This window comes from Bradyrhizobium sp. RD5-C2, from assembly GCF_019972155.1.
Lineage (GTDB): Bacteria > Pseudomonadota > Alphaproteobacteria > Rhizobiales > Xanthobacteraceae > Bradyrhizobium.
In genome coordinates this window covers 231,215-286,356 of record NZ_BOVL01000022.1, presented here as the reverse complement: position 1 = coordinate 286,356, position 55,142 = coordinate 231,215, and the positions used below count along the sequence as shown (strand labels likewise).

Below are 55,142 nucleotides of genomic sequence, written 5' to 3'. Positions count from 1 at the left end.
GCCCTCGCGCGTGACGTCGAGCTGATCGAGCGTCTTCTCCGGCGATTTGGCCTGGCACTCGGTGTCGCGGAAGGTGGTGAAATCGTGCTTGCCGAGCAGCCGCTGCGCGGCCTCGTGCATCGCGGCTGCATCGAGCGCGCGCGGCACGCGCCAGACACGGCCGATGTCGAGCGCGAGGTTCGCCCGCGTGTTGGTGATGCGATAGAGATAGTGCCGCTTGATCGCCGAGAACCGCGCCTCGAATTCGTCGGGTACGATATCGGCCGCCAGCACGCCGATCGGATTCGGCCGCAAATGCGCGTTCAACCCGTCGCGAAAGCGGCCGGGCGGAAAATGCTTGGCGATGTCGCAATGCGCGACTTGGCCGCGCGCATGCACGCCGGCGTCGGTACGCCCTGCGCCATGGACGCGGACGTCCTCGCCGCAAATCGCCTTGACCGCCGTCTCCAGCGCGCCCTGCACGGTCGGTGCGGTGTCCTGGATCTGCCAGCCGGAGAACGGCGTGCCGTCATATTCGATGGTGAGCTTGTAGCGGGGCATCAGGCGAGCCGCGCGGGCGGCTTCAACGGCGTGCCATGTAGAAAATCCGCCGCCTTCATCGGCCCCTTGCCGGCGCGCTGCAATTCGAGGATGCGGATCGCGCCGTCGCCACAGGCGATCGCAAAATGATCGTCGAGTACGTCGCCCGGTTCGCGCGCGCCGTTGGCAAGTTCGCAGCGCAGGATTTTCAGCCGCACCGGCTCGCTTTCGCCGGCGAGTTCGCACCAGGCGCCGGGGAACGGCGAAAGCCCGTGGATGTGGCGCAGCACCGCATGCGCCGGCTGCTTCCAGTCGATCCGCGCTTCGGCCTTGTCGATCTTGGCGGCGTAGGTGACGCCGTCCTCGCTTTGCTTCGTCAGTTGCAAGCCGCCACGCTGCAGCCCACCCATTGCGCGCACCATCAGATCGGCGCCGAGCGGCGCCAGCGCGTCGTGCAGATCGGATGCCGTCATGCTGTCCGAGATCGGCAGCCGCTCGGCCATCGCGACGTCGCCGGTATCGAGACCGACATCCATCTTCATCACCATCACGCCGCTCTCGGCATCACCCGCCATGATGGCGCGGTTGATCGGCGCGGCGCCGCGCCAGCGCGGCAATAGCGAAGCATGCAGGTTGAAGCAGCCGAGCTTCGGCGCGTCGAGAATCGCCTGCGGCAGGATCATGCCATAGGCGACGACGACGGCGGCATCGGCGTCATGCGCGCGAAACTCCTCGAGCGCTTCCGGAGTCTTGAGGGTCTTCGGCGTCAGCACTGAGATACCGAGGCGGCGCGCCTCCTGTTCGACCGGCGTCGGCTGCAATTGCAGGCCACGCCGCCCGCCCGGCTTCGGCGCGCGGGTATAGACAGCCACGACCTCGTGGCCATGGGCCACCAGCTCCAGCAACGTCGGGACCGCGAAGTCGGGCGTGCCCATGAAGATCAGGCGAAGAGGCATGCGATCAGGCTCAGCAGGAGTTGGAGTGCTCCGTCATGCCCGGGCTTGACCCGGGCATCCACGTCTTTCGTACCAGCGAAGCAAGACGTGGATGGCCGGGTCAAGCCCGGCCATGACGCGTCTGAGCAGTCGGCAGCATCTACTCCGCCGCGCGCTTGGCGGCCTTCTCGAATTTCTTGAAGACGCGGTCGCGCTTCAGCTTCGACAGATAGTCCACGAACAGCACGCCGTTGAGATGGTCGATCTCGTGCTGGATGCAGGTGGCGTAGAGCCCCTCGGCATCCTCCTCGTGCAGCTTGCCGTCGAGGTCGGTGAAGCGCAGGCGCACCCGCGCCGGGCGCTCGACCTCCTCGTAATATTCGGGGATCGAAAGGCAGCCCTCTTCGTAGACCGACAGCTCCTCCGAATGCGAAATGATCTCCGGGTTGATGAACACCCGCGGCTGCGGCGTGGTCTCGCCGTTCTCGTCGCGCTTGGCGAGGTCCATGGTGATCAGCCGCAGCGGCTGCGCGACCTGGATCGCCGCCAGCCCAATGCCGGGCGCGTCATACATGGTCTCGAGCATGTCGTCGGCGAGCTTGCGGATCTCCGGCGTCACCTTCTCGATCGGTTTCGACACCAGACGCAACTGCTTGTCCGGCAGGATGATGATTTCTCGTAATGCCATGGCGGCGATTTAAGCTGCTGACTTCATGGGGTCAATGCGCTCAGGAACCGGTTAAGGCGGCCTTAACCACGTTTCTTTACGCAAGATTAACCAAGGAATTTAAGGGAGTGTTTACCATAAATGTTCCCTTTTCGTTCGATGGTGGCGCCGAATCGGCTACAACTGCCGGCATGAACGAGATTCTGCTCACGATTGGCGACCTTCCCCTCCGTGTCTCCGACGCGTTGATCGGCCTTGGCGCGCTGGCATTGGTCCTGCTGTTCGCCATCGCCGTGGTGATCGCGCGCGCCAGCCGGCGCGGCGCGGAACTCGCGATGGCCCAGGCCATTCGCGCCGACGAGCTGGAGGAGCGGCTCGCCGACATGCTGCGGGCCCAGAGCGAGGCCTCAGGACGGGTCGACGCGATGGGGCAGGCACTGGCCGGCCGCCAGGCCGAGATGGCCCGTGCCGTCAACGAGCGGCTGGATTCGGTGACCCACCGGGTCGGCCAATCGATGGAACAGACCACGCGCAACACGATGGATTCGCTGCGCGTGCTGCACGAGCGGCTCGGCATCATCGATCACGCCCACAAGAACCTCAACGAGCTCACCACCCAGGTGACGACGTTGCGCGACGTGCTCGCCAACAAGCAGTCGCGCGGCGCATTCGGCCAGGCGCGGATGGAGGCGATCGTCCAGGACGGCATGCCGAAGGGCTCGTTCGAGTTCCAGTACACACTGACGTCAGGCAAACGGCCGGACTGCGTGGTGTTCCTGCCCGACCAGCGCCCGCTCTGCATCGACGCGAAATTTCCGCTGGAGGCCATGACCGCGCTGCACGATGCGCGCAGCGACGAGGAACGCAAATTCGCAAGCCAGCGGCTGCGCGTCGACGTGCTGAAGCACGTCAGCGACATCGCCGAGAAGTACCTGATCCCGGGCGAGACCCAGGACACCGCGCTGATGTTCGTGCCGTCGGAATCGGTCTATGCCGAAATCCATGACGGCTTCGACGACGTGATCCAGAAAGCCTATCGCGCCCGCGTCGTGCTGGTGTCGCCCTCGCTCTTGATGCTGGCGATCCAGGTGATGCAGCAGATCCTGAAGGACGCCCGCATCCGCGACGCCGCCGACCAGATCCGCAACGAGGTGATGCATCTCGGCGACGACCTCGGCCGGCTGCGCGAGCGCGTGCTCAAGCTGCAAAATCACTTCGGCCAGGTGAATGAGGATGTGCGGCAGATCCTGATCTCCGCCGACAAGATCGAGAAACGCGCCGGCCGCATCGAGGAACTCGACTTCAGCAAGTCCGAGACCCCGATCGAGGTCCCGCGCTTCGTCAAGGGCAGCACGTCCGAGCTGTTCCCCGCCCCGCGCAAGCTGCAGGCGGGGGAGTAGTATGGACCCTGATCTCGCCTCATAGTCGGTGTCATCGCCCGGCTCGACCGGGCGATCCAGTATCCCAGAGGCGCAAATTTGGGAGCACGCAGCTACTACGTCTACATTCTCGCCAGCCACATCGGCGGCACGCTCTACATCGGTGTGACAAATGATCTCATTCGTCGCGTCGGCGAGCACAAGCTGAAACTCATCCAGAGTTTCACTGAGAAATATGATGTGGTGAAGCTCGTTTATTTCGAGCAGTTCGACGATCCCGAGAACGCGATAAAGCGCGAGAAGCGGCTCAAGAAATGGCCGCGCGCATGGAAAATCTCCTTAATCGAGAACGACAATCCGGACTGGAACGATCTCTATCCGGAGATAGCCGGTGGTGGCGGATAGGCCTCTGGGATACTGGATCGCCCGGTCGAGCCGGGCGATGACAGTCTTTTTGGGGCCGAATCTGCTACCAACTCTTCTATGACAGCCCCCGAAGCGACGTCTGACGCGTCTGCAAAGCCGGAGCCGAAGCCCGCCGCCACCTCCTGGCGCGACAGCTTCGCCGTGTACTTGCAGCCGCGGGTGCTGATCGTGCTGCTGCTCGGCTTCTCCTCGGGCCTGCCGCTGGCGCTGTCGGGCTCGACGCTGCAGGTCTGGATGAAGGAGGCCGGGGTCGATCTCGGCACCATCGGGCTCCTCGCGCTGATCGGCACGCCCTACACGCTGAAGTTCCTCTGGGCGCCGCTGGTCGATGCGCTGCACGTACCGCTGTTCACGCAGATCTTCGGCCGCCGCCGCGGCTGGCTATTGCTCTCGCAGCTGTTGTTGATCGCGACGATCCTGGTGCTGGCGCTGGCCGATCCGGCGCGGTCGCCATGGTTTGCGGCGTTCGCTGCACTGCTGGTCGCAACCGCCTCGTCAACGCAGGACATCGTGGTCGACGCCTTCCGCGTCGAAAGCCTGCCGGAGAGCGAGCAGGCCGCCGGCATGGCGTCCTACGTCGCGGCCTATCGCATCGGCATGCTGGTCTCGACCGCCGGCGCGCTGTTCATCGTCAGCGGTTTCGAGTCCGCCGGAGTGGCGCGTCCGTCGGCGTGGATGTGGGGCTATGTGGTGATGGCCGCGCTGGTCGTGATCGGTATCGTCACGGCGCTGGCTGCGACCGAGCCGGCACAATCGAAAGGCGCGGAGGCCGCCACGCATGCGCAGACTGCGGCCGAACGTGTGCTGCACGCGGCGCTCGGCGCGTTCTCAGAATTCCTCAGCCGCAAGGACGCCTTCGCGGCGCTCGCCTTCGTCGTGCTATTCAAGTTCACCGACGCGTTCTCGGGCACCATGACCGCGCCGTTCGTGATCGACATCGGCTTTTCCAAGGTCGATTACGCCGCGATCGTGAAGGGGGTCGGCCTTGCCGCGACCTTGATCGGCGGCTTTGCCGGCGGCTTCGTGGCGCGGCGCTATTCGCTGGCGACCAGCCTCTGGATCGGCGGCGTACTGCAGGCGGTCGCCAACCTCTCGTTCTCCTGGCTCGCGCATGTCGGCGTCGATCAATGGGCGCTCGCGCTTGCGATCACCGCGGAAAATTTCACCAGCGCGATCGGCACCGTGATCTTCGTCGCTTATCTGTCGGCGCTATGTCGCAATCCGCTGCACACCGCGACCCAGTATGCACTGCTCACGGCGCTCGCCGCGGTCGGCCGCACCTATCTGTCATCGGGCGCAGGCTATGTGGCCAAGGCCGTCGGCTGGCAGACATTCTTCGTGATCTGCGTGTTGGTTGCGATTCCGAGCCTGATCCTGCTCGCCTGGTTGCAGCGACGCGGGCATTTTGACGAATTGGGGCCGGTGAGGGTCTAGTTTAGCTCCGCTGTCATCACCCGGCTCGACCGGGTGATCCAGTATTCCAGAGGCGTTCGTGATTCAGTGGAGAGGCCGCGGCGTACTGGATCGCCCGGTCGAGCCGGGCGATGACACCGCAATAGAGGCACGACCCTACTTCGCCACCACGCTCCACTTGGTGACGATGGCTTCGCTCATCTCGCCGGCGTCCTGCGCACAGGCGATCTCGTCGACCTTCACCGAGATGGCCTTGCCGGAGAGACTCTTGAGCTGCGCGGCCTGGGCGTCGTTGGTCGGAACGAGCTGGAAGGTTTCCGGCCCGGTTTCGAGATTGCAGAGACCGTTCGGCGGCGGCAGGCGGCGCGGCTCGCTGGTGATCTGGTAGGTCGCGACGCGCTTGCCGCGGTTCTTGGTGTCGCGCACCTTCATGACGCCGAGTTCCCCCGACAGCACATCGCCGGCCCGGATCATCTTGCCGGGCTTCTGCGGCGCATCGGTCTGTTGCGCGACCGCGCCGGTCGCGGCGAATGTGGACGCCAAAAATGCAACGCCCAAGCGTACGCCGAATCGGTGTGTCGTCATTTGCAGTGGTTCCGTAGTTGATTCGTCAGAGCATGGATGACCGTCCCCGAATCGTCATCCACCCTATCATTTTGTTTCAGTGCGATCTTTTCGACTTGTGACGGATCGCCTGGCGAACGCCGTGGCGTCCCGTTGCTGGATCGCTTGCTAGAACAGCGTCCGCTGCCGCATGGCTGCGGATAGCGTACCTTCATCGAGGTAATCAAGCTCTCCGCCGACCGGCACGCCATGCGCCAGCCGCGTCACTCGCACATTGGCGTCCGACAACAGGTCGGTGATGTAATGCGCGGTGGTCTGGCCGTCGACGGTCGCATTCAAGGCCAGAATGATCTCGCTGACCTCGGGCGCATGCGCGCGCGCCACCAGCTGATCGATGGTGAGATCCTGCGGGCCGACGCCGTCGAGCGGCGACAGCGTTGCGCCCAGCACGTGATAGCGGCCATTGGTCGCATTGGCGCGTTCCAGCGCCCAGAGATCGGCGACATCGGCGACCACGACGATGATCGAGGGATCGCGGCGCGGATCGGTGCACACCGTGCAGGGGTTCTGTGTATCGATGTTTCCGCAGGTCTTGCAGACCTGGATCTTGTCGATCGCGACCTGCAGCGCCGCGGTCAGCGGCGTCATCAGGGCTTCGCGCTTCTTGATCAAATGCAGCGCAGCGCGCCGCGCCGAACGGGGCCCGAGCCCGGGCAGCCGCGCCAGCAGCTGGATCAGCCGTTCAATCTCGGCGCCGGCAACGCTTGCAGCCATTAGAGCATGATCCGGAAAAGTGTGGAGCGGTTTTCCGTCGCGACAAACGCGGAACGCGTTTGCGCGGAGACCATGCTCCAACAAAGAGCGAAGGCACGATGCTTCATCTTGATCTCGCCGCGCTTCAAGTCGGACCAAATCCCGGCGGCAGGCCGAGCCCACCGGTGAGTGCCATCATCTTCTCCTGCATCGCCGTCTCGGCCTTGCGGCGGGCATCGCCATGCGCGGTGACGAGCAGATCCTCGAGCACCTCGCGCTCCTCCGGCTTCATCAGCGACGGATCGATCTTGACGCCCTTCACTTCCATCTTGGCGGTCATGCGCACCGCGACCAGGCCGCCGCCGGAAATGCCCTCGACCTCGACATTGCCGAGTTGCTCCTGCATCTCCTGCATCTTGGATTGCAGCTGCGCTGCCTGCTTCATCATGCCGAGAAAATCAGCCATGCGTGCGTTCCTATCGCCAAATATCAATCGTCGTCGCTGTCGGAAGTTTCAATCGGATCTTCGCCGGTCGCATCCGCTACCGGAACTTCGGCGGCAAGGCGGCGGACCTCGACCACCTTGGTGCCGGGGAAGCGCGCCAGCACCTCCTGCACGCGCGGATCGGCCTCGGCAGCGCGCTGATGCTCGCTGCGTGCCAGTTCATTCTGCGAGCGCACCGTGGGCTGGCCGGCCGCGTTGGAGATGATCACGGTCCAGCGCCGCCCGGTCCACAGTTCGAGCTTGCGCGACAGATCGGTGACGAGCGCGCGCTGCGCCTTCGGCTCGAGCGCGATCTCGAGTTGGCCATCCTCGATGCGCACCAGCCGCACATCGGCCTCCAGCGCGCTCTTGGTCATGATGTCGCGCTTCTCGCCGGCGAGCGCGATCAGTTGCGGAAAGCTGGTGATGCGCAGCGCCGGCGCGGCATCGGCGACCGGCGCCGCCATCTGCGGACGCGCGGCGAGATCGGCGCGCGGCGAGGCCTGCGGCGCACGCGCCGGCACTGAGGACATCGCCGACATCGTCGAGGCCGGCGCGCCGCGCGGCGCTGACGATGCGGCGGAGCCTGCCGTCGCGGGAGCCGCGCCGCCGCCATTCTGCTCGATCATCATCCGGATCGCCTCATCCGGCGTCGGCAGGTCGGCGACATAGGCGATCCGCACCAGCACCATCTCGGCGGCGGCCGCCGGCCGCGTCGCGGTCTGCACCTCGGCGATGCCCTTGAGCAGCATCTGCCACATCCGCGACAGCACCCGTGTCGACAGTTTTGCGGCGAATTCGCGCGCGCGCACTCGCTCGGTCTCGCCGAACGCGACATTGTCGGCGGTCCCCGGCACGAACTTCACGCGGGTGACGAAGTTGACGAACTCGGCCAGGTCGGACAGCACCACGACCGGATCGGCGCCGACATCATATTGCGCGCGGAATTCGGCAAAGGCTGAGGCGATATCACCCCGCGCCAGCGAATCGAAGAGGTCGATGACGCGGGTGCGGTCGGCGAGGCCGAGCATCTGCCTGACCGCGTCGGCCTTCACATTGCCCGCGGCATGCGCGATCGCCTGATCGAACAGCGACAGCGAATCGCGCACCGAGCCCTCGGCCGCGCGCGCGATGATGCCGAGCGCTTCAGGCTCGACCTCGACGCCTTCCTTGGTCGCGATATTGCCGAGATGCTTCATCAGCACGTCGGCCTCGACCCGGCGCAGGTCGAAGCGCTGGCAGCGCGACAGCACCGTGATCGGAACCTTGCGGATTTCGGTGGTGGCGAACACGAACTTGGCGTGCTCCGGCGGCTCCTCCAGCGTCTTCAGGAAGGCGTTGAAGGCCGCCGTCGACAGCATGTGGACTTCGTCGATGATGTAGACCTTGTAGCGCGCGCTGGCCGGTGCATAGCGCACGCTGTCATTGATCTGGCGGACATCGTCGACGCCGGTGTGCGACGCGGCGTCCATCTCCAGCACGTCCATGTGCCGGCTTTCCATGATCGCCTGGCAGTGCACGCCGAGGTCGGGCATGTGGATGGTCGGCCCCTTCACCGAGCCATCGGGCTTTTCGTAATTCAGCGCGCGGGCGAGGATGCGCGCGGTGGTGGTCTTGCCGACCCCGCGGACGCCGGTGAGGATCCAGGCCTGCGGAATCCGCCCGGTCTCGAACGCGTTCGAGACGGTGCGGACCATGGCCTCCTGGCCGATCAGATCCTCGAAGCTGGAGGGGCGGTATTTGCGGGCGAGAACGCGATACGGCTTGGCCGTATCCGGCGCGCCACCCAAATCAAAACCGCCGTCAAGGCTTGCTTTGCCTGCGCCGTCGGACGGTTGGGAGGGGTCGCCAGCGTCATTCATGCATCGATCCGCAACTTGGGAATTGTCTCTTCGGCCGGCGTGCGGATAGGAGCCGAAATCGAGCGCCGGGCGCGGAGACCGCCATTCCAGCACGATTCGCTCGGAAAAACAGGTAGGAGACTGACGAGCGACCCGATCCGGACCTCGTTAGGGCTGCTTCCTTCCGGACCTGACCCGGTTGGCGAGTGGCTCGTCCACCGCCAATCTCCCGGTCCCTATTTGGGGCCAAAACCGCCGGAAAGCAAGCGGCCTGACCCGGCTTTGTAAGGCTGGCTTTGTGGGGCTTGTCTGGGAACACGGAAAGGCATTACTTGCCCCTCATGCCCGCCTCCAATTGGTCGCTGCATTCGCAGCTCAACAAAGACACCATCGACATCGGCGACCTGCCGCTGTGCAAGGTGCTCGTCATCAAGGATGCGCATTATCCCTGGCTGCTGCTGGTGCCGCGGCGCGACGGCGCGGTCGAGATCATCGACCTCGACGAGGTCGAGCAGGCGCAGCTGATGACCGAGATCACCCGCGTCTCGCGGGCCCTGAAAGAGGTCACCAAGTGCGACAAGCTGAATGTCGCGGCGCTGGGCAACCTCGTCCCGCAGCTTCACGTCCACATCATCGCGCGCCGCACCAGCGACGCTGCATGGCCGCGTCCCGTTTGGGGCGTGATGCCGCCGCTGGCGCATGACGCCGAGGAAGTGCAGAATTTCATCAGCGCGCTTCGCCGCAAGATCTGGTTGGGTTGAAAATTCAATGTCTACATCCGATTCATTTCCGCTTGGCCAGCCGGCCTTCGTCACCCATGTGCTGGACCGCGCCGCGCATCTGCGCGGCAACGACGAAAAACTGTTCGCACTGGAGGGCCATCGCGAGGCCCGAGCCTACGTGATCTATCGCGACTCGCTGGTCGTGAAGCAGGAGGATGGCGGGGCGCGCGCCCTGCTCTCGCTGGAGGAGGCCCGCAGCTTCGGCGCCAATCCCGGCACGATCTTCTTAGGGCTCCGCGATGCCGCGCCGATCTTCGGCATGGGGATCGCGCCGCAGGCGGCCGAGAAGCTGGTCGGGCGCGGCGACGTCGCGATCACCGAATTGCGCGGCATGGCGATGCAGGGCGTGGTGCCGCCGGAACAGCTGTCGGCCATCGCGATGGCGAAATCGATGGTGACCTGGCATCAGCGCCACGGCTTCTGCGCGAACTGCGGCACCCGCACGGCGATGAAGGAGGGTGGCTGGAAGCGCGAATGCCCGAGCTGCAAGGCCGAGCACTTTCCGCGCACTGATCCGGTCGTGATCATGCTGGTCACCTCGGGCGACAAGGTGCTGCTCGGCCGCCAGAAGCAGTTCATGCCCGGGATGTATTCCTGCCTCGCCGGCTTCGTCGAGGCCGCCGAGACCATCGAGGACGCGGTCAGGCGCGAGATTTTCGAGGAGTCCGGCATCCGCTGCACCGACGTCAATTATTACATGACGCAGCCCTGGCCCTATCCGTCATCGCTGATGATCGGCTGCACCGCGCGTGCGACCAACGAGGACATCGTGGTCGACCGCACCGAGCTCGAGGACGCGCGCTGGTTCGACCATGCGGAGGCGACGCTGATGCTCAAGCGCCAGCATCCCGACGGCCTCGCCGGCCCGCATCCGTTCGCGATAGCCCATCATTTGCTCGGCCGCTGGGTGCATCACCGAAACCCGTTGGACCAATAGCGGGAACCGGACATCGTTCTGCCGATTACATCTGGCACAGCTTGTGCCAGTAGACGGAACCATTGCGACGGACCTTTGCATGAATTTTCAAGACGGCGCCTCGAAAGTCCCGCCCCGCATCCTCTGCATCGGCCTGCCGGTGCGCGATCTAACTTTCCGCGTCAATGTTCCGGCGCGCGGCTCCAAGGAAAACGCGACCCATTTCGACGAGATCTGCGGCGGCAACGCGCTGAACGCCGCCATCGGCATCGCCCGGCTCGGCGGCCGGGCCGCGATCTGCGGGCCGATGGGCGATTCGCGGGAGACCTCGAGCCGCTACATCTTCGACAAGATGGCCCAGGAGGGCATCGAGACCAACCATCTGATCCATATGCCGGACCTGGTCACCCCGATCTCGGCGATCATGATCGACGACACCGGTGAGCGCACCATCGTCACTTTCCGCGACCCCGAGCTCTGGAAGGTCAAGCTGCCGCCGACCGAGCTATTGCTGGAGGATTGCGCGGCGATCCTGACCGAAAGCCGCTGCGCGCCGTTCTGCACCGAGCTGTGCGCCGAGGCGGTCAAGCGCGGCATTCCCGTGGTGGTCGACGTCGACCGCGCGATGTCGATGCGGGAGGGACTGCTCACCGCCTCGTCCCATCTGGTGTTTTCCAGCGAGCCGCTGCAGCAGACCGCCGATGTCACCGACGATGGCCAGGCGCTGCAAAAGCTAGCCAAGCTCACCCCCTCCTTCCTGGCCGGCACCCGCGGCCCGCAGGGCACGATCTGGCTCAATGAGAAGGGCGGGCTCGAGGAGACGGCGGCCTTCCCGGTCCATACCGTCGACACGCTCGGCGCCGGCGACGTCTTCCACGGGGCATTTGCCCTCGCCATCACCGAGAAGCAGGAGTTGCGGCAGGCGCTCCGCTTTGCCTCCGCCGCTGCAGCGCTGAAATGCACCCGATTCGGGGGCGCTTATGCCGCACCGCAACGTACTGAAGTTGAAGCGTTTTTGGGCGAACACGTCGACGCCCGGCCGGCCTGACCGGCCACGACCCGCTTGATTTGGAAGATTTTTCTCTATATGAGGGAGTTTGAACCTTCATGTGGAACTTTCTTCTATGACCGATGTCGCCATTCAGCTTCATGACAACAACCGCCGCCTCGACGCCATCGATCGCAAGATCCTGACCGTGCTGCAGGAGGATGCCTCGCTCTCCGTCGCCGAAATCGGCGACCGGGTCGGGCTGTCGTCGACGCCGTGCTGGAAGCGCATCCAGCGGCTCGAGGCCGACGGCGTGATCCTGCGCCGCGTCGCGCTGGTCGATCAGAACAAGATCGGGCTCGGAATCTCGGTGTTCGTCTCGGTCGAGAGCGCCGACCATTCGGAAGCATGGCTGCGCAAATTCGCCGACGCCGTCAGCGCCATGCCTGAAGTAATGGAGTTCTACCGGATGGCCGGCGACGTCGACTACATGCTGCGCGTCGTGGTCGCCGACATGCAGGCCTACGACGTGTTCTACAAGAAGCTGATCTCGGCCGTGCCGCTGAAGAACGTCACCTCGCGCTTCGCGATGGAGAAGATCAAGTCGGTGACGGCGCTGCCGGTGCCCGCGGCGTAAGCGGCGTCTCCGCAACTGTCATCAGCGCCATCTCCCAACCGTCATCGCCCGGCCTGTGCGCAATTGCGCACATGGACCGGGCGATCCAGTACGCCGCTGCCTCTCAGCTCAATCACGACCGTTTCTGGAATACTGGATCACCCGGTCGAGCCGGGTGATGACAGTGTGATTGCCGCGAGCAGTGCGCTCAGATCTTCTGATTGTATTCGCCGACCTCGGGATGCGTGCGCAGCACGGAATCCATCGCCTCGAACATGTCGCGCATGCGCTGCTCGCTGACCGGGCTTTCGACCACGACCACGAGCTCCGGCTTGTTCGAGGAGGCGCGCACCAGACCCCAGCTGCCGTCCGCGACCGTGACGCGCACGCCGTTGACGGTGACGAGATCGCGGATGTTCTGGCCCGCGACCTGCGCGCCCTGTTGCTGCAGCGTCTCGAAGTGTTTCACCACGGCGTCGGCCACGCCATACTTCGCCTCGTCGGCGCAATGCGGCGACATGGTCGGCGACGACCAGGTCTTCGGCAGCGCGTCCTTCAGGTCGGCCATCGACTTGCCGGGCGCACGGTCGAGCATCTCGCAGATCGCGATCGCCGACACCAGGCCGTCGTCATAGCCGCGGCCGAACGGCTTGTTGAAGAAGAAGTGACCGGACTTCTCGAAGCCGGCGAGCGCGCCCAATTCGTTGGTGCGGCGCTTCATGTAGGAATGCCCGGTCTTCCAGTAGACGGTTTTTGCGCCCTGCTTCTGCAACACGGGATCGGTCACGAACAGCCCGGTCGACTTCACGTCGACGACGAACTGCGCGTTGGCGTTGATCGCCGACATGTCGCGCGCCAGCATGACGCCGACCTTGTCGGCAAAGATCTCCTCGCCGGTGTTGTCGACCACGCCGCAGCGGTCGCCGTCACCGTCGAAGCCGAGGCCGACATCGGCCTTGTGCGCCAGCACCGCATCGCGGATCGCGTGCAGCATCTCCATGTCTTCCGGATTCGGATTGTATTTCGGAAAGGTGTGATCGAGCTCGGTGTCGAGCGGGATCACTTCGCAGCCGATCGCTTCCAGCACCTGCGGCGCGAACGCGCCCGCGGTGCCGTTGCCGCAGGCCGCCACCACCTTCAGCTTGCGCTTCAGCTTCGGCCGGCTGGTGAGGTCGGCGATGTAGCGCGCCGGATAGTTTTCATGGAATTGATAGGAGCCGCCGGCCTTGTTGTTGAAGTCGGCGCTGAGCACGATCTGCTTCAGCCGCGTCATCTCGTCGGGGCCGAAGGTGAGCGGACGGTTGGCACCCATCTTGACGCCGGTCCAGCCATTGTCGTTGTGCGAGGCGGTGACCATCGCGACGCAGGGCACATCGAGATCGAACTGCGCGAAATAGGCCATCGGCGTGACCGCGAGCCCGATGTCGTGCACCTTGCAGCCGGCCGCCATCAGGCCGGAGATCAGCGCGTATTTGATCGACGCTGAATAGCCGCGGAAATCGTGCCCGGTGACGATCTCCTGCTTGACGCCGAGCTCCGCGATCAGCGCGCCGAGCCCCATGCCCAGCGCCTGCACGCCCATCAGATTGATCTCCTTGTTGAACAGCCAGCGCGCGTCGTATTCGCGAAACCCGGTCGGCTTCACCATCGGCTCGGATTCGAAGGCATAGGTGTTCGGAACGAGCGCGGGTTTCGGCTTGGGAAACATCAGAAATGGCCTCGTGGAAATGCGGAGGAACGATGCCGCTGGCTTTAGCGAATGCATCGCCGCAGCGGAAGGCAGGATTGACGGCTTGTGGCCAATAATTACGGCAGATTTGGCGTCGGCGAAATACTGTCGTCATCCACCCATCCTTGCGCGGCGGCGCAACACGCCGCGCTGTTGCGCCCTGAGAGCTGCTTGACCGCTCATCGCTCCGACCCAGCATGGTTTCTGCAGGGGCGGCGCCAGGCCAGGGCAGGCGTTACCGTACGGTTGTTATTTCAGCCGCTCCCGGCGCTCCGCAATCTGCGCGTCGAACAATTGACACGTCGGGCAACTCACCGGTACATTTTCATCGTCGCAACAATTGAGCCCGCACCGGAAAATCCGCTGCGGGCTTTTTGAATCGGACAAGCCGCTGTCGGCCAATCCACTGCCGAGCGCGCCGCAATTGGCCACCGCAGCGAACCGAACTGGCTAACAGCCAGGGCCGCCCCGCCGACAGGCGGGCGCCCGGCGAGTACGATGGCAAGCCGAGCCGGAAGCGACACTTCCGCGCCCTCGCGCAAGCCATCACTCAAGCACTTGCCTTCAACACATAAAGCCAACCCAGCCTTCTCCGCGAGGTGCGGTCACGCACGCACGCGCCCGAAGGCGTGCGCAATATCTACAGGTGATGATCAATGCCCAATTACTCTCTGGTGCCGGTGGACCATCAGCCGGATTTCGATGACTACTCGCTCGTTCCCGTTGACCACGATCCGTTCGCCGCGGATAGCGTAATTCAACAGGCACAGATTCAACAGCCACCGACACCAACTCAACTAGCGCAGCAGCCACAGCCGCAACCCCAACAGCCTTCGACCGGAGCCGGTCAGCCCGGCGTCAACGGGCCGGCGACTGGCAACAGCTCTAGCGGATCGGGTGGCATCGCCGGCATCAAGCGCTTTGGCGGCGCCGAAGGTGGCGACTATCCTAGCCGCAATGCGGGGATCGGGTTCGAAAGCGCGGAGCGCGCATGGGATGCTGCCCGTAAGGAAATGCTAGATCTTGGTGCCCAACATTACCCGGAAGAGACCAAGAGCAGGGGTTTTATCCCCGAACTGGGCGTGGAAATTCATAAGCGCGGCGGACTATATTACTTCGATCAGATCGCGCGCGGATTCCAAGACGGAGCGCTAGGCGGTGGTGTGGGGTTTGGCGATAGCGGTGCGGTGGCACGTGGGCACATGCACTGGGATAATCAGCTCGAGAGCGATGGAGATCGAGACAATGCGAAGTACAAATATTGAGTGATGACGATGAAAATGTTCGCGCTCGCGGGAGCCTTATGCCTTCTCCTCTCCAGTTCAACGGTATGCAAAGCAAACTCCGGCCCCTGGTGTAAGCCGGATGTCGTGACTTTGACCTTCAAAAATCAACAAGGCGGGGATCTTGCGAAGATCGAACTTCGCACCCTCAAGGCAGTTTGCGACCGAGACCCGGAAAAGAAGGGGTTTGGGGCAGGCTTGGAACGGTCGATGCGCATTGAACACAATGGGCAATGGACCGATGTGCCGAAAGAGTGCCTATCCGTTTTTCCTTTTGGGGAAGATGAGGTGTCGCTATCGGGCGACGATGCCGGCCTGGGCATAGCTATTATTGGGAGACCGACGGAGAAAGGCGAGCGTTTAAAAGTCTCGATATTTAAGCTGCATGATGAGATTTTATGTTCTGAGGTAGTGCGCTGCCCAAATGTCGACGATCCGCCCGACTATATTAGAGAGTGCGCCAGGGATTTACGGTGAGCTCGCCGGGAGGCCGGCTCGACACTCTGCGCAAGCGCTTCAGGTCCGATGTTGCCCGCGAACGTCTGGCGGAAAGGCATCCGACCAATGACCTATCTCAAGGTGAAGTGGATTCACGCGTTACCCCACCGACCAGTCCTTATCTACAGTGAGTTGGATCACGAACATTGGTAGCTCCGTAAGGTTGAAATCTTTCCCGACGGAAGGATCGGGTATGCCGATGCCGAAGTTGAGGTCGGGGACACGGGCCTGGGTCAGATGCCATTGCCGTCCGTTGAGGAGATCGCTGCCGATCCCGAGTTCGAGCCGGAAGTGATATCAAAGGCCGAGTTCGAAAAGATCTGGGCAATCGATCTGGGGATATGGTCCGCATCACAGGCGAAGACATTGAGAGGCCTCATGAAGCTTCTGAAGACCGGGATACTCGCACTTTCGCTAACCGTGATATCGGCCGTTGGGTTCGCTGCGGATTACGAGTTTTCCGCTGAGTTTGCGACTGTGGAGACTGGGGTAAACCATTATGCTATCGAACGCCTCGACCACAAGAACCAGAAGCGTCATCATTGCACCGCAGTCCTCGACGCCGAGACCAAGCAACTGACCGGTCAATGCACCGAGAGGCCCGGCTTTCCAGAGAAACCAACCGACAAAGGACCTAACGTACAGGGAGGGATTTCAAACATTTTTGGCGGATTGCCAGTGTTAGGCTCTTGGAAGATCGATCAGACTACCGGGAAAACTGAGTTCTGTATTTCAGACCCCGCTCAGTGCGTGGAGGTAACTCCGCAATAGAGATTTACGGTGAGTCCGCCGGGAGACCGGCTCGACACTCTGCGCAAGCGCTTCAGGTCCGATGTTGCCCGCGAACGTCTGGCACCAATGCCGCGCCGTCGCGAAGATCGACTCGACTACCCTCTCATTCCCAAAATGTGAACAAGCAGCGCCCTGAATTCCCTCGCAGTGCGAAAGTGCTGCCTATTGCTCCAGCAACAATTTGCCGTTGGCGTATTCGAAGCGCTTCAGCTTCGACAGGAAGGACAGGCCGAGCAGGTTTTCCGACAGCGCCTCGTCCGGCAGCACCAGCGCATCGACGTCGCGCACGGTGAGGCCGCCGATCTCGATCATGGCGAGGTGGGCCCGCGCCGCCTTGATGGTGCCGTTCGCGGTGGTGACGCGCGAGGTGTAATCGCCCGGCACCGGGCGCAGGCCGAAGCGCGCTGCGGAAGTCTCGTTCAGAGCAACCACGGAGGCGCCGGTGTCGACCATGAAGTTGATGCGCTGGCCGTCGATTCGGCCGTCGGTCGCGAAGTGACCGCGCGGATCGGGCGCGATGCTGAGCGTGCGGGCGCTGGCCTGCGCCACCGTGACGGCGGGGGCTGTGGTCTGCTTGGCGGTGGTCGCGGCAGCGGGCGCCATCTTGCTGGCCATCTGGGCCATGAAGGTGCCCAGCCCGATCAGGATGGCCGCGAAAATCATCAAGTTACGCATGACACCATACTCGGAAAACCGAACACGCAATTTCACCACGCCGGACGCCCCGCCGCGAGCGAGGGCGGCAGCGCGAGCCTGCCATTTTGGCGAAAAGGATGAGCGAACAGTTAATGCGAGCCCGCTGAGGCGGCCGAATGTCATCGACCGCCTCGCCCGGACGGATTTTGCCGCCCCTCAGGCCGTCTTTCAGGCCGTCTTGGCGACCGGGCTCGGCATCGCAACCCGCAGCGCGTAATAGACCGCGCCCGCGATGGCGACCCCAAAGAACCAGCCATAGACCGCCCACCATGACGGCAGGATCGAGGTGAAGTTCGGCAGCACCGACGAGAACAGCGCGCCGATCGCGGCTGCGATCAGCGCGCTGACGTTCCAGCCGTTCTGGAAGCGATATTCGCCGTTCTCCTGATACAGCGCCGGCACGTTCACGCGACCTTTGGCGATCAGATAATAATCGACCATCATGATCCCGTAGATCGGCCCCATGGTCGCGCCGATCAGCCCGACGAACGAGGCAGCGCTGCCCTCCCAGGGCGCGAACGGATACAGCGCGAGCGCAATCAGCGCCGCGATGTAGCCGCCCTTCTTGAAGTCGATATGCCGCGGAAACACGTTCGAGAAATCGAACGCCGGCGAGACGAAGTTGGCGACGACGTTGATGCCGAGCGTCGCCACCGCGAAGGTGACCGCTGCGAGCAGCGCCAGGAACCAGCTGTCGAACTTGGCCGAGATCTGGTCGGGATGCAGCAGCACCTCGTGATAGACGTTGAACGCCGCGATCGTGGTGACGCCGGCGACCAGCGAGAACAGGATCAGGTTGACCGGCAGGCCCCAGATATTGCCCTTGCGCAGCGCGTGCACGTCGGGCGCGTAGCGCGAGAAGTCGCAGAAGTTGAGATAGAGCGCGGCGAAATAGGTGATCCACGTCGCAGCGACGGCGCAGAGCGCCGGGAAGGAGCCGGGCACGCCGGGCACGCCGGCCTCCCTGGTCTTCTCCAGCAACACATCCTGCGGGATCGGCGCCGTGAGCGAGATGCCACCGGCCGCGACGCAGAGATAGATCGCAAGGACCAGCATCATCAGCCACACCGCGGGGCCCGCCCAATCCTGGAAACGCCGCACCGTCTCCATGCCGCGCTGGATGATCAGGAGTTGCAGCGCCCAGATCACGACGAAGCAGATCACCTCGAGCGTGGAATGGCCGAACACGTGGCTCGTCTGGTGGAACGCCTTGAAGCTGTCGATGCGGGTCAGCAGCGCGACGATCGCGCCCGAGGCCGCCGCGGTCTGCGCGCCGTACCAGAAGCAGGCGACGATGGCACGCACCAGCGCCGGAATGTTGGCGCCCCAGATCCCGAACGAGGCCCGCGCCAGCACCGGATAGGGCACGCCGGTCCTGACGCCGGCGTTGCCGATCAGGCTCATCAGCACGAAGATCACCAGCGAGCCGGCGCCGATCGCGATGATGAAGTTGACGAAGCTGCCGCAAAGCAGGAACAGGCTGGCGGCGAGATAATAGCCCCACAGGCTATGCACGTCCGAGGTCCAGACGTTGAAGATGCTGAAGGCGCCCCAATTGCGTTCCTTGGCCGGCGCCAAATCTTCGTTGTACAGCGAAGGCGATGCGTTCTTGATCTCCATAGCGGTGTCCCCCACGCGCGAGCCCGTGATCCCGGCACGCAAATCTAACCACCGTTTGCCGACGCTCGCCAGCGCAACCGATGAAGCATGATCGGGGAAATGGAGACCGGCGCCCTTGTCGCCGCACAACACGCCGTCATCGCCCGGCTCGACCGGGCGATCCAGTATTCCAGAGGCGCTTGTGCTCGAGCCGAGAGGCCGCGGCGTACTGGATCACCCGGTCCCGTCTACGCCAAGACTTCGACGAGGCCACGATCATCGGCGCGCCGAAGCTTCGGCGAAGGCGGCAAGCCGGGTGATGACAGTCGAGAGTGCTGCAATAGCGGTGGTCCAGTCTAGCTAGCGCAACACGCGAAACGTTTGCGCCGGCATCAAGTGCCGCGCGGTTTCACGCGCCGGGTCGGCATCGCGCTGGCGGGATCTTCCGGCCAGGGATGGCGCGGATAGCGGCCGCGCAGGTCGGAACGCACCGCGGCGTAACTGCCGCGCCAAAAACCCGGCAGGTCGCGCGTCACCTGCACCGGACGCTGCGCCGGCGACAGCAGTTCCAGCACCAGCGGCACCGCGCCCCTGGCGATCGAGGGATGGGTGTTGAGCCCGAACAGCTCCTGCAGCCGCACCGCGATGGTCGGGCCCTGCTCGGCCTCGTAATCGATTGCAAGCTGCGTTCCGGTCGGCGCCTCGAAATGCGTCGGCGCCTCGCGATCAAGCCGCGCCCGCAACTCCCATGGCAACAGCGTCATCAGCGCGTCCGACAGGTCACCGGCGGAGAGATCCTTCAGCGCGGTCTTGTCGTAGAGCGCCGGCACCAGCCAGTCGTCGGCGCGCGCGGCGAGGGCCGTATCAGACAGATCGGGCCAGCTGTCGTCCTCGGCCTTGCGCAGGAACATGACGCGATCGCGCCACTGTTTCGAATGCTTCGACCACGGCAGCCGGTCGAGACCCGCAGCGATCAGGCCGTCGGCGAACACGCGCGCGGTCTCGGCCGATGGCTTGAGCGACATCGGCGCCTCCGACAGCGTGATCGCATGCAGCGAACGCCGGCGGCGCGCGCGCAGCGCCATCGCGCCGCGGTCGAACGTCACCTCTTCCGCGTTTTCGATCTGGTCGGCGAAGCGCTGCTCGATCTCGTCCTGGGTGATCGGCGCCGCCAGCAGGATGCGGCCGTTCGCAGCCGTCCCCGTCAGTTCGGCGACCGCGATAGTAGGCAGTCGCGCCAGCGCCGCGGTCTGCTCCACGGCGGCGCCGCGGCCATTGGCCAGCACGAAGCTGCCATTGCCGCGGTTTTTCGCGACACGGTCCGGAAACGCGAATGCCAGCATGACGCCGGTGGAGAGATCCTTCTGCTCGCTGACCGCAACCTTCACCTGCGAAGCCCAGCGCGCGGCCATGCTGCGCGCGCTCGATGCGCGCTGCGAGCGGTCGCGGCGGAACTGGTCGAGCCTGTGGTCGAGATCGACGCTGTCGCCGCCGAGCCCGCGCTCGGTCAACACCGCGGCGATCTCGGCCGCCTCCTCGCCCATACCAAAGCGCGCGGAATCCACGATCATGCGCGCGAGCCGCGGCGGCAGCGCCAGCGCGCGCAGGCTCTTACCCTCCTCGGTGATGCGGCCGTCACCGTCCAGCGCACCGAGCTCGCTGAGCAGCGATCTCGCTTCCTTCAGCGCCGGTCCGGGCGGCGGATCAAGGAAGGCCAGGCTCGCGGGATCGGTGACGCCCCATTGCGCGAGGTCGAGCACCAGCGAGGACAAATCAGCCGAGAGTATCTCGGGCGCGGTATAGGCCGGGAGCGACGCGGTCTGCGGCTCGTCCCAGAGTCGGTAGCAGACGCCGGGCTCGGTACGACCGGCGCGGCCGCGCCGCTGGTCGACCGCGGCGCGCGAGGCCCGCACGGTCTCGAGCCGGGTCAGCGCGATATCAGGCTCGTAGCGCGGCACCCGCGCCAGGCCGCAATCGACCACGATGCGCACGCCCTCGATGGTCAGCGAGGTCTCGGCGATCGAGGTCGCCAGCACCACCTTGCGGATGCCCTTCGGCGCCGGCGCGATGGCGCGATCCTGCACGGCCGCATCGAGCGCGCCGAACAGCGGCACGACCTCGACCGAGGCGTCGTGCACGCGCTCGGCGAGGAACGTCTGGGTGCGGCGGATCTCGGCCGCGCCCGGCAGGAAGGCGAGCACCGAGCCGGCATCGGCGCGCAGCGCGGTCGCGATCGTCTCGGCCATCTGCCGCTCGACCGGCGCGTCGACCTTGCGGCCGACGTAACGCGTCTCGACCGGGAAGGCGCGCCCCTCGCTCTCGACAACAGGCGCATCGCCGAGCAGTTTTGCGACGCGCGCGCCGTCGAGCGTGGCCGACATCACGAGGATGCGCAGGTCCTCGCGCAGGCCGGTTTGCGCGTCGCGCGCCAGCGCCAGCCCGAGATCGGCATCGAGCGAGCGCTCGTGGAATTCGTCGAACAGCACCGCGGCGACGCCGGTGAGTTCGGGATCGTCGAGGATCTGGCGCGAGAAGATGCCTTCGGTGACGACCTCTATCCGCGTCGCGCGCGACACCTTTGAGCCGAAGCGCACCCGATAGCCGACGGTCTCCCCGGGCCGCTCGCCGAGCGTCTTCGCCATCCGCTCGGCGCTGGCGCGCGCGGCGATGCGGCGCGGCTCCAGCACGATGATCTTCTTGCCCTTGGCCCAGGGCGCATCGAGCAGCGCCAGCGGCACGCGCGTGGTCTTGCCGGCGCCCGGCGGCGCGACCAGCACGGCGGCATTGTGGCGATCGAGCGTGCGGTCGAGCTCATCGAGCACGGCGTCGATCGGCAGCGGGCTATCGAATTGGTGCGGCAAGCGGTCTCATCGCGGCAGCGGCGCTCGGCCGACCTGCCTCCCTGTGGTTAACGAACCCCGGATTCTCTCGGGATTCTCTTGGGATTTCCGGGCCTCTTAGACCATTCGCCGATTACAGGGAACCGGAGAAAGGGCCGCCTTCGGCGGCACATCATTTGTATGGGTAAAGGAGAAAGCAACAGATCGGGCCGATGATGAGCCCGATCACGCCGGAACAGGACAAGGATGACCACAAACGGCACACAGGCTGCGACAGATCGTTCCCTTGATCGATCACTTGATCGATCACTTGGGAACGCGGCCGCGCGCGTCGATTGGGTCGACTATGCCAAGGGCATCTGCATCGTCATGGTCGTGATGATGCATTCGGTGCTGGGGGTCGAGAAGGCCGCCGAGCAGACCGGCTTCATGCATTATGTCGTGGTGTTCGCAAAGCCGTTCCGGATGCCGGACTTCTTCCTGATTTCGGGGCTGTTCCTGTCTGTCGTGATCGATCGCGATTGGCGCACCTATCTCGACCGCAAGGTGATGCACTTCGCCTATTTCTACGTGCTGTGGGTGACGATCCAGTTCGGCTTCAAAGCGCCGTCGCTGGCCGCCGAGGCGGGCTGGGCCGCGGTCGGGCTGCAATATCTCGAGGCCTTCATTGAGCCGTTCGGCACGCTGTGGTTCATCTATCTGCTGCCGATCTTCTTCGTCGTCACCAAGCTCACGCGCAACATCCACCCGCTCGCGATCTGGCTGGTCGCGGCGGCGCTGGAGAGCGCGCATGTCGTGACCGGCTGGACCGTGATCGACGAGTTCTGCGCCCGCTTCGTCTACTTCTTCACCGGCTATGTGCTCGCTGCCTACGTGTTCGCGCTGTCGGACCGCGCGCGGGCGCGGCCGGCATTTGCACTGCTCGGGCTCGGGCTCTGGGCGCTCGTCAATGGCGGCCTGGTCGCGCTCGATGTCAGCGAATGGCCGGTCGTCTCGCTGGCGCTCGGCCTCGCCGGTGCCTGCGCGATCATCGTGACCGGCACGCTCTTGGCGCGCGCGCACTGGCTCGGCTTCCTGCGCTTCTGCGGCGAGCACTCGATCGTGATCTATCTGGCCTTCTTCCTGCCGATGGCCGCGTCACGCACCCTTCTGCTGCGGTTCGATGTCATCCACGACATCGGCTGGGTCTCGCTGATCGTCACCGCGATCGGCGTCGCAGGCTCCCTCCTGATCTGGCGGCTGGCGCTGGCAGTCCGGGCCAATTTCCTGTTCGAGCGGCCCGATGCGTTCTGGATTGCCCCGAAAAAGGCAGCGCCCGCGCTACAGGCGGCCGAATAGTGCCGAAAGTCATGGCCCGGATTCGTTCCACCGCAGGCGAATCGGCCCGTTCCAATTTTCCGTACATTGAAATGACTGGCTTTTTGGTCCCGAATGTTTCGTCGCCGAGGCCGCGACGAAACAATTCTCCCGGTCACGAAACCATTTTCCGCTTTTCGCGCAGACATCCGGAAACGGGCGCTAACTAACGTTTCTCCCAACGAACCGCCGCCCAACGGCGAACTGGGAGCCTGTCATGCCGAACGTCATCGCCATCAACTCTGCAGCCAAGAAGCACATCGACGCTGCACGCGCGACCTCGGATGAAACGCTGCTCGCGCATATCGCCAAGAATAACCGCACCTCGATGCACACGCTCTATGCCCGTCACAACGTGCGGGTTTACCGCTTCGTGCTCCGCATGGTGCGCGACACCACGATGGCCGAGGACCTGGTGAGCCAGGTGTTCCTCGACGTCTGGCGCACCGCGGCCCAGTTCGAGGGCCGCTCGCAGGTCTCGACCTGGCTGCTGTCGATCGCCCGCTTCAAGGCGCTGACCGCACTGCGCCAGCGCCGGCATGAGGACATCGACCAGGACGACGTGCTGGAGATCGCCGACGGTGCCGACACGCCGGAAACCTCGCTCGATCGCGCCACCACCAGCGAGATCCTGCGCGCCTGCGTCGCCAAGCTGTCGCCGGCCCACCGCGAGATCATCAATCTGGTCTACTACCATGAGAAGTCGGTCGAGGAGGCCGGCCAGATCATCGGTATCCCGCAGAGCACGGTAAAGACCCGCATGTTCTATGCCCGCAAGCAGCTCGCCGACCTCCTGAGGGGCGCCGGCGTGGACAGCGTCGCGGCCTAAAGCAAAGCAAATTCAATTATTTAGAAGGAGATCAAGCGTCCGGATAGTTGTCCACGAAGCCAAAAAAGTTCGGCGACGAAACAATTGAAACAATCGACGACATCACCCGGAAAAACGCGATCTCTATACCGATATCCAACGACGCAACCCGAACCCCAATTCACTGACCCAGGTTTCGATACCTCCTTAAGTTCTAACCTCCCAAGTAACCTCCAACGACCCGGCCGGGATGCCCCCCAGCCGGGTCGCTCTGTTTTTGGCGCGCCGCGGTGCTGTAAGCCCCCGTGTCCCAAGTTGATTCTTGGAGTGTCCTGGTTCGGATTAAACGAACGGAAACGATGGCCGGAACCGATGTTTTCCGCAGGACTGCCGAGAAGGCCTATTCATCGTTCTAGGCACAAAGATTTCGATTGGACGCCATCCGTTCCTGATCCACAGAGCAGAGGGGTTACCGAGGTTCTCCGTGTGGGTGAACGGAACTCGCACGCCGCGATGTCGATGTTATAATTTGGCGTTCTATACCCATCACAGATTTTTATGGGCCATATGCAGTTTGTGCCATAGGATTGTCGCCCCTCGTTCTCGGGAGGACATTCAGGTGACAGTCCGTGAACTAATACAGGTGCTCCAAGCGATCCAAGATCAGGACACGACTGTTGTCATCGGAGATGGAGCGCACCCCGAAACCTGGTTGATCGTATCAGGTGCTGTCCCCCGGCGGATTGCGCGCGTGAGTGATGATCACGCGATTGCCGGCAGCGAGCCGGCTATCGAAATTGTCTAGCGCGGTGCCACCGTGGTGAGGGCTTTTCCCGTAAGATTACGGGGCGGACGAAAGTGGCACGGACTGCACTGGGCGTGGCTGCACCACTAACATAGCTTAGACCCTCATTGAGGGTGCGTCCTATGTCCGAAGTTCTTTTCCGCGCGGGCATCATCGTATTGGGATTGTGCCCGGTCGCAATAGCTGCAGTTGCTCTATTGATTTGACGAAAGCCCACCTGGCCCGCACGCACCAAACGGGCCGGTAGATGGCCCCAGCACCGGCCCCCATGGCCCCCCAAGGTTGCTGGGGCCGCTCAATATGAGGCCGCCTCAGTTGGCAGCCGCCAGAAACTGACGATCCTGGAGCGTTCTTTTCCTCCGCGAGCATCCAAAGAAACGGCCCCAGCGCCGGGGGAACGCTGAGGCCGTGTCCAAGTGCTGTCCGTTCCAGGCACCGGATCGCTGATCAACCACGCGGCTGCACAGCTGTTCCTAATGCACGTTGTTGTGCATGAGCGCGTAGTGACCCGGACATGCTTTCCCGATTTGCATCGTGTAGCTCGCAACCTGGGCCGCCTATCTCACTCAGCACGGGACAACGGCCCAAAGCTCGTCGCCGGTCGTCTCCGCCACAGAGACGGCCGGCGCGGGTGGATGGGCAAGAGAGAAGAAAAAAGGCCCCAGAGCGGGCAAGCCGCCGGGGCCTAGTTTAGACTTTGGTTGTCGGGCGCGTGCGTGACGCACCCCTAGCGGCAACCACGCGAATGGACCGCATCTGCATGGTACCGGGCATAGTTGCCGCGACAACTCCATGTCCGCGCATAGGGCTATGCTTTAATTCCTGTGACGGGTTCCCGGCCCTCTGCGCGCATCAGCGCGTTGGAACGAACGCTGAGGCCGCCTCGCCGCGCCGCTGAGTGGTCTAATCCCCGTCCGTAGCTCGCCTCCTGATAACCGTCAGTCGCGCGCTCACCGCAGCCTCAGTACGCTTCAGCTTTTGGGCGATTTCGCGTTGCGTTAGGCTGGTATCGCGAAGCATCTGCAATAGTCGCTCCTCATCCTCTCGGGACCACGCTGGCACACTGAAACTCCCCAAAATTGTTCCATCGTTGAAATGCCAGCGAGGATTGCAGATTAGGATTTGCCAGTCTGTCCGGTCTTTCCCGGATTGTCCTAATTTGTCGCAGCGAGTGTCCGAATCAGAACAGCACCCGCGCCGCCGTGAGGCTGAGCACGGCTCGTCTCACACGGACGTGACGGCGCCGGCGATTGCTTGGCCGTAACGGCCACGCCGTCGTCGCGAAGAACATCAGGCGTACCCGGCACGGCCTTCTGGCGCGCCGGGACTTCTGATGGACGGACGACGATGCTCAGCCTTGCCCTTGCCCTGCTTGCCGGTGTCGCCACCGTCGCCGCTCCTTGCACCCTGCCGATGCTGCCGATCCTGCTTGGGGTATCGATAGGCCAGACCGGCAAAGCGCGGCCCGCGATGATCGCGCTCGGCTTCGTGATGTCATTCTCTGCGGTGGCATTGCTGCTGAGCGCGATCACGCGCGCCTTCGACTTCGATCCCAACCTGTTGCGGACCGGCGCTGCGATCCTGCTCGCCGGCTTCGGCCTCCTGATGATCTGGCCGGTGCCGTTCGAGTGGCTGTCGATCCGGCTGACCGGCGCGGCCGGCAGCCTCGGTCAGGCCGGGCCGTCGCCGAGCCTGTTCGGCGGCTTCGTGCTCGGCTCGACGCTCGGCCTGGTCTGGACGCCGTGCGCCGGTCCCGTGCTCGGCTCGATCCTGACCATCGTCGCGACCTCGAAGGATACGGCGTGGGCGAGCCTGCAGCTCGTCACCTACGCGATCGGCGCCGCGATCCCGATGCTTGCGATCGCCTATGGCGGGCAGGCCGTGACCACCCGCGTGCGCAGCATGGCGCGGATCGCGCCGCGGCTCCAACAGGGATTTGGCGTCGTGATCATCGCCTTCGCCGCGCTGTCCTACCTGCAATACGACACGCTGATAGTGGCGTGGCTGACCCAGTTCTATCCCAACGGCCAGATCGGCCTGTGAGCTCATAAGGAGAGATCGATGTCCCTGCGCTTGATTGCTGTATCCACGCTGGTGGCGGGCCTTGGCCTCGGCGGCGCCGTCATCCCCGGCCTCTGCACCGAGTCCAACGCGCCGGCCGTGCCCGTTCCGATGGCGACCGCGATGACCACCGCGCAGAGCCAGGCCGCGCCCGAATTCTCAGGGATCAGCAACTGGTTCAATTCGCAGCCGCTGAAGCTCGCCGATTTGCGCGGCAAGGTCGTACTGGTGGATTTCTGGACCTATGGCTGCGTCAACTGCGTCAACACGCTGCCGCACGTCACCCAGCTCTATTCAAAGTACCGGGATCGCGGCCTCGTCGTGATCGGGGTCCACACGCCGGAATTCCCGTTCGAGCATTCGGCCTCCAACGTGCAGGCGGCGCTGAAGCGGCACGGCATCCTCTATCCGGTGGCGCAGGACAACAATTCACAGACCTGGAACGCCTACCACAACGAGTATTGGCCGGCGCAATACGTCATCGACCAGAGCGGCAAGATCGTGTTCTCGCATGCCGGCGAGGGCAGCTATGACGAGATCGACCGCACCGTCGCCCGGCTGCTCAACGCCAATAGCTGATCGGACAATCCGCCCTGTGTCGTCGTCGCATCTGGCGTGGTAGGGTCCACGCCAGGTCGACGGCAGGTGGTGGATCATGTTCGAAGGCTGGGATGCGGTCGTACTCGCCCGCGCGCAATTCGCTTTCACGATGTCGTTCCACATCGTGTTTCCCGCATTCTCGATCGGGCTTGCGAGCTATCTCGCGGTGCTCGAAGCGCTGTGGCTGGCCACCAAGCGCGAGGTCTACATCAACCTGTTCAATTACTGGCTGAAGATCTTCGCGGTCGCGTTCGGCATGGGCGTGGTCTCGGGCATCGTGATGTCCTACCAGTTCGGCACCAACTGGTCGTCCTTTGCCGACAAGACTGGGCCGGTGATCGGCCCGATGATGGCCTATGAGGTCCTGACCGCATTCTTCCTCGAGGCCGGCTTCCTCGGCGTGATGCTGTTCGGGCTCGAACGTGTCGGCCCCAGGCTGCATTTCGTGGCGACGTTGATGGTCGCGATCGGCACGCTGATCTCCGCGTTCTGGATTCTGTCGGCCAACTCCTGGATGCAGACGCCGACTGGCTATGCCGTCAATGCCGACGGCCAGTTCGTCGCCGCCGACTGGCTCAAGGTGATCTTCAATCCCTCATTCCCCTATCGCCTCGTGCACATGGTGCTGGCGGCGTATCTCACCACCTCGCTGGTGGTCGGCGGGGTCGGTGCCTGGCACCTGTTGCGCGACCAGCATCTCGCCGGCCCGCGCGTGATGTTCTCGATGGCGATGTGGATGGCGACCCTGGTGGCGCCGATCCAGATCCTCGCCGGCGACCAGCACGGCCTCAACACGCTGGAGCACCAGCCGGCCAAGGTGATGGCGATGGAAGGCCACTTCCAGAGCCACAAGGACGGCGCGCCGCTGATCCTGTTCGGCTGGCCCGACCAGCGTGAGGCCAAGGTCAAATACGCGATCGAGGTGCCGAAACTGTCGTCGCTGATCCTGAAGCATTCGCTCGATGCACCGCTTGCCGGCCTCGACACCGTGCCGCGTGAAAACTGGCCGCCGGTGCCGATCACCTTCTGGGCATTCCGCATCATGGTCGGGCTCGGCTTCCTGATCCTCGGCCTCGGCCTGCTCAGCCTGCTGATGCGCTGGCGCGGCATGATGTACCAGTCACCGCTGCTGCATCGCTTCGCGGTCCTGATGGGCCCGGCGGGCTTCATCGCGGTGCTCGCCGGCTGGATCACCACCGAGACCGGGCGGCAACCGTTCACCGTCTACGGGCTGCTGCGCACCACCGATTCGGCATCGCCGCTGGCGGCGCCGGCGGTGGGCTCGTCGCTGATCGCCTTCATCATCGTCTATTTCGCCGTGTTCACCGCGGGGGTGATCTACATCCTGCGGCTGATGGCGCAGCCGCCGCATCCCGGCGAGCAGGGCCCGACCAAAGACCTTCCCGCCCGCGCGGCCGGCATCACGCCGGCGGCAGGTGCTGCCGTGGAGGGCGCGCGATGAGCATTCCCATCGACCTCCCCACGATCTGGGCCTTCATCATCGCCTTCGCGGTGTTCGTCTATGTCGTGATGGACGGCTTCGACCTCGGCCTCGGCATCCTGTTTCCGCTGTTTCCGCAAAAGGCCGATCGCGACGTCATCATGAACACGGTGGCGCCGGTGTGGGACGGCAACGAAACCTGGCTGGTGCTCGGCGGCGGCGGCATGATGGCGGCGTTTCCGCTGGCCTATGCGGTGCTGATGCCGGCGCTCTACACGCCAATGATCGCGATGCTGCTCGGCCTCGTGTTCCGCGGCGTCGCGTTCGAATTCCGCTGGCGCACCCAGAAGGCGCGCAACAAATGGGACCTCGCCTTCGCCGGCGGCTCGCTGGTCGCGACGCTGGCGCAGGGCATCGCGCTCGGCGCCATCCTGCAAGGCATCCATGTCGAGGGACGCCACTATGCCGGCGGCTGGTGGGATTGGCTGACGGCGTTCAGCGTGCTGACCGGCATTGCGCTGGTGATCGGCTATGCGCTGCTGGGGGCGACCTGGCTGGTGATGAAGACCGAAGGCGAGCTGCGCGAGCGCGCCTATCATCTGACGTGGGTGTTGCTGGTCGCGATGCTGTGCGCGATCGGCGCCGTCAGCATCGCAACGCCGTTCCTGGCCGTGCAGTACACCCAGCGCTGGTTCGCCTGGCCCAACATCATCCTCACCGCGCCGGTCCCGATCGCGGTCGCCGCCGTCACCGCGCTCTTGCTGCGTGCCCTCGGCAACAAGAATGACCACCAGCCGTTCTTCCTGACGCTGGCGTTGTTCGGACTGTCCTATGCCGGGCTCGGCATTAGCATGTATCCATACATCGTGCCGCAGAGCATCACGATCTGGCAGGCGGCGTCGCCCGCCAACAGCCAGATCTTCATGCTGTTCGGGGTCTCGATCCTGGTGCCGCTGATCCTCGGCTACACCGCCTGGGCCTATTGGGTGTTCCGCGGCAAGGTGCGCCCCGGCCACGGATACCACTGATGTCACCACCGGGCCCGAATCAGCGGCCGCTCGGCCAGCGCCTGTTGTGGTTTGCAGCGCTCTGGCTCGGCGGCGTCGGCACGGTGACCCTGGTCTCTTTCGCGTTGCGACTCTGGATTGCGCCGAAATAAGGCCGCCACGCGGCGTGCCACGGGTCCAGTGACAAAAAACAGAAGCATTACAGTGATATAGTGTGATGCCCGCCCTAAACTTGCCATCAAGCTGCCGCTGAGATTTGATGCCTCGCGCGATTTGGGTGGAGCAACCATTGGCCGCGCGCCAACAAGGAGAGCTTTGCATGACGAAACTTCGTCACCTGGTCTGGATGTTGATCGCCACGGGCGCGCTCGTGCTGTCGACGTCGCAAGGCTTTGCCCAGAACCGCCCGGACGCCGACGAGCCGGGCCTGGTCGCCGACGACAGCTATGAGCTCGATCCGGAATGGCAGAAGCAGGTCGTCTACTACCGGACCAATGAGGCGCCGGGCACCATCATCGTCTCCACCGCCGAACGCCATCTCTATCTCGTGCAGGGCAACGGCCGTGCACTGCGCTACGGCATCGGTGTCGGCCGCGACGGCTTCACGTGGCAGGGCCTGGTGACCATCACCCGCAAGGCCGAGTGGCCGGATTGGACCCCGCCGCCGGAAATGATCGCCCGCCAGCCCTATCTGCCGCGCTTCATGGCGGGCGGCCCGGGCAATCCGCTCGGCGCGCGCGCGATGTATCTCGGCACCACGGTGTACCGCATCCACGGCACCAACCGGCCCGACACCATCGGCACCGCGATCTCGTCCGGCTGCTTCCGCTTGGTCAACGCCGACGTCGCCGATCTCTACAACCGCGTTCCCGTCGGCACCAAGGTGATCATCCGGCAGAAGCCCGAACTGTAATTTCGACCCACCCGCCTTCGATATCCGACCTGTTTTTCCCCCGATCATTCGCGAGAGAGAACCCATGCGTACATTTCGAGGCGGCCTGACGATCGGGCTCGCGGTCGCCGCACTGGTTGCGGCCGCCGCCATCACCTATGAGCGTTACGACACCCGCACGCTGAAGCGCACCGTCCGCCGCGGCGACGTGCTGTGCGGCGTCAACAAGGGCCTGCCGGGTTTCTCGATCCCGGACGACAAGGGCAACTGGACCGGCTTCGACGTCGACTTCTGCCGCGCGGTGGCATCGGCGATCTTCGACGATCCGACGAAGGCGAAGTTCGTTCCGCTCGACGCCAGCGAACGCTTCAAGGAGCTGCAGAACCGCAAGGTCGACATCCTCTCGCGCAACTCTACCTGGAGCATGTCGCGCGAGACCAATTACGACCTCTATTTCCCGGCGGTCGCCTATTATGACGGCCAGGGCTTCATGATCCCGCGCGCGCGCAACATCGATTCCGCGCTCGACCTCAACGGCAGCAAGGTCTGCGTGCAGGCCAACACCACGACGCAGCTCAACCTCGCCGACTATTTCCGTGCCAACAACATGAAGTACACGGAGATGAAGTTCGACAAGCTGGAGGATGTCGTGAAGGCCTATGACACCGGCCAGTGCGATACGCTGACGTCGGACGCCTCGCAGCTCTATGCGCTGCGGCTCAACCTCTCGAAGCCGAACGACCACACCATCCTGGCCGACATCATCTCCAAGGAGCCGCTGGCGCCCGTGGTCCGCTTGCGCGACGACGACTGGATGATGATCGTGAAGTGGACGCTCTACGCCATGATCAACGCCGAGGAGCTCGGCATCACCTCGAAGAACATCGACGAGGCGCTGAAGTCGAAGAAGCCGGAAGTAATGCGGCTGGTCGGCACCGAGGGCTCCTATGGCGAGGATCTCGGCCTGACCAAGGACTGGGCCGTGCGCATTATCCGCCATGTCGGCAATTACGGCGAAGTCTACGACCGCAACGTCGGCGCCGATTCCAAGCTGAAGATTCCGCGCGGCATGAACCAGCTCTGGAACGCCGGCGGCGTCCAGTACGCCCCGCCGATCCGGTAAACGGCAGCGTACCAGGCCACAGCCGCCACCGCACGCTCAACTGTCGTCACCCGGCTCGACCGGGTGATCCAGTACGCCGCGGCTTCTCGGCTCAAGCACAACCGTCTCTGGAATACTGGATCGCCCGGTCGAACTGGGCGATGACAGAGTGTTGCGTGGCGACGACGCCGCATTATGCGGCGGCGCTGGCGTTCCCGATCAGTATCCCTTGCCGCTCGCCAGCTGGTCGGTGTGGAAATTGCTGTCGCCGAACAGCTCCTGGCAGACGCGGGCGCGTTTCATGAAGAAGCCGATGTCGAACTGGTCGGTCATGCCCATGCCGCCATGCATCTGCACGCCTTCCTGCACGGCGAGCGTCGCAGTTGTGCCGGCGCGCGCCTTGGCGACCGCGACCGCAGTGGCAGCCTTGCCCAGATCGGCATCGAGCGCCTGCAGCGCCTTCAGAACGGCGGCGCGGGTGATCTCGATATCGATGTAGAGCTCGGCGGCGCGGTGCTGCAGCGCCTGGAATTCGCCGATCGCCTTGCCGAACTGCTTGCGCTCCTTCAGGTAGGTCACGGTGCGGCCGAACACCTCGTCGGAGAGACCGACCATTTCGGACGCGACCGCGCCGCGGCCGATATTGAGCACGCCTTCGAGCAGCCCAAAGCCCTGATCGACCTCGCCGAGCACACTGTCGGCATTGACCTCGACATTGTCGAACACGATGCGCGCCGCGTTGTGCGAATCGACCATCGCGGTGCGCTCGACCGCGAGCCCCTTGGCCTTCGGATCGACCAGGAACAGCGTCAACCCGTTCTTATCGCCGGCGCTGCCGACCGTGCGCGCCGCGACGATCAACAGATCGGCGGTGTGGCCGTCGACCACGAAGGCCTTGTCGCCGGACAGCTTGAAGCCGTTGCCGGAGCGCGCCGCCTGCAACTTGGTCTGCAGCGGGCGATGTTTCGCGCCCTCATCGATCGCCAGCGCTGCGAGCAGCGAGCCATCGGCAATCTTCGGCAGATGCTGCGCCTTCTGCGCCTCGCTGCCGCCGCGCGACAGCGCCGAGGCCGCAAGCACCGAGGTCGCGAGGAATGGCGAGGGCATCAAGGTACGGCCGATCTCCTCCATGACGATGCCGGCCTCGACGCAGCCAAGTCCGCTGCCGCCGAACTGGTCCGGCACCAGCAGGCCGGAGAAGCCCATCTCGGCAAAGGTCTTCCAGAGCTCGCGCGAGAAGCCGGTGGTGTCCTTGCCATCGCGCAAGGCGCGCAGATGCGCCACCGGCGCCTTGTCGCTGATGAGACCGCGCGCACTGTCGCGCAGCATGGATTGTTCTTCGGTGAGGACGAGGGCCATTGATGGATTCCGCTCTAACGTTCGAAGCTAATATGTCTGAGTTCGTCATTCCGGGATGGCCCGAAGGGCCAGGCCCGGAATCCATAACCACGATCGGGGGTTATGGATTCCGGGCTCGCTACTGCGTCGCGCCCCGGAATGACGGGTGGAGAGAGCGTGCCTCACGCCCCCGGCAGATCGAGGATGCGCTTGGCGACGATGCCGAGCATCACCTCCGAGGTGCCGCCCTCGATCGAGTTGGCCTTGGTGCGCAGCCAGGCGCGCGGACGGGCGCCGCCCCTGGAGCGGTCGCTCTCCCATTCCAGCGCGTCGATGCCGCCCGCCGACATCAGGATCTCGTAGCGCCGCTTGTTGAGCTCGGTGCCGTAATATTTCATCGCCGACGAGAACGCCGGATGCGATTGCCCGGCCTTGGCGAGATCGACCGCGCGCTCCGCCGCCGCGGCGAGCGCGGCCTCGTCGACCTCGAAGCTCGCGATCTGGCTGCGCAGCTGGGCGTCGTCGAGCCGGCCCTGCGCGTCCGCGCCGACCGAGTCGGCGGCGATCTGGCCGAGCGGACGGCCGACGCCGCGCTCGCCCATGCCCGAGATCATCGCGCGCTCGTGCTGCAGCAGATATTTCGCGACATCCCAGCCGCGATTGACGGTGCCCACGACATGCGATTTCGGCACGCGGACATTGTCGAAGAAGGTTTCGCAGAACGGCGAGTAGCCGGAGATCAAGAGGATCGGTTTCGTGGACACGCCCTTCGACGTCATGTCGAAGAGAATGAAACTGATGCCGTCGTGCTTCTTGGCGGCGGGATCGGTGCGCACCAGGCAGAAGATCCAGTCGGCATAGTTGGCGTAGGAGGTCCAGATCTTCTGGCCGTTGATGATGTAGTCGTCGCCGTCGCCGACCGCGCGGGTCTGCAGCGAGGCGAGGTCGGAGCCGGCGTTCGGCTCGGAATAGCCCTGGCACCAGCGGATCAGGCCCGCGGTGATCTTCGGCAGATGCTCCTTCTTCTGCTCCTCGGTGCCGTATTGCAGCAACGCCGGTCCGAGCATCGAGATGCCGAACGAGGTCAGCGGCTGGCGCGCGCCGATCGCCGCCATCTCCTGGCGCACAATCTTGGCTTCCTCGCCGTCGAGGCCGCCGCCGCCATATTCCTTCGGCCAATGCGGCACGGTCCAACCCTTGTCGCGCATCCGCTCGAACCAGACCCGCTGCGCGTCCGACGAGAATTTCGCGTTGCGGCCACCCCAGAAGGTGTCGCCATCCGACGTCATCGGTTTGCGCATCTCCGGCGGGCAGTTCTGCTCCAGCCAGGCGCGGGTCTCTGCGCGGAATTTCTCGAGGTCAGCCATGGTGCGTTTCCAGTCAAATTCGACGAATTGGATTCGACCTTAGACCTACGCAGCCGCCGAGTTCAATATGCCTCGCAGCCGCGCCATGCTCTGGCGTCGCTACTCACCTCGCGCGATCGGGTGTATCGCCGAAGTGGGGTAACGATTGAAAAACAAGAGGAAACGGACATGCGGCTGAAGCTGCTTTCGCCTAGCGAAATGAACCCCGCCCAGAAAGAAACCTACGACGAGTCGATCTCCGGCAAGCGCGGCGCGCCACCGGCGCCGATGATGGCCTGGCTCAACAGCCCGGAGATGGCGCGGCATGCCACGCGGCTCGGCGAGGTGCTGCGCTTCGACACGGTATTCCCACCGAAGCTGTCGGAGATCGCGATCCTCGTCACCGCGCGGCACTGGACCGCGCATTACGAATGGTATGCCCACAAGCGTCTCGCGCTGAAGGGCGGCCTCGATCAGAAGATCATCGAGGACATTCGCGTACGCCGGACGCCGACTTTCGACGACCCCAAGGCAAAAATGATCTACGACGTCGCCAAGGCGCTGCACGAAGGTCACGGCCTGCCGAAGGGACTGTATGACGAGGCGGTCGAGGTGCTGAGCCTGCGCGGCCTGGTCGAGGTGATCGGCCTTTGCGGCTACTACACCATGGTGTCGATGACGCTGAACACGTTCGAGTTCCAGCTGCCCGGCGGCGAGTTGTCGGAGCTCTGCTAGATCAGGCCGGCCGCGGCGCAGTTCGGAAACGCTGCGTTTCAGGATGGATTGCTCCGGCCCGGCAAATCCGGACTATATCAGGCGGCGAAGCCTTGCCCCTGACGGCAAGGCGTTGATGCCAACGGAGCCAGGTCATGCCGGAAAATCCACCCATCATCGCGGGCACGCGGATCGGGCATGTCCACCTCAAGGTCGCCGATCTCGAGCGCGCGCTCGGCTTCTATTGCGGCGTGATCGGCTTCGAGCTGCAGCAGCGCTTGGGGACGGACGCCGCCTTCATCTCGGCCGGCGGCTATCACCACCACATCGGCCTCAACACCTGGGAGAGCAAGGGCGGCCATCCGCCGCCGCCGGGCACGACGGGCCTGTTCCACACCGCCATCCTTTATCCGACCCGCCCGGCGCTCGCCGATGCGCTGCATCGGGTGCTGTCGGCCGGCATCCAGCTCGACGGCGCCAGCGACCACGGCGTCAGCCAGGCGCTCTACCTGCGCGATCCCGACGAGAACGGCGTCGAGCTCTATTGGGACCGCCCCGAAGCCGAATGGCCGCGCAGCGCCGACGGCAAGCTTTCGATGTTCACGCGCCGGCTGGACCTTGAGGACCTGTTGAGGCAGCGGGCGGCGTAATTCCGCAACGCGGATTGAATTGTAGCCCGGATGAGCGAAGCGACATCCGGAGGCTGGCGCAAGCCGACGGACGGGTCCCGGATATCGCGGAGCCTGTCATCGGGCGCGCGTTCGCGTGACCCGTTGGCTCATCCCGGCTACGGGTGCAGCAACTACAAACTCGCCAGACTGACGAGCCAGCCGGCCGCATAGAGGCCAACGCCGAACACCGCATGCGTCAGGAGGCTCTGCAGCCGCGCCGCCCATGGCTGCGGCGTTCGGCTCGCGGCGATGCCGGCGCCCATCGCGGGCTGCATCACCAGGAACGGTGCGGCCACGCTGCCGATCCCGACGATCAGCGCCGGAGCGATGCTGGGCTGCCGCGCCCAACCAAGCCCGAAGATCGCAAGCAGCACGCCGGCAAAGCCGATCCCGATCAGATAATGCGCAGCCCATCCGATCAGCCTTTCGCCCGCGACCTGCGGCGACGCAGCGATGCGGTCGTGGCGCAGGCTGCCGGATGCGAGATGGCCGAGCCAGCGGCCGACCAGGGCATAGTCCAGCGACGGGATGCCGAGCAGCCGTTTGCGGGCGATGCCCCAGACGTCCATCACGACCGTCGCGCCGGCGCCGATCAGCACCGCGCTTGTCGCAAATTCCACGGCGTCAGCCATGCGCAGCCTCCGCCGGTGCGCGCGCCGCGACCATCCAGCAGGCCGCGTTGAAGCGAATCTCGCTGCCGTGAATGTAGCGGTCGAAGGCACCGCGCACGGTCTCGATCACCTGCGTGCGACGCGGCTCTTCCATCCCGTGCAGCATCGTCCCGACCGGGCCGAGCCAGCTCACATAACGGGTCAGCTCCGATGCCGGAAAGCGCAAGGCGATATCGACCGGCTCGATCGCGATCGCGCCCCAGCCGCTGTCCTCCAGGATGCGCGCGACCCGCTCCCGGTCCGCGAAGCCGAACTGCCCCGGCGCATCGGGACGCCGCGCCGGAAGATCCGGCAGCAGCGGCTTCGCCGCCCGCTCCGCCGTCGTCATGAACGGGTTCTCGACCGCGCCGCGCCACGCGATGAAGCGAAGCGCCGCACCCGGCCGGGCCGCCCGCCGCAGATTGGCGAAGGCCAGCACCGGATCGGCAAAGAACATCACGCCGAGGCGTGAGATGATGATGTCGAAGCTCGCCGGCGCAAAGCTATGGGTCTGCGCGTCGGCGCAGATGAAGCCGGCAGGCAGCCCTTCCCGCGCCGCTCGGGCCCGGGCCGCCGCGATCATCGGCTCGGAGATGTCGATGCCGGTGCAATGCCCTTGCGGGCCGAGCACGCGAGCGACGGCGAACGTCGTGGCGCCCGTACCGCAGCCGACATCCAGCACATGGCCGGCCGCGGCATCGGCCACCGCCCGAACGAGCAGCTCCTCAAGCGGCTTGAACATCCGTTCGAGCACGTCGCGCGTCTCGACCCAGGCGCGTCCGGCAGCGCCGTTCCAAAGTTTGACCTGCTCGTCCTCGGCCTGCGGTGCGGCACTCATGATCTCGTCCTTTTGCTATTTGCCTGTCCTGATGCTTGCCTTAAGCAAGCGCCTGGCGGCACACTGCCAGTTCAAGTGAACTTGAGGTCAAGGCCATGCGGGACGTCGACATCGCGGAGGTGGCGCAATTATCCGGCGTTCGCGCCTCGACCCTGCGCTTCTACGAGGAAAAGGGGCTGATCGCCTCGCACGGCCGGCGCGGGCTGCGCCGACTGTTCGATCCGGCCGTGCTGGACCGGCTGGCGCTGATCGCACTCGGGCGCGCCGCCGGCTCAACGCGATGCGCGACGGCCTGCGCCACGCCGCCGTGTGTCCCGCGCCGAGCCACATGGAATGTCCGACCTTCCGACGCCTGCTGCGGGTCGCCGCGGCCGGGAAGATCGGTGAGAAGAAGAAGAAATCACGAAAGAAATCGTAGCCCCGGGTGAGCCAACGGGGCTACTTCCCCTTCGTCATGATCGCCGCCGCCGCGATCAGCTCCAGGCCGATGCAGCCATAGAACGGCAGCGTGTAGCTGCCCGAGAGATCGTGCAACAGCCCGATCACGCCGGGGCCGAAGGCGTAGGTGATCTGGTTGATCGCGGTGATCAGGCTGACCAGCACGCCGAACGCGCGCGGGTCGAACTCGCGTTGCACGATCAGCGCCGGCAGCGTGATCAGATTGCCGACCGAGAAGCCGAACAGCGCGCAGGCGGCGATCTGCGCGACGTCGTTGTGCACGTTGATGATGATGACGAGCGCGATCGCCTGGCTGATAAAGGACAGCGCCGACGCCAGCCGCTGGTTGAGCCGGTCGATCACGAACGAGAACGAGACACGGCCGACCACGGCCATCGCGGTCAACAGCGCCATCGCAACCGTGGCGCGCTCGCGGCCGATCACCTGATCGAGATACGCGATCAGATGCACGATGAATCCGACCTGGGCGAACAGCACCAGTGCGAAGGCAATCGACACCGAGAGGAAACGGATGTCGCGCAGGGCCCGGGCGCGCACCTGGGTCGCCGACGGCGCGTCAGTCGCCGCTGAAGTCACCGCGTGCAGATGCTCCGGCGGCCGCCCGACGAAGATCAGGATCACAGGCACCATCACCACGACGAGCGCCACCGCGGCTGCGATCATCGCGCCGGAGAAGCCGAAATAACCGATGCCGGCAACCAGCAGCGGCACGCCGACGATGCCGCCGAAGCTGGCGCCGTTCAGCGCCAGGCTGATCGCCATGCCGCGCTTCTTGTCGAACCACAGGCCGAGCGTATTGGTGATGATGCCGAGGCTGGTGCCGGCCCAGCCGAACGCCAGTAGCGCATCGGCGAGATAGAGCTGCCAGGGCTCGCGCACCTCGCCGATCGCGACCGCCGCAACCGCCATCGCGAGGGTGCCCGCGATCAGGCAGCTGCGCGCACCGAACGCCTTGATCGCCTCGCTGACGAAGGCAACCAGCGCGGCGCCGAACAGATAGAAGAAGGTCGTGCCCGACGAAATCAGCGACGCCGGCCAGCCGTGCAGTCGCTGCAGCTCGGCGACATAGACGCTCTGGCCGTAGAAGCCCAATCCCCAGCCGAAGGTCGCAAGCAGGAAGCAGACGACGACGATGCGCCAGCCCTCGTAGCCGAGCGCGGATTCGTCATGCAGCGTGGGTGATGATGCGTCCATTTCTTGCTCTTGCTTCTCACATCGTCAGGACCGGATTAATCCGTTCCCACGATGTGAGCAGCCTTGCAAGCCGGTCAATTCGAAACCGGTCGAAGTGTCAGCAATTGGCAGCAGGAGCATGATCCGGAAAAGTGCGAAGCGGTTTTCCGAAAAGGTCATGCTCAAACAACGAGATCAAAGACCGAGATCCGGGATCTCTTCCACCGCACGCAATTTCGCCCGCCGCCTGGCGAATGACGCCAGCGACAGCACGGCAAGCCCGAGCAGCACCGGCGGAAACACCACCATGTTGACGGCGTTCCAGCCGTAATGCGCGAGCAGCTGGCCCGACGAGAACGAGCCGATCGCCATCATGCCGAACACCAGGAAATCGTTGAACGCCTGCACCTTGTTGCGCTCCTGCGGCCGGTGCGTCTCCAGCACCAGCGCGGAGGCGCCGACAAACGCAAAATTCCAGCCGATCCCGAGCACGAACAGCGTGGCCCAGAAGTGCGGCGCCGTGATGCCGGACAACCCGATCATCGCGGCCACCGCCTCCAGCGCCAGCCCGAGCGCGACGATGACGGGAGCGCCGAAGCGGGCGATCAGCGAGCCCGTGAAGAAGCTCGGGCCGTACATCGCCACAATGTGCCACTGGATGCCGAAGTTGGAATCGCTGACCGACAATCCGCACATCTTCATGGCGAGCGGTGCCGAGGTCATCACCAGGTTCATCATCGGATAAGCGATCACGCCGCACAGCGCGGCGGCAATGAAGCGCGGCTGTTTTGCGATCTCGCGCAGCGGACGGCCGCCATGCAGATCCGCCGCCACCGGCTTCGGCGCGTCGACACCCGACAGCACCGCCATCGCCACCAGCGCGACCAGCGCCTGCATCACGAAGGAGAACGCGAACAGATAAGGCGGCCAGATGTCCATGGTCCATTGCACGAGCTGCGGTCCAAGCACGCCGGCGAACACGCCGCCCGCCATCACCCACGACACCGCCTTGGGCCGGAACGCAACGCTGGCGCCATCGGCGGCAGCAAAGCGATAGGACTGCGCGACGGCGCCATAGAGCCCGCCGAGGAAGGTCGCGCCGCAGAACAGCCAGAACGACGAGTGCAGGATCGCCCAGGCGCCGAGCGCACCGGTGAGCGTGCCGCAGAAGGTGCCGACGATGAAGGCGACGCGCCTTCCATAAGCGCGCGAGATCGCACCCGTCGGCAGCGTACCGGCGGCGAGCCCCAGCACATACATCGAGAGCGGCACCGTCGCGAGCGAGATGTCGGGCGCCAGCGTCGCGCCGACGATCGAGCCGGTGGCGAAGATCACGGCCGAATTGGCGCCGGTCAGCGCCTGCGCCGCCGCAAGCCGCCACACATTGCTGCGCGCCCGCGCGTCGTCGCTCGTTTCATCCGCAGCCGTCACGTCGATCATCTGAAGTCCCGCCTTGAAGCCCCGGCGGGAGCCTCCAATCGCGCGCACTATGGAGAGCAGGTGCAGGCCGATCAACCGGCGCAAACGGACGTAGGCCATGCGGGAGGCGCACGGTTGTTGGCCAGGTCGAACACCTACACTCCGGCGTCGTCCTGGCGAAGGCCAGGACCCATAACCACCGAGTCTTGTTGCGAGAGGGATCGCGGCCCCAGCTACGCGCTACAATCAGCATTTGGGGTAATGGGTCCTGGCTTTCGCCAGGACGACGTCACGCGTGTTGCATCGCGCGTCAACTACCGCGCGGGCTTCTTGCCCGGCCGCTTCTCGGCGCGCAGCGCGCCGGTCTTGTGCACCTTGGAGCGCGGCGCGATCGGGGCGCCGCGCGGATAACCGCCCGGCCATTCGAGCGCGAGCGAGCTCGCAAAGCCGAAGAAGCTCGAACGGCTCATGCCGAGCTCGGCGGCGCGCTTGTCGATGCGAGCGATCAGGCTTTTCGGCAAATAGACGTTGACGCGCTCGGACGGATCGGGCGGATCGACGCCGACCATGAAGAAGGCGGCGACGTCGGAGCCCTTGGGCGGCACGATCCGCTCGATCGGCGTCGGCTCCGGCAGCGCGTGGCCCTGCTCGACCCAGCCGTCCACTGCCTGTGCCAGCGCATGCTCGGCACGCTCGATCGCCTCTTCCTGCGACTTGCCGCCGGCGACGCAGCCGGGAAAGTCGGGAAACCACGCCCCGAACGCGCCGCGTGGACCGCGCTCCAGCACGGCCGGATAAAGCCGTCTCTTCATTCTGGCCTCCGTCGTTGAAGTATGCTATTTCACACACGTCAGTGTGTCAAATCGCATAACACAAGGCAGGGAGCAGTAATGGACCCGCAAGCCGAACTCCGCATCATACGAGCCGCCTATGCCAAGCAGATCATGGCCGCTGCCAACATCGTCGATGCGCGGGTGATGGAGGCCTTCGCCACCATTCCGCGTGAGGACTTCGTCGGCCCGGGACCATGGATGATACTGCGATGGTGGACCCGCGACTATGTGCCGACACCCGACGCCGATCCGGTCTATCTCTACACCAACGATCTGGTCGCGTTGCGGCCGGAGCGGCGGCTCAACAACGGCCAGCCGTCGCTGCACGCCTATCTCATGCACCAGGCCGCACCGGCCGCCGCCGAGCATGTGGTGCATATCGGTACCGGCACGGGCTACTACACGGCGCTCCTCGCGCACCTGGTCGGGCCGACCGGCCGCGTCACCGGGATCGAATACGACCTGGAGCTTGCCGCGCGCGCCCGCGCCAATCTCGTCCCTTATCCGAATGTCGAGATCATTGCGGGCGACGGCACGCTCACATCGTTCGATCCAGCCGACGTGATCTATGTCAATGCCGGCTGCACCCGGCCCGCCGCGCGATGGCTCGACGGGCTTGCCGACGGCGGCCGCCTGATCCTGCCGCTGACGTCGGATGAAGGATTCAAGGGCGGCGCGCCGGAGCAAGTGGCGCGATCCGGCGCGGTGTTCCGGGTCCGGCGCGAGGGCGCACAGTATCAAGCCACCTGGATCTCACCGGTCGCGATTATTCCCTGCGACGGCGGACGCGACGAGGCGTCTGAAAAGGCATTGGCCGAAGCCTTCGCCCGCGGCGGCCGGCAGAAGGTGACGCGGCTTTATCGCGATGCCGAGATTCCCGACGCGCGCTGCTGGCTGCGTGGCGACGGCTGGAGCCTGGCTTATGACTGAGCCGCGTCCTTCCGGACAAACGTCAAAATCATGTTGTTGGCCGGCATCTCGAAGGTCCCGTCAAGCTTGAGCCCGACGCTCTCCGCAAGCGTCTCGAGATCAGCGATATCGCGCACGCCCCATTCGGCGTCGCGGTCGCGCAACGACGTGTCGAACACCGCATTGCTGAGCGCGGTGTGCTTGCCGCCGCGCTTGAACGGGCCGTAGAGGAACAGCCGGCCGTCGGCACGCAGATGCCGCGCGGCGCCGGCGAACAGGCCCTCGGCGACACGCCACGGCGCGATGTGGATCACATTGGCGCAGAAGATCGCGAGCAGTTTGTCCAGACCTTTGCCGTCCGGTGGCGTCGGCGACCAGACCGGGTCGGACAGATCGATCGGCTGCGGTGGCTGGATGTTGCGAAGGGCGGCATGCGCGCGCCAGGCCTCGATGCTGCGCAGATGCGCGGCATGGAGGTCGCTCGGCCACCAAGTGATGTCGGGCGTCCGACCGGCGAAATAGACGACATGCTGGCCGGTGCCGCTGCCGGCCTCCAGCACGTCACCGGATTGGCCCGCAAGGTAGTCCTTCAGCACCGCCCAGATCGGCTGGTGATTGCGGTGGAACGCTGCTGCGTCGAGCCGCCCGTCCGCCTCGACCGGGCTGCCGTCCTTGCCGAACTCCACCACAAACTCCGCCACTACGCTTCTCCTCAAGGGCTCAACCACACAAACATGACAGGCGGACGGACCGCCACGCTTCCATTAACCCCGTCGCAACGCGCCTATTCTCCGAGTTGCCAGCGGATAGCCTTTGTGCTTTCCACTCTTTATATTGCGATGGGATCATCGAGATTGAAGCCCGGGAAACGTCCTTGATCGCCACTTTCTCCAAGCCAGCCCTTGTCCTGGCGCTGCTGGCCGGCACCGCCATGGCTGCGCCCGCGCAGGCCCAATCCGCCGCCGACGGCCAAAAGCTCGCCTTTGACCGCGGCAAGGGCAATTGCCTGACCTGCCATGTCATCAAGGGCGGCGAGCTGCCCGGCACGATCGGCCCCGAATTGACCGGCCTCAAGGCGAAATACAGCCGCGACGAGCTGATTGCGATCGTCACCGATGAGACCAAGCGCAACCCGCAGACGGTGATGCCGCCGTTCGGCCGAAACCGGATTTTGAGCGAGAAGGAAATCAGCGCGGTGGTGGACTTCCTGCAGACGCTGTGACGCTGCAACCGTCGCTTGAGGAGATTATTCGATGAGCATCACGACCAGCGAATTTCTTGGGAGCCGCCGCCTGGTGCTGAAGGGCGCGGGCGTGGCCGCACTGATCGGCCTTGGCGTCATTCCGTTCGGCGTGCCGCAGGCGCTCGCCGCCGCCAACGACAAATATCCGGAAGAGGCGTTCAAGCAGAAGAACGAGGCCGACGCGATCAAGGCGCTCTATGGCAAGACCGCCGAGCCCTCCGACAAGGTCAAGATGGACGCACCCGAGATCGCCGAGAACGGCGCTGTGGTGCCGATCTCCGCCACCACGACGCTATCAGATGTCACCTCGATCTCATTCCTGGTCAGCGAGAACCCGATCTCGCTGATCGCGACGTACAGGATTCCGGCCGGCACGCTGCCGAGCGTCGCCAACCGCATCAAGATGGCCAAGACCAGCAACGTCACCGTGATCGTTGAGGCCGGCGGCAAGCTCTACAGCGCCCAGAAAGAAATCAAGGTCACCGTCGGCGGCTGCGGCGGCTGAGCAATCAAGGGATAAACCAGATGGCATCGAGCATTCGCGTGCGCGCCACGTCAAACGGCGACACCACCGAGGTGCAGGCGCTGATCCAGCATCCGATGGATTCCGGCTTCGTCAAGGACGCCAAGGGCGAGATCATCCCGCCGCATTTCATCCAGGTGCTGACCTTCGAGTATGACGGCAAGCCGGTGTTCGTCGCCGACTGGGGCGGCGGCGTCTCCAAGGACCCCTATGTCAAGTTCGCCTTCAAGGGCGGCAAGAAGGGCGACGACCTGAAGGTCAGCTGGGTCGACAACAAGGGCGCGACCGACACCACCACGGCGAAGATTCAATGACGCGGCGCTTCGCAATTCGCGCTCTAGAGCGTTTTCGAGCGAAGTGGACGCCGGTTCGCGTGAAGAAAACGCGTCAGAACAAAATTTTAATCGCGACGCTGGCGCTCGGTATGCTGGCGCCGGCCGCGCGCGCAGCCGACAGCGTCGATCCCGCCGCCGACAAGGCCGCGTTCCAGAAATTCTTCACCAGCAAATTCCCCAAGCTGAAGCCCGAGGACTTCGTCAACGGTCCCTATTCGATGAATGAGGACCTGCACAAGCAGTGGGAAGAGAAGGAGCAGTTTCCGCCCTACGAGTTCTCGCTCGAGGCCGGCAAGGAAATGTTCTCGACGCCGTTCAAGAACGGCAAGACCTACGCCGACTGCTTCCCGAACCAGGGCATCGGTATCCGCCAGAACTATCCTTATTTTGACGAGAAGGAAGGCAAGGTCGTCACGCTCGAGCTGGCGCTCAACCGCTGCCGCGAAGCCAATGGCGAGGCGCCGTTCTCCTATGTGAAGGACGACATGGCGGCGCTCACCGCCTACATGGCCTTCACCTCGCGCGGCAAGCCGATGGACATCAAGATCCCGAACGATCCGCGTGCGCTGGAGGCCTATCAGAAGGGCAAGGAGTATTTCTACACCCGCCGCGGCCAGCTCAATTTCTCCTGCGCCACCTGCCATATCCAGAGCCCGGGCGAGCGCATCCGCGCCGAGGTACTGGCGCCGGCGCTCGGCATCCTGAACGCGATGCCGATCTACCGCTCGGAATGGTCGGGCATGGGCACCACGAGCCGCCGCTTCACCACCTGCAACAGCCAGATCCGCGGCGTGCCGCTCAATCCGCAGGACGACGAGTACCGCAACCTCGAATATTATTTGTCCTATGTCAGCAATGGCCTGCCGATTTCGGGACCGGGAGCACGGCCATGAGCACGGTCATGCGAGCCATCTTCGCGGCATCGGCCCTGCTGGTTGCGACTGCGACCACCGCCCTCGCCGCCTCCGAGGCCGACTACAAGGCGGCCTATGCCGCGGCCGAGGCCGCCAACAAGGAAGCGGGCAGTCTGCGCAACCAGTGGACCACGACGGCTTCAACGCTCGCCGCCGCAAAAAAGGCCGGTGAGGCTGGTGATTTCGACACCGCAGTCGCCCAGGCCAAGGAGGCCGAGGCGCTGGCAAAGGCATCGATCTTCCAGGCCACCAGCGAAAAGGAACGCTGGAAGGACATGGAAGTTCGCTAAAGGCGCGCAGGCCACGGGGGCCGCGCGGAGAGAGTGATGATCATCCGCCGCCGGGATTTCCTGAGAGCTTCGGCCGCCGCAACGCTCGTGGCCGGCGTGCCTCGCCTCGCGCGCAGCGCCGATACCGCCAGCGTCTACGACCTCGAACGCTTCGGCAACGCCCGCATCCTGCACATGACCGACACGCATGCGCAGCTGAAGCCGGTGTTGTTTCGCGAGCCCGGCGTCAATATCGGCGTCGGCGCGATGGCCGGCCAGCCGCCGCATCTGGTCGGCAAGGCGTTCCTCGACCGCTTCGGCATCCGGCCCGACAGCGCCGACGCCTATGCCTTTACCTGCGTCGAGTTCGAGAAGGCCGCCGTCCGCTTCGGCCGGCTCGGCGGCTTTGCCCATCTGAAGACGCTGGTCGACAAGCTGCGCGCCGATGTCGGCGAAAAGCGCTCGATCCTGCTCGACGGCGGCGACCTCTGGCAGGGCACCGGGCTCGCCAACGCCATGAACGGCGCCGACATGGTGGAGGTTGCCAATCTGCTCGGCATCGAGGCGATGACCGGGCACTGGGAATTCACCTATGGCGAGCAGGTGCTGCGCGACAATCTCTCCCGCTTCAAGGGCGAGTTCCTGGCGCAGAACGTGTTCCTGACCGAGGAGGCCGCGTTCAACGACGCCAAGGCGTTCGATCCGGCCTCGGGGCGGGTGTTCAAGCCGTCTGTCATCAAGGAGATCGGCGGCCATCGCGTCGCGATCATCGGCCAGGCCTTTCCTTATGTGCCGATCGCGCACCCCAAGCGCTTCACGCCGGACTGGAAGTTCGGCATCCGCGACGAGGAGCTGCAAAAGCTGGTCGACGGCCATCGCAACAACGACAAGGTCGAGGCGGTGATCCTGCTGTCGCATAACGGCATGGACGTCGACCTCAAGCTCGCGAGCCGCGTCACCGGGATCGACGTCATCCTCGGCGGCCACACCCATGACGCGATCCCGATCCCGATCACGGTGACCAATGCCGGCGGCGTCACGCTGGTGACCAATGCCGGCTCCAACGGCAAGTTCATCGGCGTGCTCGATCTCGACCTCACGAAGGGCAAGGTCGCCAATGTTCGCTATCGCCTGCTGCCGGTGTTCGCCGAGCTGCTGAAGCCCGATCCCGCGATGCAGGCGTTGATCGACAAGATGCGCGATCCGCATTCCGACGAGTGGAGCGACAAGCTCGGTACGGCCGACCGCCTGCTCTACCGCCGCGGTAATTTCTCCGGCACCGTCGACCAGCTGATCTGCGATGCGCTGGTGAACGAGCTCAACGCCGAGATCGCGCTGTCGCCCGGCTTCCGCTGGGGCCTCACCACGCTGGCCGGCCAGCCGCTGACCATGGAAGATGTGCTGTCGGAAACCGCGATCACCTATCCCGAGACCTACGTTGCCACGATGACCGGCGGCCAGATCAAGGATGTGCTGGAAGACGTCTGCGACAACCTCTTCAACGTCGATCCCTATTATCAGCAGGGCGGCGACATGGTTCGCGTCGGCGGCCTTGCCTACACCTGCACGCCTGGCGAGACCGTCGGCAAGCGCATCTCCGAGCTGAAGCTCGGCAACGGCAAGCATCTCGAAGCCGGCAAGCATTACAAGGTCGCGGGCTGGGCCTCGGTCAACCAGCAGAACGGCGCGCCGATCTGGGATGTGGTGGCCAGGCATCTGCGCTCCGGCCGGCCGCCGAACCGCGACGAACCCGGCGTGACGCTGAAAGGCGTCGAGGACAACCCAGGCATCGCGAGGCACGGATGAGGTGGCGCGCGCTCATCGCCGCGCTCGGCCTTGCGACGGTCGCGCTGGCAATACCGCCGGCCCGCGCCCAGCTCGCGCCGTTGCAGGACAAGCCGTTCGCCGAACACAAGGTCGTGCTGCAGCTCTCCGACAACGATCCGAAGAAGCAGGGCCTCGTCCTCAGCGTCGCCAGCAATCTGATGAAGCATTACGACCCCGACAAGGTCGCGGTCGAGATCGTCGCCTTCGGCCCGGGCATCGACCTGCTCAGGCCCGACAATGCCAACCGCAAGCTGGTCGAGAGCCTGGTCGCGCAGGGCGCGCGGGTCGACATCTGCCTCAACACCGTCGACACCATCGAGCGCGACACCGGCAAACGGCCCGATTACATCGCAGCCGCCACCCCCGTGCAGGTCGGCGTCGCACAGATTTTGCTTCTCACCGAGAACGGATACACGCTGGTCCGTCCTTAACTCCCGCCGTCATTGCGAGCGAAGCGAAGCAATCCATGCTTTGTCGCAGGGACAGAATGAATTGCTTCGTCGCTTCGCTCCCGCGCGCAAACGCTTCGCGCAGACAATGACGGGATGAGAGCGGCACTCACATTGAGAGATCTTCCCATGCTTCACCGTCTCGCCGCCGCCGCCGTGCTTTCGCTCGCCTTCGCTGCGAGCGCACTCGCCGCCGACAAGCCGCACCATATCGCGATCCAGGTCGACCAGAACGACCCGCAGATCATGAATCTCGCGCTCAACAACGCGACCAACGTGATCGAATATTACCGAGCCAGGAACGAGGACGTGGAGATCGACATCGTCACCTACGGTCCCGGCCTCAACATGCTGCGCAGCGATACCTCGCCGGTGCAGGACCGCATCAGGCGACTCAAGGATCTCGTCTTCCCCGGCAAGATCCAGTTCTCCGCCTGCAACAACACCAGGCAGGGCATGGAGAAGGCCGAAGGCCACGCGATCGCCGTCGTCCCGGACGCCACCATCGTACCGTCGGGGGTGGTCCATTTGATGGACCTGCAGGAGCAGGGCTGGAGTTACGTGAGGCCGTAGGCGTCCGCGCCCATCCAGAACCGTCACCCTGAGGAGCCGCGAAGCGGCGTCTCGAAGGATGCACGGCCCCATTGCCTCCGCGCGCCAACACTCCTCTCGGAAAGAGCCGGGCCGCCGACCCTTCGAGACGCCGCTTCGCGGCTCCTCAGTGTGACGGTGATGGATTGGGGGTGACGGGACCGGATTACTCCGGGGGATGGATTTGCTTTGAATCCACCCCATCTATGGAATAATATCCTCCTCACGACTCGACCCGGAGAACAGGTAAGCCGTCATGATCTTTCGCCAGCTGTTCGACAGCGTGTCCGGCACCTACAGCTATCTGCTCGCCAGCCGCGCCGGCGGTGAGGCGCTGATCCTCGATCCGGTGCTGGAAAAGGCCGACCGCTATTGCAAGCTGCTGCAGGAACTCGACCTCCGGCTGGTCAAGGCGGTCGATACGCATCTCCACGCCGATCACGTCACCGGTCTCGGCGAGCTGCGTGACCGCACCCAGTGCATCACCATCATGGGCGAGCAGAGCAAGGCCGACGTGGTCTCGATGCGCGTCTCCGACGGCGACAGGGTGACGATCGAAGGCCTCTGCCTCGAGGCCCTGTACACGCCGGGCCACACCGACGATTCCTACAGCTATCTGATGGGCGACCGCGTCTTCACCGGCGACACGCTGTTGATCCGCGGCACCGGCCGCACCGATTTCCAGAACGGCAGCGCGCGGGCACAGTATGATTCGATCTTCAACCGGCTGCTGAAGCTGCCCGAGGAAACCATGGTGTTCCCCGCGCACGACTACAAGGGCGACACCGTCTCCACCATCGGCGAGGAGAAGCGCTACAATCCGCGGCTGCAGGTGAAATCGATCGACGACTATGTCGAGCTGATGAACAACCTCAATTTGCCGAACCCGAAGCTGATGGACGTCGTGCTGCCCGCCAACATGCATGTCGGCCTGCACCAGGACGAGCTGGCCAAGGAAGGCCTCTCGCTTAGCGCGCGCGACGCCATCGCGAGCCTCGGCCGGCCCGATATCCTGCTGGTGGATTTGCGCGAGAGCGGCGAGCGGGCCAAGCACGGCACGCTCGAAGGCGCGCTGCACGCGCCCTATCCCGGGATTTGCGCCACCTTGCAGCCCGGCGGCATGCTGCGCGAAGTCGCGGCCGCGACCGGCCGCCGCGTCGTGTTCTTCTGCGCCTTCGGCGAACGCTCCGCGATGGCGGTGGCGGCCGCGAAGAAGGCGGGGTTGGCGAACACTGCCCATATCGAAGGCGGCATCGACGCGTGGAAGAAGGCCGGCGGGCCGGTGGTAATGGGGTAGGTTTCTCCCCGTCATTGCGAGCGAAGCGAAGCAATCCATCTCTCCGCTTGCTGCGGCATGGATTGCTTCGTCGCTGTCGCTCCTCGCAATGACGGTGTACCTACCGCGTCACCCGCTTGAGCTCCGCCGTCAACCGATCCAGCGCATCGGCCAGCATCACGCCGCCACACACGGTGAGCCGCTCCGGCAGCACGATCCGCTTGCTCTCCGGATAGAAGCGCTCCAGCGCCGGATGCAGCAGGAAGGCGCGGCCCTCATCCTCGGCGCGGTCGCCGGCCTCCGACACCAGGATGAAATCCGGCCGCAGTTTTACGATGGCCTCCAGCGAAGCAAATCCGCCCGCGCTGAAGCCGAGTTCGCCGGCCGCGTTGATCAGGCCGGTTGCCGCCAGCAGCGAGCTGATCAGGTTGCTCTCGCCGGAGACAAAGCCGCGGCGCTCCACCGGCAGCACCCGATAGTGATGACCATCAGCCGCCGCCCGCGCCCGCGCGATCGCCGCGTCAAGTCGCGCGATCTCGGCCTGCGCCCGATCCGGATGCTGCACCACTTCGCCCATCGCGCGGATCTGGTCCCTCACCTCGTCCAGCGTGCGCGGCACCGTGAACTCGACGAGGTGCAGCCCGTTGGCCTTCAAAAGATCGCGCGTCGCGCGCTTGTCGAACAGGCTGACCACGACAAGGTCGGGCTTGAGCAACAACACGTCCTCAGCCCCGCCCGACAGGCGCGGATAGTTTCGCGCTTGCTCGGCGGCCCAGGATTGCCAGGCATCGCGCGAAAAGCGGCTCAGCCCGAGGACCTGGTCCGGATCGGCCAGCGACAGCACGAGCTGGTCGCTGCACACATTCATCGAGATGATGCTCGGTCCGGCCGCCAAGGCGGCGGCACACGACATCATCCATGCCGCCGCGGCCAAAGCTGCGAGACGCCGCGCACCCATCACACGTCCGCCCACGGCACGATGACGGCCTCGCGCTGAAATTCGGCGCGATAGGCGCTGACCCGGAACACGCTCGCGAGGACCGCTTCGGACAATGCCTCGTCCGGCGCGCCTTGCGCGGCCAGCCGGCCGTCCGACAGCACCAGCACATGATCGGCAAAGCGCGCGGCGAGCCCGAGATCGTGAGTCACCACGATGACCAGCACGCCAGTGTCGGCGACGTTGCGCAGCTTCTGCATCACGTCGATCTGGTGGCGCGGATCGAGCGAGGCGGTCGGCTCGTCGGCGAGGATCACCGGCGCCTCCACCGCCAGCACGCGGGCCAGCGCGACGCGGCTGCGCTCGCCGCCGGAGAGCTCGGTGACGCTGCGATCGCCGAATTCGGTGACGTCGACCGCCTGCATCGCCCGCACCACCGCCTCGATATCCTTCGGCAACAGTCGCGCCGGATCGGTCGCGCCATGCGGATAGCGGCCGAGCGCGACGATATCGCGCGCCGGCAGCGGCCAGTGCACCATGTGCCCCTGTGGCAAATAGGCGAAACGTTTTGCCCGTTCGCGCAGCGGCAGCGACGCCAGCGCGTCGCCGCCGATCCTGATGTCGCCATCGGATGGAATTAGTCCAGCGAGCGCGCGCAGCAGCGTGGTCTTGCCGGCGCCGTTGGGGCCAACCAGCGCGACCAGATGGCCGGCCTCCAGCGACAGCGAAACATCGTGCAGCACCTTGCGGCTGCCGAGCGAGGCATTGAGCGCGGTGGCGGCGAGCAGCGTCATGCCACGCCTCCGCCCAGCGCGCGGCGTTCGCGCATGATCAGATACAGGAAGAACGGCACGCCGATGATCGAGGTCAGCACGCCGACCTTGATGTCCGAGGTCGAGGGGATGATGCGCACCGCGATATCGGCGGCGAGCAGCAGCGCCGAACCGGTGAGCGCGCTCGGCACCAGTAGCCGCGCCGGATCGTGACCGATCAGGGGGCGCATCAGGTGCGGTGCGACGAGACCGATGAAGCCGATCGTGCCCGTGACGGCGACAGCACCGCCGACGCCGAGCGCAACGCCCGTGATCACGAGCAACCTTAGCCGCCCGACATCGACGCCGAGGCTCTGCGCCGCCTCCTCGCCGAGCGTCAGCGCGCGGAACGCGCTCGCCTGGCTGAGCAGGACGGCAGCACCCGCGATGATGAAGGGCAGCGCCAGCGCCACGTGCTGGAAGCTGCGGTCCTCCAGCGAGCCGAGCAGCCAGAATGCGATCTCCAGCACCACGAACGGATTGCTGGAGAGGTTCATCACCAGCGCGGTTGCAGCTCCCGCAAAGCTCGAGATCGCAAGCCCGGCGAGAATCAGGATCAGCAGCCCGGCATTGCGGCCGGCGATCGCGAGCAGCGCGAACACCGAGCCGAACGCGGCGATGATCGCCACCACCGGCAGCGCGTAGGACCGCACATCGGCGAGGTCCAGCGCGATCACCAGCACCGCGCCGAATGCCGCCGATTGCGGCGCGCCGAACAGTGACGGCGAGGCCAGCGGATTGCGCAGCAGTCCCTGCAGCGCCGCGCCCGATAGCCCGAGAATACCGCCGATCGCGAATGCCAGAATGGTGCGCGGCAGCCGGATCTCGCGCACGATCACCTGCGCCACGTCGCTGCCGCCGCCGCACAGCGCCTCGATCACCGCGAGCGGCGACAGCCGCACCGGCCCGATGCCGAGCGAGAACACCAGCAGCAGGACCACGAGCGCGAGCAGCGCCGCGGTGGCGCTCCACCGGCGCCGCGCCGCGACCTCGGCCGCCAAGGTAAAATCCTGCACGCTCATTGGATCCATGCTCTTACAGCGATCGCCGTGGCAGGCAAGCGACACCCACCAAAAACCGTAGCCGCGCGACCGCTGCCCGACGTCCGCCGGGTTGACATTGCTGCCGGGCCGAACCCTAGATGAACATGACGGTTCTTTTATGAGATGAAAAGGGAATGCGGTGCGGGGAAACTTCCCCAATGCCGCGGCTGCCCCCGCAACTGTATGCGGTGAATCCTTCGTCACAGGCCACTGGGAATCTCGGTCCTGGGAAGGCGACGAAGGGTAACGACCCGCGAGCCAGGAGACCTGCCGTCAGCCGTGGTCACACGCGAAGATGCCGGTCGGGGAGTACAGGCATGAGCTTCACCTGACGCGAGCGCGCATGGTGAGACTGGTTCGCGGTGACGTGCCACTGACGTTACCGAGGTCTCGCTCATGTTCTCCTTTCCACCCCAACGGCGCCGCCGCGCGCTTCTGCTCGCGTCGACGATGATCGCGCCAACAATCGTTCTCTCAACCGCACGGGCGCAGCAGGCGCCCGCTCCCGATCAGCTTCCGGCGATCGAAATCACCAAGCCAAGCGACCAGAATTTCACGCGCGCCAAGCCGGCCGCTGACGAAGCGCCGGCGCCGCGCCGCCCGGCACCGGGCACCGTGCAAAGCAATAATGTTGGCAGCGGAGCTGGATCAAACACGACAGGGACTGGACCGGCCACCGGAACGGGCGGCACCGGTAGCGGCGGCAGGCAGTTCGCGGGCATTGTCGGCTCCTCCTCGACCGTGATCACGGCCGACGACATCGCGCACTCCCCGCTGCAGTCGCTGCCCGAGATTCTCGCGCAGGTGCCGGGCGTGCAATTGCAAACGCTTTACGGCGGGCCGAACGGCGCCAAGACCTCGGTCGACCTGCGCGGCTTCGGCGCATTCGCCTCGGACAACACTCTGTTCCTGCTCAACGGCCGCCGCCTCAACGACGTCGACAAGGCCGGCTTCGATCTCACGACGATCCCGCTCGATTCGATCGAACGCATCGAGATCACCCGCGGCAATAGCGGTGCGGTGCTCTATGGCGACAACGCGGTGGGCGGCGTGGTCAACATCATCACCAAGACCGGCGCCGGCGGTCCGCCGGCGACGATACGCGCCGAAGGCGGCTTCGGCTCGTTCAACACCCGCATGGCCGCGGTGTCCGCGGCGCTCAATTCCGGCCCGTGGTCGACCTCGTTCTACGGCAACGGCATCAAGTCCGACGGCTACCGCGTCAACAACGCACTCGACCAGCGCAACGCCGTCGGCAACGTCAATTATACCACGTCCGATCTCACCGCCTTCCTCACCGTCACCGGCAGCGACCAGAAGCTCGGCCTGCCCGGCGGACGGCTGGTCGATCCGTCGATCGGCGTCAATGAGCTGCTCACCGATCGCCGCGGCGCGGCGACGCCGTTCGACTATGCCAACCAGCAGACCGCCAGCGTCACCACCGGCTTCACCAAGACGCTGATGAATGGCGTCGACCTCATCGTCGACGGCGGCTGGCGGCAGCGCGAGACGCAAAGCGGTTTCTTCGGCACCGTGCCGACCATCAGCTTCGCCTCGACCTATAATGATGCCGCGCTACAGACCTGGTCGATCACGCCGCGGCTCAGCGTCAAGAACGTCGTGCTGGGCATGCCGTCCACGATCCTGACCGGCATAGATTATTACGATTCGACGTTTCGCGAGGCACGCGGCGCCTATCAGGGCGTCGATCCCTATCACATCTACAATATCGAGCAGCAAACCGTGGCCGGGTACTGGCAGCACACGATCGGCGTGCTGCCGACGACCGATTTCTCCTACGGTGCGCGCGTCCAGAATACCAGCGTCTCGGCACGCGATCGCTACGATCCGAACGCACCGTTTGCGTTCGACACGCAGGCGGCGCCGCTCGACAGCAACGAGACCCAATACGCGCTGCATGTCGGCGCCGAGCATCGCTTCACCGACACCTTCTCGGTGTTCGGCCGCGCCGCGCGCGCATTCCGCACACCCGATGTCGACGAGCGCGTCGCATCGGGGCCGTCATTCGACCCGCTCACCTTCGCCCCGATCCCGCAGAACTTCCAGCTCAAGACCCAGACGTCGCAGGACGTCGAGGGCGGCTTCCGGGTCAAGACCAACTTGTTTCAGGTCCAGACCAGCATCTATCTGATGGATCTCGAGAACGAGATCCATTTCAACCCGGTGTTGTTCTACAACACTAACCTCGACCCCACCCGCCGCTACGGCTCGGAGACCAGCGCCTCGCTCAAGGTCAGCGACAGTGTCACCCTGCGCGGCGGCATGGCGATCACCCGTGCCGTCTTCCGCGAAGGCATCTGGGCCGGCAACGACGTGCCGCTAGTGTCGCGCTACACCGGCAATCTCGGCGTGACCTGGAATATCTGGCAGAACTATCTGGTGTTCGACGCTACGGTGCGGGCCTGGAGTTCGCGCATCATGGACAACGACCAGGCCAACACCCAGAGCCGGATTCTCGGCAACGCCACCGCCGATCTCAAGCTGAGCGGGCAATATGACCGCTTCTTCTGGTCGCTCAGCGTGAACAATCTGTTCAACGCGCTTTACTACGACTACGCCATCGCGAGCTCATTCACGGCCGGCCGCTTCTCGGCCTATCCGCTGCCCGGCCGCACCTACATGGTCAAGGCCGGCGCGACGTTCTAGAGCATGATCGGCGCGGCGGGTGTGATCCCGCCGTGCCGCCTCCTCACGTTACAAGCGGCCGCAAACTGGAGTAGAATTCCGGCAGATGATTTGACCCGCGCAGGGGAAACGCAT

Annotated in this window: 54 protein-coding genes, 1 other RNA gene, 2 pseudogenes and 1 riboswitch (2 of these 58 running past the window's edge); of the genes and pseudogenes, 34 read left to right on the top strand and 23 right to left on the bottom strand. The window is 64.8% G+C overall.

Annotated elements, in window-relative coordinates; all coding sequences use genetic code 11:
* The 3 genes from truA to def form a co-directional block, all read right to left on the bottom strand.
* Positions 1 to 540: the 5' portion of a tRNA pseudouridine(38-40) synthase TruA gene (truA, locus tag BraRD5C2_RS30085; RefSeq protein WP_223974758.1), read on the bottom strand. It extends 198 nt beyond the left edge of the window; the window shows 540 of its 738 coding nt (coding positions 1-540); its start codon is at positions 538 to 540; its stop codon lies off the left edge, out of view.
* A complete protein-coding gene (gene fmt / locus BraRD5C2_RS30080; protein ID WP_223974756.1) occupies positions 540 to 1,475 on the bottom strand; it encodes a methionyl-tRNA formyltransferase in 936 nt (311 codons plus the stop codon). Before fmt ends, truA begins: the two co-directional genes overlap by 1 nt.
* 139 nt (positions 1,476 to 1,614) lie before the next feature.
* Positions 1,615 to 2,142, bottom strand: a complete 528-nt coding sequence (gene def, locus BraRD5C2_RS30075) for a peptide deformylase (protein ID WP_076864526.1) — start codon at positions 2,140 to 2,142, stop codon at positions 1,615 to 1,617.
* 170 nt (positions 2,143 to 2,312) lie between these two features.
* Here def and BraRD5C2_RS30070 point away from each other — a divergent pair, with 170 nt between their 5' ends.
* The 3 genes from BraRD5C2_RS30070 to BraRD5C2_RS30060 all read left to right on the top strand — a co-directional run bounded on the left by BraRD5C2_RS30070 (position 2,313) and on the right by BraRD5C2_RS30060 (position 5,360).
* Positions 2,313 to 3,521, top strand: a complete 1,209-nt coding sequence (locus BraRD5C2_RS30070; RefSeq protein ID WP_223974754.1) for a DNA recombination protein RmuC — start codon at positions 2,313 to 2,315, stop codon at positions 3,519 to 3,521.
* 78 nt (positions 3,522 to 3,599) lie between these two features.
* Positions 3,600 to 3,905 carry a GIY-YIG nuclease family protein gene (locus BraRD5C2_RS30065; RefSeq protein ID WP_223974752.1) on the top strand — a complete coding sequence of 102 codons (306 nt, stop codon included), beginning with the start codon at positions 3,600 to 3,602 and terminating at the stop codon, positions 3,903 to 3,905.
* A gap of 78 nt (positions 3,906 to 3,983) precedes the next feature.
* Positions 3,984 to 5,360: an AmpG family muropeptide MFS transporter gene (locus tag BraRD5C2_RS30060; RefSeq protein WP_223974750.1), complete on the top strand. Its 1,377-nt coding sequence runs from the start codon at positions 3,984 to 3,986 to the stop codon at positions 5,358 to 5,360.
* Between the two features lie 135 nt (positions 5,361 to 5,495).
* Here BraRD5C2_RS30060 and BraRD5C2_RS30055 read toward each other — a convergent pair whose 3' ends face one another.
* From BraRD5C2_RS30055 to ffs, 5 genes are all read right to left on the bottom strand, one after another.
* Positions 5,496 to 5,924, bottom strand: a complete 429-nt coding sequence (locus tag BraRD5C2_RS30055; protein WP_223974748.1) for a hypothetical protein — start codon at positions 5,922 to 5,924, stop codon at positions 5,496 to 5,498.
* A gap of 147 nt (positions 5,925 to 6,071) precedes the next feature.
* Positions 6,072 to 6,677 (bottom strand): recombination mediator RecR, encoded by a 606-nt coding sequence (recR, locus tag BraRD5C2_RS30050; RefSeq protein WP_223974747.1) that lies wholly within the window; start codon positions 6,675 to 6,677, stop codon positions 6,072 to 6,074.
* 124 nt (positions 6,678 to 6,801) lie between these two features.
* Positions 6,802 to 7,122 (bottom strand): YbaB/EbfC family nucleoid-associated protein, encoded by a 321-nt coding sequence (locus tag BraRD5C2_RS30045; protein ID WP_146988679.1) that lies wholly within the window; start codon positions 7,120 to 7,122, stop codon positions 6,802 to 6,804.
* A 23-nt stretch (positions 7,123 to 7,145) separates the two neighbouring features.
* Complete coding sequence (locus tag BraRD5C2_RS30040; RefSeq protein WP_223974746.1) at positions 7,146 to 9,002, bottom strand: DNA polymerase III subunit gamma/tau; 1,857 nt, start codon at positions 9,000 to 9,002, stop codon at positions 7,146 to 7,148.
* 112 nt (positions 9,003 to 9,114) lie between these two features.
* Positions 9,115 to 9,211, bottom strand: an RNA gene (gene ffs / locus BraRD5C2_RS30035) — signal recognition particle sRNA small type.
* 111 nt (positions 9,212 to 9,322) lie between these two features.
* Here ffs and BraRD5C2_RS30030 point away from each other — a divergent pair.
* From BraRD5C2_RS30030 to BraRD5C2_RS30015, 4 genes are all read left to right on the top strand, one after another.
* Positions 9,323 to 9,742, top strand: a complete 420-nt coding sequence (locus tag BraRD5C2_RS30030; RefSeq protein WP_050406070.1) for an HIT domain-containing protein — start codon at positions 9,323 to 9,325, stop codon at positions 9,740 to 9,742.
* Between the two features lie 7 nt (positions 9,743 to 9,749).
* Entirely contained in the window at positions 9,750 to 10,700 is a 951-nt protein-coding gene (gene nudC / locus BraRD5C2_RS30025) for an NAD(+) diphosphatase (protein WP_223974745.1), read from the top strand.
* A gap of 79 nt (positions 10,701 to 10,779) precedes the next feature.
* Positions 10,780 to 11,727 (top strand): sugar kinase, encoded by a 948-nt coding sequence (locus tag BraRD5C2_RS30020; RefSeq protein WP_223974744.1) that lies wholly within the window; start codon positions 10,780 to 10,782, stop codon positions 11,725 to 11,727.
* Between the two features lie 76 nt (positions 11,728 to 11,803).
* Positions 11,804 to 12,304, top strand: a complete 501-nt coding sequence (locus BraRD5C2_RS30015; protein WP_024578797.1) for an Lrp/AsnC family transcriptional regulator — start codon at positions 11,804 to 11,806, stop codon at positions 12,302 to 12,304.
* A gap of 187 nt (positions 12,305 to 12,491) precedes the next feature.
* Here BraRD5C2_RS30015 and BraRD5C2_RS30010 read toward each other — a convergent pair whose 3' ends face one another.
* A complete protein-coding gene (locus tag BraRD5C2_RS30010) occupies positions 12,492 to 13,991 on the bottom strand; it encodes a phosphomannomutase/phosphoglucomutase (RefSeq protein ID WP_223974743.1) in 1,500 nt (499 codons plus the stop codon).
* Between the two features lie 677 nt (positions 13,992 to 14,668).
* Here BraRD5C2_RS30010 and BraRD5C2_RS30005 point away from each other — a divergent pair.
* The 3 genes and pseudogenes from BraRD5C2_RS30005 to BraRD5C2_RS29995 all read left to right on the top strand — a co-directional run bounded on the left by BraRD5C2_RS30005 (position 14,669) and on the right by BraRD5C2_RS29995 (position 16,564).
* On the top strand, positions 14,669 to 15,277 hold the full coding sequence (locus BraRD5C2_RS30005) for a hypothetical protein (RefSeq protein WP_223974742.1): 609 nt from the start codon (positions 14,669 to 14,671) through the stop codon (positions 15,275 to 15,277).
* A 9-nt stretch (positions 15,278 to 15,286) separates the two neighbouring features.
* Complete coding sequence (locus tag BraRD5C2_RS30000) at positions 15,287 to 15,772, top strand: hypothetical protein (protein WP_223974740.1); 486 nt, start codon at positions 15,287 to 15,289, stop codon at positions 15,770 to 15,772.
* Positions 15,773 to 15,820: 48 nt separating this feature from the next.
* A pseudogene (locus tag BraRD5C2_RS29995) lies at positions 15,821 to 16,564 on the top strand (DUF6881 domain-containing protein).
* A 183-nt stretch (positions 16,565 to 16,747) separates the two neighbouring features.
* Here the strand turns inward: BraRD5C2_RS29995 and BraRD5C2_RS29990 are convergent.
* The 3 genes from BraRD5C2_RS29990 to hrpB form a co-directional block, all read right to left on the bottom strand.
* Positions 16,748 to 17,260, bottom strand: coding sequence for a TIGR02281 family clan AA aspartic protease (locus BraRD5C2_RS29990; RefSeq protein WP_223974736.1), 513 nt, complete (start codon positions 17,258 to 17,260; stop codon positions 16,748 to 16,750).
* A gap of 189 nt (positions 17,261 to 17,449) precedes the next feature.
* Entirely contained in the window at positions 17,450 to 18,901 is a 1,452-nt protein-coding gene (locus BraRD5C2_RS29985; RefSeq protein WP_223974734.1) for an NCS1 family nucleobase:cation symporter-1, read from the bottom strand.
* Positions 18,902 to 19,272: 371 nt separating this feature from the next.
* Complete coding sequence (gene hrpB / locus BraRD5C2_RS29980; protein ID WP_223974732.1) at positions 19,273 to 21,741, bottom strand: ATP-dependent helicase HrpB; 2,469 nt, start codon at positions 21,739 to 21,741, stop codon at positions 19,273 to 19,275.
* Positions 21,742 to 21,966: 225 nt separating this feature from the next.
* Here hrpB and BraRD5C2_RS29975 point away from each other — a divergent pair, with 225 nt between their 5' ends.
* From BraRD5C2_RS29975 to BraRD5C2_RS29935, 9 genes are all read left to right on the top strand, one after another.
* Positions 21,967 to 23,058, top strand: a complete 1,092-nt coding sequence (locus BraRD5C2_RS29975) for an acyltransferase family protein (RefSeq protein WP_223974730.1) — start codon at positions 21,967 to 21,969, stop codon at positions 23,056 to 23,058.
* Positions 23,059 to 23,293: 235 nt separating this feature from the next.
* Complete coding sequence (locus tag BraRD5C2_RS29970) at positions 23,294 to 23,905, top strand: sigma-70 family RNA polymerase sigma factor (RefSeq protein WP_092122590.1); 612 nt, start codon at positions 23,294 to 23,296, stop codon at positions 23,903 to 23,905.
* 2,131 nt (positions 23,906 to 26,036) lie between these two features.
* Positions 26,037 to 26,732, top strand: coding sequence for a cytochrome c biogenesis CcdA family protein (locus BraRD5C2_RS29965; RefSeq protein ID WP_223974728.1), 696 nt, complete (start codon positions 26,037 to 26,039; stop codon positions 26,730 to 26,732).
* A gap of 18 nt (positions 26,733 to 26,750) precedes the next feature.
* Complete coding sequence (locus BraRD5C2_RS29960; RefSeq protein WP_223974726.1) at positions 26,751 to 27,329, top strand: thioredoxin family protein; 579 nt, start codon at positions 26,751 to 26,753, stop codon at positions 27,327 to 27,329.
* A 76-nt stretch (positions 27,330 to 27,405) separates the two neighbouring features.
* A complete protein-coding gene (locus BraRD5C2_RS29955) occupies positions 27,406 to 28,812 on the top strand; it encodes a cytochrome ubiquinol oxidase subunit I (protein WP_223974724.1) in 1,407 nt (468 codons plus the stop codon).
* Entirely contained in the window at positions 28,809 to 29,819 is a 1,011-nt protein-coding gene (cydB, locus tag BraRD5C2_RS29950) for a cytochrome d ubiquinol oxidase subunit II (RefSeq protein ID WP_223974722.1), read from the top strand. Before BraRD5C2_RS29955 ends, cydB begins: the two co-directional genes overlap by 4 nt.
* The gene (locus BraRD5C2_RS29945) at positions 29,819 to 29,950 is read left to right on the top strand and encodes a DUF2474 domain-containing protein (protein WP_223974720.1); all 132 of its coding nucleotides are present in this window, start codon (positions 29,819 to 29,821) and stop codon (positions 29,948 to 29,950) included. The genes cydB and BraRD5C2_RS29945 overlap by 1 nt, the downstream gene beginning before the upstream one ends.
* 167 nt (positions 29,951 to 30,117) lie before the next feature.
* On the top strand, positions 30,118 to 30,711 hold the full coding sequence (locus tag BraRD5C2_RS29940; protein ID WP_223974718.1) for a L,D-transpeptidase: 594 nt from the start codon (positions 30,118 to 30,120) through the stop codon (positions 30,709 to 30,711).
* A gap of 64 nt (positions 30,712 to 30,775) precedes the next feature.
* Positions 30,776 to 31,813, top strand: a complete 1,038-nt coding sequence (locus BraRD5C2_RS29935; RefSeq protein WP_223974717.1) for an amino acid ABC transporter substrate-binding protein — start codon at positions 30,776 to 30,778, stop codon at positions 31,811 to 31,813.
* Between the two features lie 198 nt (positions 31,814 to 32,011).
* Here the strand turns inward: BraRD5C2_RS29935 and BraRD5C2_RS29930 are convergent, their stop codons facing one another.
* The gene (locus BraRD5C2_RS29930; protein ID WP_223974716.1) at positions 32,012 to 33,151 is read right to left on the bottom strand and encodes an acyl-CoA dehydrogenase family protein; all 1,140 of its coding nucleotides are present in this window, start codon (positions 33,149 to 33,151) and stop codon (positions 32,012 to 32,014) included.
* A 161-nt stretch (positions 33,152 to 33,312) separates the two neighbouring features.
* Positions 33,313 to 34,497 carry an acyl-CoA dehydrogenase family protein gene (locus BraRD5C2_RS29925; RefSeq protein ID WP_223974715.1) on the bottom strand — a complete coding sequence of 395 codons (1,185 nt, stop codon included), beginning with the start codon at positions 34,495 to 34,497 and terminating at the stop codon, positions 33,313 to 33,315.
* Between the two features lie 168 nt (positions 34,498 to 34,665).
* Between BraRD5C2_RS29925 and BraRD5C2_RS29920 the strand changes: the two genes are divergently transcribed.
* Both BraRD5C2_RS29920 and BraRD5C2_RS29915 read left to right on the top strand, forming a co-directional pair.
* Entirely contained in the window at positions 34,666 to 35,211 is a 546-nt protein-coding gene (locus BraRD5C2_RS29920) for a carboxymuconolactone decarboxylase family protein (RefSeq protein WP_223974714.1), read from the top strand.
* Positions 35,212 to 35,345: 134 nt separating this feature from the next.
* Entirely contained in the window at positions 35,346 to 35,840 is a 495-nt protein-coding gene (locus BraRD5C2_RS29915; protein WP_223974713.1) for a VOC family protein, read from the top strand.
* 152 nt (positions 35,841 to 35,992) lie between these two features.
* Here BraRD5C2_RS29915 and BraRD5C2_RS29910 read toward each other — a convergent pair whose 3' ends face one another.
* Both BraRD5C2_RS29910 and BraRD5C2_RS29905 read right to left on the bottom strand, forming a co-directional pair.
* Positions 35,993 to 36,493, bottom strand: a complete 501-nt coding sequence (locus tag BraRD5C2_RS29910; RefSeq protein WP_223974712.1) for a DUF2938 domain-containing protein — start codon at positions 36,491 to 36,493, stop codon at positions 35,993 to 35,995.
* Positions 36,486 to 37,349, bottom strand: coding sequence for a class I SAM-dependent methyltransferase (locus tag BraRD5C2_RS29905; RefSeq protein WP_223974710.1), 864 nt, complete (start codon positions 37,347 to 37,349; stop codon positions 36,486 to 36,488). Before BraRD5C2_RS29905 ends, BraRD5C2_RS29910 begins: the two co-directional genes overlap by 8 nt.
* Positions 37,350 to 37,444: 95 nt before the next feature.
* On the opposite strand from BraRD5C2_RS29905, the pseudogene BraRD5C2_RS29900 reads away from it, so the two are divergent.
* Positions 37,445 to 37,767 (top strand): annotated as a pseudogene (locus tag BraRD5C2_RS29900) (MerR family DNA-binding transcriptional regulator).
* A 20-nt stretch (positions 37,768 to 37,787) separates the two neighbouring features.
* Here the strand turns inward: BraRD5C2_RS29900 and BraRD5C2_RS29895 are convergent.
* From BraRD5C2_RS29895 to BraRD5C2_RS29885, 3 genes are all read right to left on the bottom strand, one after another.
* Positions 37,788 to 39,002, bottom strand: coding sequence for an MFS transporter (locus BraRD5C2_RS29895; RefSeq protein ID WP_223974708.1), 1,215 nt, complete (start codon positions 39,000 to 39,002; stop codon positions 37,788 to 37,790).
* Positions 39,003 to 39,176: 174 nt separating this feature from the next.
* Positions 39,177 to 40,421: an MFS transporter gene (locus BraRD5C2_RS29890; RefSeq protein ID WP_223974707.1), complete on the bottom strand. Its 1,245-nt coding sequence runs from the start codon at positions 40,419 to 40,421 to the stop codon at positions 39,177 to 39,179.
* A gap of 293 nt (positions 40,422 to 40,714) precedes the next feature.
* Entirely contained in the window at positions 40,715 to 41,212 is a 498-nt protein-coding gene (locus BraRD5C2_RS29885) for a type II toxin-antitoxin system HicB family antitoxin (RefSeq protein WP_223974706.1), read from the bottom strand.
* 78 nt (positions 41,213 to 41,290) lie between these two features.
* On the opposite strand from BraRD5C2_RS29885, the gene BraRD5C2_RS29880 reads away from it, so the two are divergent.
* Positions 41,291 to 42,163, top strand: a complete 873-nt coding sequence (locus tag BraRD5C2_RS29880; RefSeq protein ID WP_223974705.1) for a protein-L-isoaspartate O-methyltransferase family protein — start codon at positions 41,291 to 41,293, stop codon at positions 42,161 to 42,163.
* On the opposite strand, the gene BraRD5C2_RS29875 is transcribed toward BraRD5C2_RS29880, so the two are convergent.
* A complete protein-coding gene (locus tag BraRD5C2_RS29875; RefSeq protein WP_223974704.1) occupies positions 42,154 to 42,843 on the bottom strand; it encodes a DUF938 domain-containing protein in 690 nt (229 codons plus the stop codon). The two genes, BraRD5C2_RS29880 and BraRD5C2_RS29875, sit on opposite strands and share 10 nt — an antisense overlap.
* A 230-nt stretch (positions 42,844 to 43,073) precedes the next feature.
* On the opposite strand from BraRD5C2_RS29875, the gene soxX reads away from it, so the two are divergent.
* The 9 genes from soxX to BraRD5C2_RS29830 all read left to right on the top strand — a co-directional run bounded on the left by soxX (position 43,074) and on the right by BraRD5C2_RS29830 (position 49,590).
* On the top strand, positions 43,074 to 43,364 hold the full coding sequence (gene soxX, locus BraRD5C2_RS29870) for a sulfur oxidation c-type cytochrome SoxX (protein WP_223974983.1): 291 nt from the start codon (positions 43,074 to 43,076) through the stop codon (positions 43,362 to 43,364).
* Between the two features lie 31 nt (positions 43,365 to 43,395).
* Positions 43,396 to 43,890 carry a thiosulfate oxidation carrier protein SoxY gene (gene soxY, locus BraRD5C2_RS29865; protein WP_223974703.1) on the top strand — a complete coding sequence of 165 codons (495 nt, stop codon included), beginning with the start codon at positions 43,396 to 43,398 and terminating at the stop codon, positions 43,888 to 43,890.
* Between the two features lie 20 nt (positions 43,891 to 43,910).
* On the top strand, positions 43,911 to 44,222 hold the full coding sequence (soxZ, locus tag BraRD5C2_RS29860) for a thiosulfate oxidation carrier complex protein SoxZ (RefSeq protein ID WP_050419904.1): 312 nt from the start codon (positions 43,911 to 43,913) through the stop codon (positions 44,220 to 44,222).
* 110 nt (positions 44,223 to 44,332) lie between these two features.
* Positions 44,333 to 45,136, top strand: coding sequence for a sulfur oxidation c-type cytochrome SoxA (soxA, locus tag BraRD5C2_RS29855; protein ID WP_223974982.1), 804 nt, complete (start codon positions 44,333 to 44,335; stop codon positions 45,134 to 45,136).
* Positions 45,133 to 45,447, top strand: a complete 315-nt coding sequence (locus BraRD5C2_RS29850; protein ID WP_223974702.1) for a hypothetical protein — start codon at positions 45,133 to 45,135, stop codon at positions 45,445 to 45,447. Before soxA ends, BraRD5C2_RS29850 begins: the two co-directional genes overlap by 4 nt.
* Before the next feature lie 36 nt (positions 45,448 to 45,483).
* Positions 45,484 to 47,232 (top strand): thiosulfohydrolase SoxB, encoded by a 1,749-nt coding sequence (gene soxB, locus BraRD5C2_RS29845; protein ID WP_223974701.1) that lies wholly within the window; start codon positions 45,484 to 45,486, stop codon positions 47,230 to 47,232.
* Entirely contained in the window at positions 47,229 to 47,684 is a 456-nt protein-coding gene (locus BraRD5C2_RS29840; RefSeq protein ID WP_223974700.1) for a DsrE family protein, read from the top strand. Before soxB ends, BraRD5C2_RS29840 begins: the two co-directional genes overlap by 4 nt.
* Before the next feature lie 147 nt (positions 47,685 to 47,831).
* Positions 47,832 to 48,275 (top strand): DsrE family protein, encoded by a 444-nt coding sequence (locus tag BraRD5C2_RS29835; RefSeq protein WP_223974698.1) that lies wholly within the window; start codon positions 47,832 to 47,834, stop codon positions 48,273 to 48,275.
* Between the two features lie 274 nt (positions 48,276 to 48,549).
* Entirely contained in the window at positions 48,550 to 49,590 is a 1,041-nt protein-coding gene (locus BraRD5C2_RS29830) for an MBL fold metallo-hydrolase (RefSeq protein WP_223974696.1), read from the top strand.
* A gap of 100 nt (positions 49,591 to 49,690) precedes the next feature.
* Here the strand turns inward: BraRD5C2_RS29830 and BraRD5C2_RS29825 are convergent, their stop codons facing one another.
* The 3 genes from BraRD5C2_RS29825 to BraRD5C2_RS29815 are packed head-to-tail and all read right to left on the bottom strand — an operon-like array spanning position 49,691 to position 52,340.
* The gene (locus BraRD5C2_RS29825; RefSeq protein WP_223974694.1) at positions 49,691 to 50,485 is read right to left on the bottom strand and encodes an ABC transporter substrate-binding protein; all 795 of its coding nucleotides are present in this window, start codon (positions 50,483 to 50,485) and stop codon (positions 49,691 to 49,693) included.
* Positions 50,486 to 50,526: 41 nt separating this feature from the next.
* Positions 50,527 to 51,300: an ABC transporter ATP-binding protein gene (locus BraRD5C2_RS29820; protein ID WP_223974692.1), complete on the bottom strand. Its 774-nt coding sequence runs from the start codon at positions 51,298 to 51,300 to the stop codon at positions 50,527 to 50,529.
* Positions 51,297 to 52,340: a FecCD family ABC transporter permease gene (locus tag BraRD5C2_RS29815; RefSeq protein WP_223974690.1), complete on the bottom strand. Its 1,044-nt coding sequence runs from the start codon at positions 52,338 to 52,340 to the stop codon at positions 51,297 to 51,299. Before BraRD5C2_RS29815 ends, BraRD5C2_RS29820 begins: the two co-directional genes overlap by 4 nt.
* Before the next feature lie 112 nt (positions 52,341 to 52,452).
* Positions 52,453 to 52,650, top strand: a riboswitch (cobalamin riboswitch).
* A 161-nt stretch (positions 52,651 to 52,811) separates the two neighbouring features.
* Here BraRD5C2_RS29815 and BraRD5C2_RS29810 point away from each other — a divergent pair.
* Positions 52,812 to 55,028 (top strand): TonB-dependent receptor, encoded by a 2,217-nt coding sequence (locus BraRD5C2_RS29810; RefSeq protein WP_223974689.1) that lies wholly within the window; start codon positions 52,812 to 52,814, stop codon positions 55,026 to 55,028.
* 112 nt (positions 55,029 to 55,140) lie between these two features.
* A protein-coding gene (locus tag BraRD5C2_RS29805; RefSeq protein WP_223974688.1) for a hypothetical protein crosses the window boundary here: on the top strand, positions 55,141 to 55,142 show a 2-nt sliver of it. It continues 169 nt past the right edge of the window; only 2 of the gene's 171 nt are visible here; the start codon is cut by the window's right edge — 2 of its three bases fall inside, at positions 55,141 to 55,142; its stop codon lies off the right edge, out of view.

Excerpts from the sequence above, each read along its gene's own strand:
- BraRD5C2_RS29955 (WP_223974724.1), top strand. The coding sequence starts at position 27,406 with ATGTTCGAAGGCTGGGATGCGGTCGTACTCGCCCGCGCGCAATTCGCT.
- BraRD5C2_RS29935 (WP_223974717.1), top strand. The coding sequence starts at position 30,776 with ATGCGTACATTTCGAGGCGGCCTGACGATCGGGCTCGCGGTCGCCGCA.
- BraRD5C2_RS29965 (WP_223974728.1), top strand. The coding sequence starts at position 26,037 with ATGCTCAGCCTTGCCCTTGCCCTGCTTGCCGGTGTCGCCACCGTCGCC.
- soxY (WP_223974703.1), top strand. The coding sequence starts at position 43,396 with ATGAGCATCACGACCAGCGAATTTCTTGGGAGCCGCCGCCTGGTGCTG.
- BraRD5C2_RS30000 (WP_223974740.1), top strand. The coding sequence starts at position 15,287 with ATGAAAATGTTCGCGCTCGCGGGAGCCTTATGCCTTCTCCTCTCCAGT.
- BraRD5C2_RS29905 (WP_223974710.1), bottom strand. The coding sequence starts at position 37,349 with ATGAGTGCCGCACCGCAGGCCGAGGACGAGCAGGTCAAACTTTGGAAC.
- BraRD5C2_RS30015 (WP_024578797.1), top strand. The coding sequence starts at position 11,804 with ATGACCGATGTCGCCATTCAGCTTCATGACAACAACCGCCGCCTCGAC.
- BraRD5C2_RS29815 (WP_223974690.1), bottom strand. The coding sequence starts at position 52,340 with ATGAGCGTGCAGGATTTTACCTTGGCGGCCGAGGTCGCGGCGCGGCGC.
- BraRD5C2_RS30070 (WP_223974754.1), top strand. The coding sequence starts at position 2,313 with ATGAACGAGATTCTGCTCACGATTGGCGACCTTCCCCTCCGTGTCTCC.
- BraRD5C2_RS29945 (WP_223974720.1), top strand. The coding sequence starts at position 29,819 with ATGTCACCACCGGGCCCGAATCAGCGGCCGCTCGGCCAGCGCCTGTTG.
- soxX (WP_223974983.1), top strand. The coding sequence starts at position 43,074 with ATGGCTGCGCCCGCGCAGGCCCAATCCGCCGCCGACGGCCAAAAGCTC.
- BraRD5C2_RS30045 (WP_146988679.1), bottom strand. The coding sequence starts at position 7,122 with ATGGCTGATTTTCTCGGCATGATGAAGCAGGCAGCGCAGCTGCAATCC.
- BraRD5C2_RS29915 (WP_223974713.1), top strand. The coding sequence starts at position 35,346 with ATGCCGGAAAATCCACCCATCATCGCGGGCACGCGGATCGGGCATGTC.
- BraRD5C2_RS30010 (WP_223974743.1), bottom strand. The coding sequence starts at position 13,991 with ATGTTTCCCAAGCCGAAACCCGCGCTCGTTCCGAACACCTATGCCTTC.
- nudC (WP_223974745.1), top strand. The coding sequence starts at position 9,750 with ATGTCTACATCCGATTCATTTCCGCTTGGCCAGCCGGCCTTCGTCACC.
- BraRD5C2_RS29920 (WP_223974714.1), top strand. The coding sequence starts at position 34,666 with ATGCGGCTGAAGCTGCTTTCGCCTAGCGAAATGAACCCCGCCCAGAAA.
- BraRD5C2_RS29890 (WP_223974707.1), bottom strand. The coding sequence starts at position 40,421 with ATGATCGACGTGACGGCTGCGGATGAAACGAGCGACGACGCGCGGGCG.
- BraRD5C2_RS29850 (WP_223974702.1), top strand. The coding sequence starts at position 45,133 with ATGAGCACGGTCATGCGAGCCATCTTCGCGGCATCGGCCCTGCTGGTT.
- BraRD5C2_RS30005 (WP_223974742.1), top strand. The coding sequence starts at position 14,669 with ATGCCCAATTACTCTCTGGTGCCGGTGGACCATCAGCCGGATTTCGAT.
- BraRD5C2_RS29990 (WP_223974736.1), bottom strand. The coding sequence starts at position 17,260 with ATGCGTAACTTGATGATTTTCGCGGCCATCCTGATCGGGCTGGGCACC.
- BraRD5C2_RS29825 (WP_223974694.1), bottom strand. The coding sequence starts at position 50,485 with ATGATGTCGTGTGCCGCCGCCTTGGCGGCCGGACCGAGCATCATCTCG.
- BraRD5C2_RS29985 (WP_223974734.1), bottom strand. The coding sequence starts at position 18,901 with ATGGAGATCAAGAACGCATCGCCTTCGCTGTACAACGAAGATTTGGCG.
- cydB (WP_223974722.1), top strand. The coding sequence starts at position 28,809 with ATGAGCATTCCCATCGACCTCCCCACGATCTGGGCCTTCATCATCGCC.
- BraRD5C2_RS29975 (WP_223974730.1), top strand. The coding sequence starts at position 21,967 with ATGACCACAAACGGCACACAGGCTGCGACAGATCGTTCCCTTGATCGA.
- BraRD5C2_RS29925 (WP_223974715.1), bottom strand. The coding sequence starts at position 34,497 with ATGGCTGACCTCGAGAAATTCCGCGCAGAGACCCGCGCCTGGCTGGAG.
- BraRD5C2_RS30020 (WP_223974744.1), top strand. The coding sequence starts at position 10,780 with ATGAATTTTCAAGACGGCGCCTCGAAAGTCCCGCCCCGCATCCTCTGC.
- BraRD5C2_RS29835 (WP_223974698.1), top strand. The coding sequence starts at position 47,832 with ATGCTTCACCGTCTCGCCGCCGCCGCCGTGCTTTCGCTCGCCTTCGCT.
- BraRD5C2_RS30030 (WP_050406070.1), top strand. The coding sequence starts at position 9,323 with ATGCCCGCCTCCAATTGGTCGCTGCATTCGCAGCTCAACAAAGACACC.
- BraRD5C2_RS29970 (WP_092122590.1), top strand. The coding sequence starts at position 23,294 with ATGCCGAACGTCATCGCCATCAACTCTGCAGCCAAGAAGCACATCGAC.
- BraRD5C2_RS29840 (WP_223974700.1), top strand. The coding sequence starts at position 47,229 with ATGAGGTGGCGCGCGCTCATCGCCGCGCTCGGCCTTGCGACGGTCGCG.
- BraRD5C2_RS29810 (WP_223974689.1), top strand. The coding sequence starts at position 52,812 with ATGATCGCGCCAACAATCGTTCTCTCAACCGCACGGGCGCAGCAGGCG.
- BraRD5C2_RS29820 (WP_223974692.1), bottom strand. The coding sequence starts at position 51,300 with ATGACGCTGCTCGCCGCCACCGCGCTCAATGCCTCGCTCGGCAGCCGC.
- soxB (WP_223974701.1), top strand. The coding sequence starts at position 45,484 with ATGATCATCCGCCGCCGGGATTTCCTGAGAGCTTCGGCCGCCGCAACG.
- soxZ (WP_050419904.1), top strand. The coding sequence starts at position 43,911 with ATGGCATCGAGCATTCGCGTGCGCGCCACGTCAAACGGCGACACCACC.
- recR (WP_223974747.1), bottom strand. The coding sequence starts at position 6,677 with ATGGCTGCAAGCGTTGCCGGCGCCGAGATTGAACGGCTGATCCAGCTG.
- BraRD5C2_RS30060 (WP_223974750.1), top strand. The coding sequence starts at position 3,984 with ATGACAGCCCCCGAAGCGACGTCTGACGCGTCTGCAAAGCCGGAGCCG.
- BraRD5C2_RS29830 (WP_223974696.1), top strand. The coding sequence starts at position 48,550 with ATGATCTTTCGCCAGCTGTTCGACAGCGTGTCCGGCACCTACAGCTAT.
- BraRD5C2_RS29910 (WP_223974712.1), bottom strand. The coding sequence starts at position 36,493 with ATGGCTGACGCCGTGGAATTTGCGACAAGCGCGGTGCTGATCGGCGCC.
- BraRD5C2_RS29880 (WP_223974705.1), top strand. The coding sequence starts at position 41,291 with ATGGACCCGCAAGCCGAACTCCGCATCATACGAGCCGCCTATGCCAAG.
- def (WP_076864526.1), bottom strand. The coding sequence starts at position 2,142 with ATGGCATTACGAGAAATCATCATCCTGCCGGACAAGCAGTTGCGTCTG.
- fmt (WP_223974756.1), bottom strand. The coding sequence starts at position 1,475 with ATGCCTCTTCGCCTGATCTTCATGGGCACGCCCGACTTCGCGGTCCCG.
- BraRD5C2_RS29930 (WP_223974716.1), bottom strand. The coding sequence starts at position 33,151 with ATGGCCCTCGTCCTCACCGAAGAACAATCCATGCTGCGCGACAGTGCG.
- BraRD5C2_RS29895 (WP_223974708.1), bottom strand. The coding sequence starts at position 39,002 with ATGGACGCATCATCACCCACGCTGCATGACGAATCCGCGCTCGGCTAC.
- BraRD5C2_RS29940 (WP_223974718.1), top strand. The coding sequence starts at position 30,118 with ATGACGAAACTTCGTCACCTGGTCTGGATGTTGATCGCCACGGGCGCG.
- BraRD5C2_RS30055 (WP_223974748.1), bottom strand. The coding sequence starts at position 5,924 with ATGACGACACACCGATTCGGCGTACGCTTGGGCGTTGCATTTTTGGCG.
- BraRD5C2_RS29960 (WP_223974726.1), top strand. The coding sequence starts at position 26,751 with ATGTCCCTGCGCTTGATTGCTGTATCCACGCTGGTGGCGGGCCTTGGC.
- BraRD5C2_RS30040 (WP_223974746.1), bottom strand. The coding sequence starts at position 9,002 with ATGAATGACGCTGGCGACCCCTCCCAACCGTCCGACGGCGCAGGCAAA.
- soxA (WP_223974982.1), top strand. The coding sequence starts at position 44,333 with ATGCTGGCGCCGGCCGCGCGCGCAGCCGACAGCGTCGATCCCGCCGCC.
- BraRD5C2_RS29885 (WP_223974706.1), bottom strand. The coding sequence starts at position 41,212 with ATGAAGAGACGGCTTTATCCGGCCGTGCTGGAGCGCGGTCCACGCGGC.